General features: G+C 58.1%; 46 protein-coding genes (2 of these 46 only partly in view). 9 read left to right on the forward strand and 37 right to left on the reverse strand.

The features are described from left to right. From DLM86_RS07395 to DLM86_RS07410, 4 genes are all read right to left on the reverse strand, one after another. On the reverse strand, positions 1-893 hold the beginning of the coding sequence (locus DLM86_RS07395; RefSeq protein ID WP_110839351.1) for a sugar-binding protein. Its footprint begins 2,386 nt before the window's first position; only the first 893 of its 3,279 coding nucleotides appear in the window; it begins with the start codon at positions 891-893; the stop codon falls past the left edge of the window. A gap of 44 nt (positions 894-937) precedes the next feature. Then, positions 938-1,819: a carbohydrate ABC transporter permease gene (locus DLM86_RS07400; protein WP_110839352.1), complete on the reverse strand. Its 882-nt coding sequence runs from the start codon at positions 1,817-1,819 to the stop codon at positions 938-940. 12 nt (positions 1,820-1,831) lie between these two features. Next, entirely contained in the window at positions 1,832-2,767 is a 936-nt protein-coding gene (locus DLM86_RS07405) for a carbohydrate ABC transporter permease (RefSeq protein WP_110839756.1), read from the reverse strand. Positions 2,768-2,859: 92 nt separating this feature from the next. Beyond that, on the reverse strand, positions 2,860-4,293 hold the full coding sequence (locus tag DLM86_RS07410; protein WP_110839353.1) for an ABC transporter substrate-binding protein: 1,434 nt from the start codon (positions 4,291-4,293) through the stop codon (positions 2,860-2,862). Between the two features lie 164 nt (positions 4,294-4,457). Between DLM86_RS07410 and DLM86_RS07415 the strand changes: the two genes are divergently transcribed. Further along, entirely contained in the window at positions 4,458-5,438 is a 981-nt protein-coding gene (locus tag DLM86_RS07415; RefSeq protein ID WP_110839354.1) for a cache domain-containing protein, read from the forward strand. A 24-nt stretch (positions 5,439-5,462) separates the two neighbouring features. Here DLM86_RS07415 and DLM86_RS07420 read toward each other — a convergent pair whose 3' ends face one another. The 6 genes from DLM86_RS07420 to DLM86_RS07445 all read right to left on the reverse strand — a co-directional run bounded on the left by DLM86_RS07420 (position 5,463) and on the right by DLM86_RS07445 (position 10,846). Beyond that, the gene (locus tag DLM86_RS07420) at positions 5,463-7,199 is read right to left on the reverse strand and encodes a sensor histidine kinase (protein WP_110839355.1); all 1,737 of its coding nucleotides are present in this window, start codon (positions 7,197-7,199) and stop codon (positions 5,463-5,465) included. Between the two features lie 16 nt (positions 7,200-7,215). Continuing rightward, complete coding sequence (locus tag DLM86_RS07425) at positions 7,216-8,013, reverse strand: response regulator transcription factor (RefSeq protein ID WP_158289374.1); 798 nt, start codon at positions 8,011-8,013, stop codon at positions 7,216-7,218. Positions 8,014-8,234: 221 nt separating this feature from the next. Further along, positions 8,235-9,179 (reverse strand): ABC transporter permease, encoded by a 945-nt coding sequence (locus tag DLM86_RS07430; RefSeq protein WP_110839357.1) that lies wholly within the window; start codon positions 9,177-9,179, stop codon positions 8,235-8,237. Next, complete coding sequence (locus DLM86_RS07435; protein ID WP_110839358.1) at positions 9,172-10,104, reverse strand: ABC transporter ATP-binding protein; 933 nt, start codon at positions 10,102-10,104, stop codon at positions 9,172-9,174. The genes DLM86_RS07430 and DLM86_RS07435 overlap by 8 nt, the downstream gene beginning before the upstream one ends. Before the next feature lie 33 nt (positions 10,105-10,137). Next, complete coding sequence (locus DLM86_RS07440) at positions 10,138-10,359, reverse strand: helix-turn-helix domain-containing protein (protein WP_110839359.1); 222 nt, start codon at positions 10,357-10,359, stop codon at positions 10,138-10,140. Positions 10,360-10,369: 10 nt separating this feature from the next. Continuing rightward, positions 10,370-10,846, reverse strand: coding sequence for a DUF2975 domain-containing protein (locus DLM86_RS07445; protein WP_110839360.1), 477 nt, complete (start codon positions 10,844-10,846; stop codon positions 10,370-10,372). Positions 10,847-11,026: 180 nt separating this feature from the next. On the opposite strand from DLM86_RS07445, the gene DLM86_RS07450 reads away from it, so the two are divergent. Continuing rightward, on the forward strand, positions 11,027-11,875 hold the full coding sequence (locus tag DLM86_RS07450) for a DUF817 domain-containing protein (protein WP_110839361.1): 849 nt from the start codon (positions 11,027-11,029) through the stop codon (positions 11,873-11,875). Between the two features lie 440 nt (positions 11,876-12,315). On the opposite strand, the gene DLM86_RS07460 is transcribed toward DLM86_RS07450, so the two are convergent. The 4 genes from DLM86_RS07460 to DLM86_RS07475 all read right to left on the reverse strand — a co-directional run bounded on the left by DLM86_RS07460 (position 12,316) and on the right by DLM86_RS07475 (position 15,246). Then, positions 12,316-12,807: a shikimate kinase gene (locus tag DLM86_RS07460; protein ID WP_110839363.1), complete on the reverse strand. Its 492-nt coding sequence runs from the start codon at positions 12,805-12,807 to the stop codon at positions 12,316-12,318. A 93-nt stretch (positions 12,808-12,900) separates the two neighbouring features. Next, positions 12,901-13,305 carry an NUDIX hydrolase gene (locus tag DLM86_RS07465; RefSeq protein ID WP_110839364.1) on the reverse strand — a complete coding sequence of 135 codons (405 nt, stop codon included), beginning with the start codon at positions 13,303-13,305 and terminating at the stop codon, positions 12,901-12,903. 189 nt (positions 13,306-13,494) lie between these two features. Continuing rightward, positions 13,495-14,565, reverse strand: a complete 1,071-nt coding sequence (locus DLM86_RS07470) for a DUF1835 domain-containing protein (protein ID WP_110839365.1) — start codon at positions 14,563-14,565, stop codon at positions 13,495-13,497. 90 nt (positions 14,566-14,655) lie between these two features. Continuing rightward, positions 14,656-15,246, reverse strand: a complete 591-nt coding sequence (locus DLM86_RS07475; protein ID WP_110839366.1) for an NAD(P)H-dependent oxidoreductase — start codon at positions 15,244-15,246, stop codon at positions 14,656-14,658. Between the two features lie 118 nt (positions 15,247-15,364). On the opposite strand from DLM86_RS07475, the gene DLM86_RS07480 reads away from it, so the two are divergent. Then, entirely contained in the window at positions 15,365-15,802 is a 438-nt protein-coding gene (locus DLM86_RS07480) for a MarR family winged helix-turn-helix transcriptional regulator (RefSeq protein ID WP_110839367.1), read from the forward strand. Between the two features lie 166 nt (positions 15,803-15,968). On the opposite strand, the gene DLM86_RS07485 is transcribed toward DLM86_RS07480, so the two are convergent. Beyond that, positions 15,969-17,162, reverse strand: a complete 1,194-nt coding sequence (locus DLM86_RS07485) for a GntR family transcriptional regulator (protein WP_110839368.1) — start codon at positions 17,160-17,162, stop codon at positions 15,969-15,971. Between the two features lie 187 nt (positions 17,163-17,349). Between DLM86_RS07485 and DLM86_RS07490 the strand changes: the two genes are divergently transcribed. After that, on the forward strand, positions 17,350-20,202 hold the full coding sequence (locus tag DLM86_RS07490; protein ID WP_158289375.1) for an alpha-mannosidase: 2,853 nt from the start codon (positions 17,350-17,352) through the stop codon (positions 20,200-20,202). A 55-nt stretch (positions 20,203-20,257) separates the two neighbouring features. Here the strand turns inward: DLM86_RS07490 and DLM86_RS07495 are convergent, their stop codons facing one another. The 4 genes from DLM86_RS07495 to DLM86_RS07510 form a co-directional block, all read right to left on the reverse strand. Beyond that, entirely contained in the window at positions 20,258-25,042 is a 4,785-nt protein-coding gene (locus DLM86_RS07495; RefSeq protein WP_110839370.1) for an OmpL47-type beta-barrel domain-containing protein, read from the reverse strand. 64 nt (positions 25,043-25,106) lie between these two features. After that, complete coding sequence (locus tag DLM86_RS07500; RefSeq protein ID WP_110839371.1) at positions 25,107-25,976, reverse strand: carbohydrate ABC transporter permease; 870 nt, start codon at positions 25,974-25,976, stop codon at positions 25,107-25,109. 13 nt (positions 25,977-25,989) lie between these two features. Beyond that, entirely contained in the window at positions 25,990-26,889 is a 900-nt protein-coding gene (locus DLM86_RS07505) for an ABC transporter permease (RefSeq protein ID WP_110839372.1), read from the reverse strand. 92 nt (positions 26,890-26,981) lie between these two features. Next, positions 26,982-28,520, reverse strand: a complete 1,539-nt coding sequence (locus tag DLM86_RS07510; protein ID WP_158289376.1) for an extracellular solute-binding protein — start codon at positions 28,518-28,520, stop codon at positions 26,982-26,984. 316 nt (positions 28,521-28,836) lie between these two features. On the opposite strand from DLM86_RS07510, the gene DLM86_RS07515 reads away from it, so the two are divergent. Further along, a complete protein-coding gene (locus DLM86_RS07515) occupies positions 28,837-31,185 on the forward strand; it encodes a helix-turn-helix domain-containing protein (RefSeq protein ID WP_158289377.1) in 2,349 nt (782 codons plus the stop codon). 72 nt (positions 31,186-31,257) lie between these two features. On the opposite strand, the gene DLM86_RS07520 is transcribed toward DLM86_RS07515, so the two are convergent. From DLM86_RS07520 to DLM86_RS07535, 4 genes are all read right to left on the reverse strand, one after another. Then, the gene (locus DLM86_RS07520) at positions 31,258-31,632 is read right to left on the reverse strand and encodes a hypothetical protein (RefSeq protein ID WP_110839375.1); all 375 of its coding nucleotides are present in this window, start codon (positions 31,630-31,632) and stop codon (positions 31,258-31,260) included. A gap of 276 nt (positions 31,633-31,908) precedes the next feature. After that, positions 31,909-32,742 (reverse strand): amidohydrolase family protein, encoded by an 834-nt coding sequence (locus DLM86_RS07525; protein WP_110839376.1) that lies wholly within the window; start codon positions 32,740-32,742, stop codon positions 31,909-31,911. Beyond that, entirely contained in the window at positions 32,733-34,688 is a 1,956-nt protein-coding gene (locus tag DLM86_RS07530; protein WP_110839377.1) for a DUF8034 domain-containing protein, read from the reverse strand. The genes DLM86_RS07525 and DLM86_RS07530 overlap by 10 nt, the downstream gene beginning before the upstream one ends. A gap of 16 nt (positions 34,689-34,704) precedes the next feature. After that, positions 34,705-35,610, reverse strand: coding sequence for an aldo/keto reductase (locus tag DLM86_RS07535; protein ID WP_110839378.1), 906 nt, complete (start codon positions 35,608-35,610; stop codon positions 34,705-34,707). 113 nt (positions 35,611-35,723) lie between these two features. On the opposite strand from DLM86_RS07535, the gene DLM86_RS07540 reads away from it, so the two are divergent. After that, positions 35,724-36,554 (forward strand): AraC family transcriptional regulator, encoded by an 831-nt coding sequence (locus DLM86_RS07540; protein WP_146250174.1) that lies wholly within the window; start codon positions 35,724-35,726, stop codon positions 36,552-36,554. Positions 36,555-36,671: 117 nt separating this feature from the next. On the opposite strand, the gene DLM86_RS07545 is transcribed toward DLM86_RS07540, so the two are convergent. The 7 genes from DLM86_RS07545 to DLM86_RS07570 all read right to left on the reverse strand — a co-directional run bounded on the left by DLM86_RS07545 (position 36,672) and on the right by DLM86_RS07570 (position 44,512). Next, positions 36,672-37,058 (reverse strand): hypothetical protein, encoded by a 387-nt coding sequence (locus DLM86_RS07545; protein WP_110839380.1) that lies wholly within the window; start codon positions 37,056-37,058, stop codon positions 36,672-36,674. 219 nt (positions 37,059-37,277) lie between these two features. Then, complete coding sequence (locus tag DLM86_RS32020; protein WP_158289378.1) at positions 37,278-37,439, reverse strand: hypothetical protein; 162 nt, start codon at positions 37,437-37,439, stop codon at positions 37,278-37,280. A gap of 38 nt (positions 37,440-37,477) precedes the next feature. Continuing rightward, entirely contained in the window at positions 37,478-38,581 is a 1,104-nt protein-coding gene (locus tag DLM86_RS07550; protein ID WP_146250175.1) for a beta-propeller fold lactonase family protein, read from the reverse strand. A 426-nt stretch (positions 38,582-39,007) separates the two neighbouring features. Then, positions 39,008-39,904: a carbohydrate ABC transporter permease gene (locus DLM86_RS07555; RefSeq protein ID WP_110839382.1), complete on the reverse strand. Its 897-nt coding sequence runs from the start codon at positions 39,902-39,904 to the stop codon at positions 39,008-39,010. Positions 39,905-39,920: 16 nt separating this feature from the next. Continuing rightward, on the reverse strand, positions 39,921-40,868 hold the full coding sequence (locus DLM86_RS07560; RefSeq protein ID WP_211326494.1) for an ABC transporter permease: 948 nt from the start codon (positions 40,866-40,868) through the stop codon (positions 39,921-39,923). A 73-nt stretch (positions 40,869-40,941) separates the two neighbouring features. Beyond that, positions 40,942-42,534, reverse strand: a complete 1,593-nt coding sequence (locus DLM86_RS07565; RefSeq protein ID WP_110839383.1) for a type 2 periplasmic-binding domain-containing protein — start codon at positions 42,532-42,534, stop codon at positions 40,942-40,944. Then, complete coding sequence (locus tag DLM86_RS07570) at positions 42,524-44,512, reverse strand: hypothetical protein (RefSeq protein ID WP_110839384.1); 1,989 nt, start codon at positions 44,510-44,512, stop codon at positions 42,524-42,526. Before DLM86_RS07570 ends, DLM86_RS07565 begins: the two co-directional genes overlap by 11 nt. Positions 44,513-44,725: 213 nt before the next feature. Between DLM86_RS07570 and DLM86_RS07575 the strand changes: the two genes are divergently transcribed. Further along, positions 44,726-45,598 carry an AraC family transcriptional regulator gene (locus tag DLM86_RS07575; protein WP_110839385.1) on the forward strand — a complete coding sequence of 291 codons (873 nt, stop codon included), beginning with the start codon at positions 44,726-44,728 and terminating at the stop codon, positions 45,596-45,598. Positions 45,599-45,664: 66 nt separating this feature from the next. Here DLM86_RS07575 and DLM86_RS07580 read toward each other — a convergent pair whose 3' ends face one another. Both DLM86_RS07580 and DLM86_RS07585 read right to left on the reverse strand, forming a co-directional pair. Beyond that, a complete protein-coding gene (locus DLM86_RS07580; protein ID WP_146250176.1) occupies positions 45,665-48,190 on the reverse strand; it encodes a DUF4855 domain-containing protein in 2,526 nt (841 codons plus the stop codon). A gap of 403 nt (positions 48,191-48,593) precedes the next feature. Continuing rightward, complete coding sequence (locus DLM86_RS07585; protein WP_110839387.1) at positions 48,594-49,544, reverse strand: helix-turn-helix transcriptional regulator; 951 nt, start codon at positions 49,542-49,544, stop codon at positions 48,594-48,596. A gap of 106 nt (positions 49,545-49,650) precedes the next feature. Here DLM86_RS07585 and DLM86_RS07590 point away from each other — a divergent pair, with 106 nt between their 5' ends. Next, positions 49,651-50,823 carry an MFS transporter gene (locus DLM86_RS07590; protein WP_110839388.1) on the forward strand — a complete coding sequence of 391 codons (1,173 nt, stop codon included), beginning with the start codon at positions 49,651-49,653 and terminating at the stop codon, positions 50,821-50,823. A 92-nt stretch (positions 50,824-50,915) separates the two neighbouring features. Here DLM86_RS07590 and DLM86_RS07595 read toward each other — a convergent pair whose 3' ends face one another. Further along, complete coding sequence (locus DLM86_RS07595; RefSeq protein WP_110839389.1) at positions 50,916-51,125, reverse strand: hypothetical protein; 210 nt, start codon at positions 51,123-51,125, stop codon at positions 50,916-50,918. A gap of 218 nt (positions 51,126-51,343) precedes the next feature. Between DLM86_RS07595 and pdxR the strand changes: the two genes are divergently transcribed. Continuing rightward, positions 51,344-52,786 carry a MocR-like pyridoxine biosynthesis transcription factor PdxR gene (gene pdxR / locus DLM86_RS07600; protein WP_110839758.1) on the forward strand — a complete coding sequence of 481 codons (1,443 nt, stop codon included), beginning with the start codon at positions 51,344-51,346 and terminating at the stop codon, positions 52,784-52,786. Between the two features lie 39 nt (positions 52,787-52,825). Here pdxR and DLM86_RS07605 read toward each other — a convergent pair whose 3' ends face one another. The 4 genes in view from DLM86_RS07605 to DLM86_RS07620 are tightly spaced (at most 40 nt apart) and all read right to left on the reverse strand, a layout consistent with a single transcriptional unit that may run on beyond the window. Next, the gene (locus tag DLM86_RS07605; protein WP_110839390.1) at positions 52,826-54,493 is read right to left on the reverse strand and encodes a response regulator; all 1,668 of its coding nucleotides are present in this window, start codon (positions 54,491-54,493) and stop codon (positions 52,826-52,828) included. A 14-nt stretch (positions 54,494-54,507) separates the two neighbouring features. Next, on the reverse strand, positions 54,508-56,247 hold the full coding sequence (locus tag DLM86_RS07610; RefSeq protein WP_110839391.1) for a sensor histidine kinase: 1,740 nt from the start codon (positions 56,245-56,247) through the stop codon (positions 54,508-54,510). A 40-nt stretch (positions 56,248-56,287) separates the two neighbouring features. Continuing rightward, positions 56,288-57,172, reverse strand: a complete 885-nt coding sequence (locus DLM86_RS07615) for a carbohydrate ABC transporter permease (protein WP_110839392.1) — start codon at positions 57,170-57,172, stop codon at positions 56,288-56,290. 25 nt (positions 57,173-57,197) lie between these two features. Beyond that, positions 57,198-57,671: the 3' portion of an ABC transporter permease gene (locus tag DLM86_RS07620; protein WP_110839393.1), read on the reverse strand. It continues 432 nt past the right edge of the window; the window shows 474 of its 906 coding nt (coding positions 433-906); its start codon lies beyond the right edge, outside the window; it ends in the stop codon at positions 57,198-57,200.

Genomic DNA, 57,671 nt, shown 5'->3' on the forward strand with positions numbered 1-57,671 from the left:
TAGGGCGGCAATACGGCTAGCGTCGTTTCCGCTTGCTTGATCGGGCTTCCGGCTCGGGAAGCGTTCATGCTCACCGTGTAGTATCCGGGCTTCAGCGCCGGAAGCAGGACGGTTCGAGACCCTCCTTCCACCGGATCCGTACGCTCCGCCACCCGGTTGCCCCAATAATCGTAGACGCTCGATGTGACCGAATCGCCCGAGGTCAATACCCGGAACGAAACCGGCTCGTTTTCTTCGAACACGTTCCCCAGCTTCACCTGCTCGATTTCCAGCGCCGGCATCGGGACGGTCAGTTCGACGTCGTCAAACTGCACCGAGCCGGCCAGCTTGCCGCCGGTCAACGAGGAACGGTCGAGCAGGAACGAGATTTGCCCGGCGGGACCGTGCCAGACGCCGTCGTTCGCTCCGCCCCAATGGCTGTATTGCGTGCCGCCGTTGAACTTGGAAATCGTGATGCGCTGCCAATCGGAGGTCGGCTGCAAGGCGACACGCTGCTGGTGCGTCTGCCCGGTCGAATCGATAAGCCGAAGCCCGAGTCTGCCGACGTCCGACGTTTTGACCCAAAACGAAAGCGATTGCGCGTCATGGGAGGCGATCGATCGGCTTGCGGATACGTAATTGCCCCCTCCTTGAAAATCTCCGCTCAGCTTTCCGGAATATGCTCCGGAGTGAGGCGCGGCCGAATCCCGGACAAGCTCGCCTTTCGCCCCCGGGAACTCCGCGCCGAGCGACAGCTTCCAGCCTTCGGCGTCGGATTCGAAGCCGCCTATGGCGATCGTCCTCGTCGGCGTATCGGCATAAGCCCGGTTTGGCGGCGCTACGATCAAGCTGGCGGAAGCGAACATAACGGCGAAGACGAGCAGCAGCGACGCCCATTTCGATGTGCGGCCCATAATCGTTCATTCCCCTTTCCGAATTGGAAATATCGTCCTGTCGGTCAACCTCGGATGCCGCTGAACGTGAACCCTTGCATGATGTATCGTTGAAAAAAGAGGAACAAAAGCGCGGGCGGGATAATGGCAAACGTCAGCGCGATGAACTGCATGTCGAGCGGAACGGCGGTTTTCAAATTGAAAATGGCCACGATAACGGTCCACATGTTTTTGTCCTTCAGCACCATATACGGCCAGAAGAAATCGGCCCACGCCGCATTGACCGTGAATATGGTGACGGCCATAATGACCGGCTTGCTGAGCGGCACGACGATGCGGAAAAAAATCGAGAGCCTCGTCCCGCCGTCCATCTTGGCCGCGTCGATGAGCGCCTGCGGAATGCCTTCGAAAAATCCTTTGAAAATGATGACATAAAACGCGTTCGCCCCGGCCATCATCCACATCGGCCAAAACGTATTGGTCAGATTGACCCCGAATACCGGGAAATCGATAATGTTTTTGAAGATCGGCACCATCCCGAGCGTATTGGGCAGCAGCATCGTCCATAGGACGAGCACGAACACCAGCTTGCTGCCCGCCGGCTTTAGCACGGCCAAGAAGTAGCCCAGGATGCCGTTGAACAGAAGGGAAAACAGCACTTTCCCGATCGTCAGCATAAACGTATTGACGTACAGCCGGGTGAAGTCCAGCTCCCGCCAAGTGTCCCACAGCTTCCCCCATTCGAACGTGCGCGGGAACAGCGTGGGCGGAATCGCGAAAAACTCCTTGATGTCCTTCACGCTGGACGACAAGATCCAGAGCGGAGGAAGCAGGCAGACGAGCGATATGCCGATGAGGACCGCGAACAAGCACCAATAAAGCAGCTTGATACCGGGGTTTTTATAATCGAGCTTGCCGATAATGCCCGCCGTTTCTTTTGCACGCATGTTCGTCACCTTCTAATCCGTGTTCGACTTTTTGTTGATCCGGAAATAAATCGCCGTCATGACCGCCAGGATGATGAACGTAATGACGCCGACGGCCAGCGATCTTCCGGCCTCGAAGTAGCGGAACGCGTAATGATAGCTCGTCAGCATAAGCGACATCGAAGCGTTGTTCGGACCGCCCTCCGTCATCGTCAGCGGCTCGTAAAGCACTTGAAAGACGCCGATCATCTGCAAGATGAGCAGAATGCCGATAATGTGCGAAATTTGCGGAATCGTAATATGCCGGATCCGCTTCCAAATGCCGGCCCCGTCGAGGGCGGCCGCTTCGTACAGCTCGTTGTTCACACCCTGCAGACTGGCCAAATACAGAATGACCGTTCCGCCGAACGATCTCCACGTCATCGTCAAAATGATGAGCGGGATCGTCAAGTCGGAATTTTGCAGCCATTGCGACATCGGAAGCCCGAGCTTGCCCAGCATCATGTTGAGCAGCCCGCCCGGCCCGGGATCGAACATGAACATCCACAGCAGAGCGCCGGCCACCCCCGGTACCATGCCGGGAAAGTAAACGGCAAATTTGAAAAACGATTGCCCGTGCATCATTTCGTTGATCATGACCGCGACGACGATCGGGACGAGAAATCCGATCGCAAGCGACCAGATGACGTAGAGGAACGTGTTCACGAGCGTCTGTTGAAAGACGGAGTTGCTCATCACATCGATATAGTTTTGCAAGCCGTTGAAGCGGACGGCATTGTACCCTTTCGTTTCAAAGAACGACAGTAGAAAGCCGGTAACGAGTGGCTGCCAATGAAACACGATGAAAAACAGCAGGCTGGGCACGATCAGCAGCCAGGACGGGACGTCCTGAAGCAGGCGCCTTTTCCGGCTCGCGACCGCGGTCGTTCCCGTACCCGCACCGGATACTTTCGTTGCCGACGTCGACATGGTCATTCAGCCCTTCGTGTGGAATGGGGAGATGGCGGCGGTTCGCCGCCATCCGCGCGGTCGGTCCGGTTGCGCAAGACGGACGTGGGCGATTACTTCGCTTTGTCCAAATAGTCCCGTTGGAAATCGGCGACCGCCTTGTCGAGCAGCGCTTTCGGATCGGCATTTTTGTCGGTCAACACCGCCTGTACGACCGCATCGAGCGTTTTGTACAGCTCCTGCGCGTTGACCGGCTCCTCCGGCCGAATCGTTACTCCCTCGTTTTTCATATAGTCGTCCCACAGCTCGAGATTGACCGTTTTATACTTTTGCCGGATCGCGTTTTCCGCATCGACGCGTTCCTTGTTGATCCAAGCCAGCATCCCGTGCGGTCCGACGACCCGATTCAGCTTCTGGTCGGCGGCCAGCGTTTCTTCCAGCCCCTTCAGGGCGTCCGCATTTACCTCCGGAGAGAAGCCTTTGATCTTCAGCCATTTGAAGCCGGCTTCGATTTGTTCCGGCGTGCTGTTGTTCGAGAACATGTAGAGCGATCCGCCGGTCAAAGCGATTCTACCCTTCGGTCCGGCCGGTACGGCCGACATCGCCAGGTTGTCTTTGCTCATCTTGTAATCGTTCGTCGGCGTGTTCATCCAGTCCGTCGAACCGAACGCCATCGCCACTTGATCGGTTCCGAACAATCGGAACATATCGTTGACCTCGACCAGGATGTTATCGGGGAGCACGTTGTATTTCCATTTCAAATCTTTGATGTACTGCAGCGCCTGCACCGCTTCCGGACTGTTGAACACGGCCTTCCATTTGCCGTCGACCTGCTTCTCGAATTCGGCGCCGTACGACCAGGCGATCGTCATGAATTGCCAGCCGCCCTGATTGTTTTTCGTCGGGAAGAAAAAGCCCGCTTTTCCCGTCTTGTCTTTGATCGTTTTGGCCGTTTGCGCCAATTCCTCGTAAGTCCGCGGATATTTCGGAATCCCCTTCTCGTCCAGCAGGCCGGCTTGCTTGAACAAGTTGACGTTGTACCACATGCCCATGTAATAGCCGCTCGTGGGGATGCCGTAAAATTTCCCGTCTTTCTTCACCAGCTCCAGCATCGCCGGATTGAGCGCTTTGTCGTATCCGTAGTTTTTCATTTGCGCGGTAATGTCCGCGGCGTATCCGGCGTTGATGATTTTTTTCGGCTCCGTGAACCAAGTGCCGAACAAATTCGGCAGCTGCCCGCTTTCCGCTTTCGGCAAAAACGTGTTCGTGTCGTACGTGTAATTTTCCGCTTTCATCTTGACGCCCGGATTTTCCGATTCGAATTTCTTCTGCCATTCCTCGAACTGCGGCAGTTTTTTATCTTGCGGCTTGGGCCAGTCGCCGTTGTTGAACACGACTTCCTTTACTTCCTTCTTCCCTGCGGCTCCGCCGTCCGTCGATCCGGCGCCGCCCCCGTTCGCCGGGTCGGTACCGCCTCCGCCCGAGCATGCGGTAACGGCGAGCGTCACGGCCGCGCTTGCGGCAAGCGCTTTCCATGTCTTCGTCACATCTTCGGCCTCCCTTTTTGAAATCGGATTTCGCAACGTTGCTAGTTATGATGATATCGCTTACACCCGCCTTGATAAAATGCGGTAATCCTGCAAAAATGTTCAATAAACTGTTATAATGATGGCGAACATGCAACCGATTTCAAAGAAAGGCGGGAAAACGGATGTTCAAGCGGTTGTCCCGTAGAATCGTGCTCATCACCTTGCTAAGCGTCTCGGCGTTCACGGTCGCGATCGGCTTCTTCTCCTACTATTGGGCGAAGCGGACGGTGCTTTCGGAATTTATCGCCGTGTCGACGAACTATTTTCAAAGCTCGAACGATTTGCTGGCGCAGTATTTGAATTACACCGGCGAAACGGCGAAAATGATCGCCAACAATCCGAACGTCGCCGGGGCGGTCGAAAAGCCGCATGTGTCGTCGGAGGTATCTCCGCTGCTGGACAGTCTCGCTTACGGCATGAACACGGATATTCGGGGCATTTCGCTGTACAAGACGGACGGGACGATTTATTCGCTGAGCGGGATGTCGAATTTGCCTTCGCTCGAACAGCTGCGGCAGGAGGAGCCGATCCGGAGATTTATCGAGTCTGCCGAACCGAAGTCGATGTGGATCTCGAGGTACAAGCATTTGTCGTCCTACTATAATTACCGGTATGGCGCGAACGGAACGTTCAGTTATTTGCTGAAATGGACGGACGATCGGGGCGCCGTGTCGGGCATCATGGTGATCGATCTGGACGCGAACCGCCTGTTCGGCTTTTTCCAAACCGACAATTCGATCTTCGTTCAGAACCGGCTGTACATGCTCCGGGACGGCGACAACCTGATTCGTTCCTCCCCCGGCGACCAAGCGGAAAGCCTCGACCCGGACGACCTCGGCCAATTGACCGGCAGCGAAGGGAAGTTCGTTTCCGCTGACGGCGGCCGGCTGATTTTGTACAACACGATTATGGACTCCAATACGAAAATCGTCGCGTCCATTCCGCTGAAGCAGTCCATTTCCCATTTATCGGCCATGAAAGGGGCGGTCGTGCTGCTTGCGCTGTTTTCCTGCATCGGCGCCGCACTGCTCGCCGCGATGCTCCGAACGAGCATCGTCCGCCCGTTGAGCCAGCTATACGTCAAAATGAAAGCGATCAAATGAAGCGCAGACGCTCGGGAATCGGGATCAGGAGCGAACTTCCGTTTTGACCGTGACGCGTGAAGTCGTGCCGATCCCGATCTCGCTGCGGATGTCGACGCCGTAGCCGTCGCCGTACTCCAGCCGGATCCGTTCGTTCACGTTGCGGATGCCGTATCCGCCCCCTTTGTACGATTGCGGCTTGTCCTTGTTGTCCAGCTCGCCGACATCGAAGCCGGCCCCGTCGTCCGTCACTTCGAAATGGAGCTTATCGCCTTGGCGGTACCCTTTCACGGTTATCCTTCCCTTCCCCCGCTTCTGGCTAATGCCGTGCTTGATCGCGTTTTCGATCAACGGCTGGATCACGATTTTCAGCAGCTTGAAAGGCAAAATGTCCGGGGCGATGTCGTATTCCACCTCGAATTTTTGCGGGAACCGCATCGCCTCGATCGCCACGTAGCTTTGCACGATTCCGATCTCTTCCTCCACCGATATATATTTGTCCCCTTTATGCAGACTGAGCCGGTAAAAGTGGGCAAGAGCGATCACCATCTTCTCGATCTCGTTCTGGTTGTGGATTTTCGCGAGCCATCCGATCGCATCGAGCGTATTGTACAAAAAATGCGGGTTGATTTGCGCCTGCAGGGCGATTAGCTCCATTTCGCGCTGACGGTCTTTCTCCTCGTTGTTGCGCTCGATCAATTCGCCGATCCGGACGACCATGTCGTTGAAGCTGTTTTCCAGCACCCACAGCTCGTCTTTCCGGTTCCGGTACGGAACGATGAAGTCGGCCGAGCCGGCAAACTGGTTGATCCGGCGGTTCAGCCTTTTGATCGGGCGGATGATCCCTTTGGAGGCGTACAGCGAAATGAGAATCGTCAAGCCCAATGCGGCGATTTGCAGCACGATCGAATATTGTTTGATTTTGTTGACGTTTTCCAGCAGCTTCTCGTCGGATACAACGCTGACGACGTTCCAATCCATGCCCAAGCTGCGAATTCCGCCTCCCAGCGGGTAGCTCGCGATAATCGACGGTCGTCCGTCGAACTCGGCCTTTTTGAAAGTGGCGCCCGGCTCCATCGTCAACGCCTGCTTGTCGAACAGCGTCGTCCCGATTTTGGCCGCATCCGGGTAGGACAAAATGTAGGAATCGCCGGTTATCAGGAAGGAGAAGCCGCGATCCTGCACGATCATGTTTTTCAACACGTCCTGGATCGCTCTTTCCCGGATGTAAATGACCAAATACCCCAAGTCTTGACCGGTGAAAAAGTTTTGGTACTTTCTTCCGAGCAAAATATAGGCGTTTCCGTCGATGTCTTTTTTCGTGATTCCCCAGACGGGCGTTTTGGACAGCTCGATTTCGCGGAGATACGAGCGGTCGGGCAGATCGACGACGGTGCCCTGGTCGTAATTGTACGGCGTCCCGTCCTTGGTCAGGACGACGACATCGCCGACGATGTTGTCGTCGATCATCATGTCGTCCAAGACGGTGCGCAGCGCCCAAGCCTTCCCGTCCTCCGTCATGCCGGGGTCTCCCAGCACATTGTAGACGTCGTTCTCGGTCAGCAGGCGGACGGACAGCATATGAACCCGGTTGATCAAAAAATCGAGGCTCGATTCGATATTTTCCTGGTTCAATTTCACGTAGTTGTACATGAAATCTTCCACGATTCGCTGCACGGCGATTCGTGACGTTTGGAAGATCGACGTCGAGGATATGAGGAAGCAGACGAGCAGCAGCCAGAAGATGCGGCCGCGTATGTTCATTTTGTCCAACGTAATCAAGGCGCCGTTCCCCCATTCAATCGTACATGCAGCTCTTGACGTACTCCCGCGGGGTCATGTTCGTGTACCGTTTGAACAGCTGGCTGAAATAACGCGGATCGCCGATGCCGACCCGTTCGCACACTTCATACGTTTTGTAATTCCCCGTTCTCAGCAGCTCTTTCGCCTTCTCGATCCGGCATTCCGTAATGTAATCGTTTACGGTGCGGGACGTATTTTCTTTGAAGATGTGCATCAAATAGGACGGGCTGATGAACAGATGGTCGGCGATGCGCTTGACCGATAAATCGCTGTCGTAATTCATTTCGATATAACGGCTGGCCGCCTCGACCACCTTGACCGTACCGGCCGTTTTTCGATTGCGCAGCTTTTTCAGCAGCGCGACGAGATCCCCGATCAGCTTTTGCTTGCCGATCTGCTCCGACAGCCTTTCCTTGCGGATCGTATCGGCAATTTTGGTGACGGCGGCGATAAATTTGTCATTCTCGATCGGCTTCACGATATATTCGGAGGCTCCGAACGTGATGGCCCCCTTCGCGTATTGGAAATCGTCGTATCCGCTCAACACGACGATTTTCGCGCCGATGCCGTTCAAGCGAAGCCGCTCCATGAAGCCGAGCCCGTCCAGAAACGGCATGCTCATGTCGGTAATGATGATGTCGGGGTTCAGCTTGACGGCCATCTCCAACCCCGTCTCGCCGTCCTCCGCCTCCCCGACCAGCTCGAAGCCGTACCGGGGCCAGTCGATCGTCGTTCGAAGCCCGTATCGGACCAAATATTCGTCGTCCACGATCAAAATTTTCAATTTGCCCATGGGCGCCCTCCTCCTCTCCGAAGCGAAACCGGCATACGTCCATTTGCACCCCATAACATTTTTTTCCTATTCAGACATTACGACGGGATTCGCGAAAGTCCTGCTTCGGCTGCCTTCGGCGTTAGCGCCATGCAACAAAAGCCAGCCTGCGGCGAAAATGGCTTTTCGCCCGCAGACTGGCTTTCGGATCGGCCCTTTGACCGGAGGCGATGCCGTAAGCGTTAGTCCGCTACGTCTCGCCGCGTGAACATGAGCCAGGATATCAGATTGAACAGGAGGAAATAAACGGCGAGCATCCCGATGGAGAACGGCAGCGTCATTCCTTCTTGGTAAGGCTGCCCGGTTAAGTAGGGGGTGAGGTCGGTGTTGGCGAACAACAGAAATTTGCTCCAATCGAACCTCTGCAGCGCCTCCATCAGAATATGGCCCGCGAACAGGGTGCCGATGGAAAATGCGATGGCCATGCTGCTGCTGCGGAAAGCGGACGAGATCATAAAAGCCAAGGTGACATACATGACGGTGGAAATCCCGTTCAGCATATAGGTTTTCCATAGATGGAGGACCATATTTTGCTCGACGATCAGCCCCTCCGGACTCACTCCGATTAAAGGCAGCCCCAAGTGTCCAAAGCCGTATAAGATTCCGTTCGCCGCGACCGATACGACGAACAGGACGAGCAGCAGCAGCAAGCCGAACAACAGCACGGACAAAAATTTGGATACGAGAATCTTGACCCGGCTGGCCGGCCGGATGAGCAGCAGCTTGATCGTGCCGGACGAAAATTCCCCCGCCAGACTGTCCCCCGCGATGATGATGGTGAAGACGGTGATCAGCGGAACGAGATTGGCCGAACCGTTTATGCCATCCCACAGCGTGCCTTCCGTCGTGCGAATATCGCGCTCCAAATGATAGTCGATGAGAGCGGTCCGCTGCAGGTTGTACGTCCGTTCCTCCGCTTGCAGCTCGGGCTTCTTCAGCAATTCGTTCCGGTGCTCCTTCTCCTTTAGCAGCTCGGCCCGCCACCCTTCGCCCTGCGCCTTTTTCCCGTCGGTTTGCCATACCATGACGTTGATGAAAAGGACGATGGCGGACATGAGTCCGATCAGAATCCACGTTCGCACGCGCCGGTAAATCTTCATGTTTTCATTGAGCACCAGATTAACCAATTTGTCCGCCCTCCGTTATTTCCAAAAATCGATCCTCCAGAGAGGGACGAACCGGCTTCACGCCATAAATGCGAACCTCGTTCCGCATCAGCCCTGCCAACAGGTCGGGGACGCCCTCCCGCTCGGTCGTAACCTCGACGATTCCTTCCCGGACGAGCCTGACCTCCTCGACCCCTTCCGTCCGCCTCAAAAATTCCAGCGCTTGTTCCGACGGCTGCGCTTCGATCTGATACGTGGGAGTCCGGTCGGTCGACTGGGTAAAATGCTGAATCGGCTTCACATCGATGAGCTTCCCCCGCTGGAGGATGGCGACCCGATCGCACATAAGCTCCATCTCCGACAACAGATGGCTGGAGACGACAACCGTAATGTTCTCCGTACGGGTCAAATGCCGCAAATGATCGCGAAGCTCGCGGATCCCCGCCGGGTCCAAGCCGTTTGTCGGTTCATCCAGTATGAGCAGCGACGGCCGGTGCAGCAGCGCTTGGGCGACGCCCAGACGCTGGCGCATGCCGAGCGAGTAGGTTTTCACCTTGTCGTGAATGCGGTTTTCCAGCTTGACCCGCGATACCACTTCGCCGATCCGTTCCTTGGTTACTCCCGGTACCATGCGGGCGTAATGAACGAGGTTGCGGTACCCGCTCAAATAGTTGTACATTTCCGGATTTTCCACGATGGCGCCGACGTGCCGGATCGCCTGCTCGAATTCGGTCTTGATATCGTTTCCCTTGATCAAAATTTGTCCCTTGGTAATCGACATCAGTCCGACGATCATGCGGATCGTGGTTGTTTTGCCGGCCCCGTTCGGGCCGAGGAACCCGAAAATTTCGCCTTGCGGCACGTCAAACGTAAGATCGTCGATGATGGTCCTCCGGCCGACCCGTTTGGTCACATGACGCAGGCTGACGATAGGCTCGCTGCTCATCGAGGGCCCTCCTTTACGAATGAATACGGGTCGTTAGCCCGGAGTGTCTTGGTCCTCTTTGTATTCCAAAAGATCTCCGGGCTGGCAGTCCAACGCTTTACAAATCGCCTCCAAAGTCGATATTCGAATCGCCTTCGCCTTTCCGTTCTTCAATATGGACAGATTGGCCATCGTAATGCCGACTCTCTCCGAAAGCTCGGTAACGCTCATTTTCCTTTTCGCCAGCATCACGTCAATATGAATGATGATCGCCATGTGATTCACCTCAGATCGTCAAATCGTTTTCCGATTTTATGTCGATGGCATGCTTCAACAGCTTTTGAAGAACGGCGGCGAAGACGGCGATGACCGTCGAAGCGAAAATCACGACCAGTCCGATCGCGAACAGCCCCGGGGCGTCGTCTTCATCCGCGATGAGAAATAAAAACGGTGCGGCCGCCGCATATAAGAGGCCGATGGCGATTGCGCAGTATTTGATATGTTTCAATGCTTTGACCGACAATTCGGAGAAGGCGACGTTCTTGTCGATATAGGTTAAGAGCCTGAATGCTTGATACAATGCAAAGAAAAACGGTACCGCCGACATATACATCGCGATTAAAACGGGATACAGCCAATAGGCCGGATAATGCTCGGCCGCCTCCTTGGCAATCGAAGGAAGCCCGAATAGACATGCGGCCACAACCGGAATGCCGATGAGAAAAACGGTCAGCTTTAAAAACAAAGTGGTTCCTCGTTCCATAACCTACACCTCGCGTCGTTATTTTCATATTGAATGTAGCATATTATTTATCGATTTACAATAAATTTTGATTGTTATACAATGAATGACGAACAACGTGCCCATAAGCGTGAAGAAAAGCAAATCGTCGCCGCTAATGGTCCAGATCGCCATTACTCGCTTGGAAAGGATGAAGAGCTTATGCAAAGACGTTTAGGGCAAGCCCTTCGGCAGCTCGTACGCTTCGGCTGGCAGCAGGCGTTGTCCTGCGTATTTCCCGCGGTCATCTTCGTCTCTCTGGCACTGACCCAACAGCTCCCGCTGCCGTGGCTGCCCCGCTACGATTGGCTGCTGCTCATTTGCCTGGCCATGCAGGTATGGATGCTGCGTTCCGGGCTTGAAACGCGCGACGAGCTGAAAGTGATTACCGTCTTCCACTTGATCGGCTTGGCTCTGGAGCTGTTCAAGGTGCGCATGGGGTCCTGGTCGTACCCGGAGGACGGCTGGACGAAAGTGGGCGGCGTCCCTCTCTACAGCGGATTTATGTATGCCAGCGTGGCCAGCTACCTGTGCCAGGCTTGGCGGCGCATGAAGGTCGATCTTGTTCGCTGGCCTTCGTTCTGGCTCGTCACTCCGCTTGCGGCGTCCATCTACTTGAATTTTTTCACCCACCATTACTGGATCGACGTTCGCTGGTGGCTATCGGCTTTGGTGCTCCTCGTATTTTGGCGTACCTGGGTTACCTTCGAGGTCGGCCGCGCCCGGTACCGGATGCCGCTTGCCCTTTCCTTCGTGCTGATCGGCTTCTTTATTTGGATCGCGGAAAATATCGCCACCTTCTTCAGCGCATGGGAGTACCCGAATCAATCCGACACCTGGCGTCTTGTCCATGTCAGCAAGGTCAGCTCCTGGCTGCTGCTCGTCATCGTCAGTTTTTTGATCGTGGCCGCGTTGAAACAAGTCAAAGAACGGCGGCCTGCGGCCGAAAAGGGTAGCCCGCAAATCCCTGTTCCGACGGAACGGCGCCCGTCCGACCGTGTAAGTCCGTAAGCGGAATGGGAAAAGGCGATCGTTCTCCCTCGATGTACCGGGAGTCGATCGCCTCATACTCGGCTGAACTAAAGTGGTGGTCCTAATCGCGAACGTGCTCAAAATCAATGAACGGCGCGGCCTCTCCGGCTGCATAAGACGACGGCGATTCCGATCCAAACAACAGCGCCCATAAGGAACGGCAAAAGTCTAAAGTGATAATTGAGCACATCATCCGAGCCAATCAGCATTTTGAAGAGGAATTGCAGGTTCGAAACGAAATTCGCAACGATTTGGTAGCTTCCTTCCGTTATTCCTTTTTTCCAGCCCAAGTCGTCTATGAACCAAGCGAGAACGGTTAATATCGAGTAACAGCTGACAGAAATAAGGCTCCACTTCAAATATCGCATCCCGATCTCCTTCCGTGCGTTAGGACTCTTGTCTTCATGCCGAATCAACGTTTATTTTATGACTTTTACCAGCTCGCCGACACATTGCTCGATACTTTTGTCGGAGCAATCCAAGACGAAATCGCCATATTTCGTATAAAGCGGAACCCGTTCCTCGTAAACCTCCCGAAGACTGCTTCCTTGTTTCATGACGATGCCTCTGGTCGCGATTTGGGTCAGTCTTCGTTGAATTTCTTCATAAGGGACGTGCAAGTAAATTACTCGCCCTCCCCGCTTTAGGGCGTTCATCGCTTTTTCCGAATAGACGACGCTGCCGCCTGTCGATACGACACAATGGTTCAGCTGCAAGTCGGACACCGTTGTTTCTTCGATTTCCAAAAATCGTTCGATACCGTCGTTATCGATGATTGCTTGCAGCAGCCGTCCTTCCTGCCGTTGAATGACGATATCGGTGTCCACGAAATCCATTCCCAGCGCTTTTGCCAGCAACGCGCCCAACGTGCTTTTACCGGCTCCGGACATGCCGATCAGAACGATATTCATCTTGTTTCCCGCTTTTTAATGATATTAATATTTTACTATCTTAATGGAAGTATAGTCGTTGTTCGTCTAACTTTGTTCGGATGTATTCAGCAATCAAAATTCAACATAAAAAGGATGGAGTTCTTCCTTTAAGCAATACTCGATTCTCTGCCTGAAATTTCTCCAGGTCACCATCTCCAGCGCGGTTTCGATGGGGAAAAATCCTACTTCCAACGACTCGGGGGTCGTCGTTAACCGTCCCCCGACTGGTCGGGCCAAAAACATCGTGTTGCAAATACATTCGCTTACATTTTGAAAAATACCGCAGAACTTCGTCACTTCGATATCGATGCCGCTCTCTTCCTTCGTTTCCCGGATTGCCGCCTCTTTCAACGATTCGCCTTCTTCGACTTGTCCCCCCGGCATTTCCCAGCCTCGATCGGGCCCTTTTATTAATAATATTTCGCTGCGCTCGTTCAATACGATGGTTGCCGCAGAGACAAAATGTTTTGGAGCCATCTCATCGTCTCCTCATTCATTCCATGGATAAACCCATGTTACCATTTTTTTCTGGACGATGATATCATTTATCGATCCTCAAATCGAAAATCGTGTTCCGCTTGCCGTTAAGGCGACAGGCGCAAACTCGTGAGTAATGACAAAAAAGCCGCGAATATGCGGCTTTGGATAAGATTCCGCTCTCCTTCATCAGCTTGACGAAGGATCGGGCTTTTTGCGCCTTACGCTGTAGTACCGCATCCCTCGCGGTATGCCCCGGATTTCCAATGCTCCGTTGTAAATGAGCTCCCTCAGCCGGTATTCGAAAAAGCTGTCGCCGACGTATTGATTGCAGTAGCCGATCGCTTCCCCGATCACCCGGGCCGCTTTGATAAAATCGCGATTCGACCTGTAGGCATGCAGCTTCTCAACGGTTTCCAACAGATAGGCGTCGAAATGGCGTTCATCGACGTTTACGATCCGCTCTCCGTCCCATATTCGTAGAGCCTCATGGCGTTCGGCAAGCGACAGCCATTCTTGCTCCAGCTTCCGTCTCGTTTCGCCGGTTAGAGGCCGGTTATGCTCGGTTTCCCCCAAGACGGTCTGAAGCTTGTCCGTCGGGACTTCACCCGCGTGCAAATAATCGATGCGACGATCCGCCCGGTTGAACCTTTTCTCGCAAACGTCCGCAGCATCGAAAACGAATACGTCGTTCCGTCTATCCCGGAGCAAATAAGCCGCATACCGCAGCCCGACCTGCTCGTGAGCGTTTTTCCCGCTCCATATTACGACGGAAGCGCCGGCCGGAATGTTGGCGATTTGCCCGGTCAGCTTTCGGTAGTCGGAATCGTCCTCTGCAACGTCGTCCGGATCGCCGCCGTCGTTCATGCGGTCTCTGAACCATTCGGCTCTTTGTGCGCGTCCGGCCTTTTCGTGAAGCTGCCAGAGAGGACCGATGGCAAAGGAGTCGCGAACGACGATCACCTTGTTCGTCTCCGCATCCCCCTGACGCCTTATGCATAGCTTCAAGCTTCCGGCAATCGAATCGCCGAAAACGAGATGAACCTTTGCGGTGTCGGCATTCGGTTCCCATTGCGATTTGCCGTTGCGGGACACTAAAAGCTCCTCATACAGCTCCTTCGCGCTCCGGTACCATTTCGATTCGGCTTCCTCGTTCGATTCGTCCGTTTTCAACGGAAGCAGCATGCGGACAAGAATCAGCTTCGCTTCTTGCGAGGAAAGCTCTTCGATCGCTTTTCGTACTTCCGCCCATTTGTCCAACACATTCCCTCCAATCCCATGCTTTCCTTCCGTAAACGAAATCGGAAACGATTGGTTACAGGTTGTGGTCTTCGATTAGCATGCTTACGATCAGCGGGCAACCGTTTTGAAATAGCGGTAGATGCGGTCCAGCTTCGCCGCATGCTTGCCTTTCTCCGGGCTCTCCATGTAGCCGAATTCGAAAAATTTGACGTTCGTCATCCCCACGTACCGAAACAAAGCTCTCTTCATTAACACCCTGTGCGCGTTATTCAACCAGAACAGCGGATACAGCGTCGGTCCCATCATCGTCGAAAGGCAGACGACCGACTTCCCCTTTAAGAGTCCTTCCGGAAACAGGCCGCCCTTGTCTCGGTAGGCGAATCCGGAGGCGAACATTTGGTCGATATACCCCAATAGCATGGCTGGAGGCCGTCCCCACCAGATCGGATAGATGAAAACGATCTTCTCCGCCCATAGCAGCTGCTCGCGATACTTGGCCAGACGCGGGTCGGCGTGCATATCTCTTCTGCGCTTGTGCTCGTTGAATACGAGCACCGGGTCGAACCCCTCTTCATACAAATCCAACACCTGAATCTCCGCGATATGTCGGTTTTCGCTCGCCCCTTCCACCACCTTTTGCAAAAAAGCGTAATTCAAGCTTTGATGATTCGGATGCGTATAAATGACCAGTACGTTCATGCTGCCGCCCCTTTACTTATCATTTGATAAGCGAATCGTAGCATGCCTTTATTTGGTTGTCAAATGATAATTGTATTAAGATAATGAATTTGCTATCGTGTCCTTAGAGGTGATTGGTATGGAGCGAAGAGACTTATTCCAAAAATTCGTGGCGTTCACAACCGCCGTTCATCAAACGACGCATGAGATGACGAAAGACGTCAAGTCCGGCAGCATCACTCCGATGCAGTACAGCATTCTTGAATATATAGCGGTCAGTCAGCCCGTAACGCTCAGCCAAATCAGCGATTGTCAGCACATGTCCATGCCGAACGCGAGTCGGGAGCTGAAGAAGCTGAGCGAGAAACGATTGTGCGAAAAGGTGGCCGTCGCCGAAGACCGGCGAAAGCAGTACATTCGCCTTACCGAGGCGGGCGAAGCGATGATGAGCGAAGCGTTCGCCCGAATCGAAGCCCGTTTCCGGCAGCGGATAAGTCACTTGTCCGAAGAAGAGCTGGTGCGGATCGATCAGGCGATCGACGTGCTGATGTCGAAGGTGTTCGATTCCAACCGATAAACCAAAAAAATCCCGCCCCCCGGACTCGGATTTCGTCTTGGAGGTGGGATTTGTACGTTTATCGTCCGACGTGTTGGACAAATTCCATGACCGTACCGTCCGGCTGCCGTACGATCAACTCGTTCTGCAGCGGTCGGACAAGGGCTTCGCTCACGATCGCAATCCGCTACGTTACCGTGCCGATTGAGCCGTTTCGGTTCCGAGTTAGTCGCTCCCCATCGCTGCGCGCCACGGCGGACTGGCGCAGCACAAGCCGCGTCGGCACGAGAATCCGTCTCCGTTCCTGCGAAGGGTTGTCGATGATGGACAGCAGCAGCTTCGCCGCTTCCGCTCCGATCGTCCGTTCGTCCTGCACGACGCAGCTCGGCGGGATGCGCGACAGCTCCGCGTATTCGTAATCGTCGAAGAATAAGACCGAAAGCTCCCCGGGTACTTGTATGCCCAAATCTTCCGCGGCCGCTACGAGCGCAAGGCCGCTTGACACCGTAGCCGCAAACACCGCCGTCAGCTCGGGATTGCGGGACAAATACGATCGCAGCAAAACGCGCGGATCGGTATCCTCCCCCTCCTCGCGCCGAGCTTCGCCCGTCTCGAACAAGCAGCGTCGATAATCGACGGGGATCCCGTGGTGCGCCAGCGCCCGCTCGTACCCCGTCAGACGATCCTCCAGGCTCGTTACCCGTTTGTTCAAGACGGAGACGAAGCCGATATTCGTATGCCCCAGCTCGACCAATTTGGTCACGGCGTCGTATGCGCCTCCGACATGGTCCGAACAGACGCAATTCGTCTCCACGCCGCGCAAGTAGCGGTCGATGACGACGACGGGAAATCGGTTGAAAGACAGACGCAGCAGCTCTTCGTTGTACGTTTCTCCGTCTGCCGGGAAAATGAGAATTCCTTTGACGCCGAGTCGTAGACAATCCCGCAAAATGTCCCGTTCCCGCTCCGCATCGTTCAACGTAGAGCGATACAGCACGTGGTAGCCGCGCTCGGAAAGGACATCCTCCGCTCCGGCCAAAATGCGGGAGGCGAGCGGGCTTTGAATCGACGGCACGATAAAGGCTACGGGACGAAATACGGTCGGGACGCCCGGTGGCTCCTCGACGTGCGGAAGATCGGATGGAGCCGCCGCCGGTGCAATAAACGTCCCTTTCCCCTGCACGCGATAGACGAGCCCTTCTTCCACCAAGGCGGACAGCGCCTTCTTGATCGTAAATCGGCTCACATCGAACTGCTCCGCAAGCGCGGCCTCCGTCGGCAATTGGTCATCCGCACTCCACTCGTTCAAACGAATCCGTTCTACGATGTACGCTCGAATTTGCGAATAGAGTGGGACACGTTTCGTCTCCTGTTTGTCCACGTCCTGCTCCCCCGTTCCTGCACTTCCTCACCTATTTGGAGTGTAGCATGAATAAATACGAATATACAAAAATAGATGGAATGGTTTCCATTTCGGGATTTACAAAAGGAAGTTATTTCAAGTACACTCAAATTACCAGAAAGGTATTTATATATATACGTATCCAAATTGATATGGAGGTATGTCCATGGCTTCGATCGATTCCCGATTAAGGCTTTTGCTGGGGAACATTCCGGACAGCTATTGGGACGAGAAAATCCAATCCTCGCCCGGATACTGGGGCGAGCGCATTTTGTCCCAGTTGGTGTTCGCGCAAGAGATGTCCAAAGTTCGAAATCGTATGTTCGAAGACACGATCTCCTCCGCTCTCTCTTACGTGGAGCGACAAATTGCCGACGAAGGCGTCGTTACGAAAGCGACGGCGCTGCAAGCGGAGCGCCTGATGGCCCCTCTCGCGTCCGCGGCGAAAGCCTACGACATTCTGTGCGTCGCCCACGCCCATATCGATATGAACTGGATGTGGCCGTGGGACGAGACGGTTGCCGTCACGATCGATACGATGCGAACGATGCTGCAGCTGATGGAGGAATATCCGTTCTTCCACTTCTCCCAATCGCAAGCGGCGATTTACCGTATCGTCGAGCAGTATGCACCCGCCATGCTGGAGCAGATCCGAGCGCGCGTCCATGAAGGACGATGGGAGGTGACCGCATCGCACTGGGTGGAAGCGGACAAAAACATGCCGAACGGCGAGAGCCTGTCCCGTCACCTGCTGTACACGAAACGGTATTTGTCCCGATTGCTCGGCATCGATCCCGCTACGCTCAGCCTGGATTTCGAGCCGGATACGTTCGGACACAGCATTCAAGTCCCGGAAATATTGCTCGATGGCGGAGTGCGGCATTATTATCATTGCCGGGGCAGCGACGGACCGGTCGCCTACACGTGGCGGTCGCCGTCCGGCCGCTCCCTATTGTGTTACCGCGAGCCGACCTGGTACAACGATTTCGTCCAACCGATACTCGGCTCGTACGTGCCGCCGTTGTGCGAGCAAACCGGCTTGACCACTCACCTGTACGTTTACGGCGTCGGCGACCACGGCGGCGGTCCGACGCGGCGCGATCTCGAACGGCTCGCCGGGATGAACGATTGGCCGATCTATCCGCGAATCCGGTTCGGCACGTTCGCCGAATTTTACGCCCGGTTGGAGACGGTACGCGAGCGGCTGCCGGTCGTGACCGGCGAGCAAAATAGCGTATTCACCGGCTGTTACACGTCGCAAACGCGGATCAAGACGGCGAACCGGATCGGCGAAGCGACGCTGCAGGAAGCCGAGCTGTTCAGCGCAGCGGCAAGCGTCGTCGCGGATGCGGCTTATCCGGCCGCCGCTTATGAAGACGCTTGGCGGAACGTGCTGTTCAACCAATTTCACGACATACTCCCCGGCTCCGGCGTCATCGAGACGCGCGAGCATGCGCTCGGCTTGTTCCAGCAGACGATGGCGGCGGCCAATACGAACCGCAAGCTCGCTTTGGAAGCGATCGCCGCCACGATCGATACGGCCGGGCTCGCCGGCCGGGCGGATCAGTCGAGTACGGCCGAGGGAGCGGGCGCAGGTTACGGCGCCCGTTCCTTCCGCATTACGCAAGTGGAGCGCGGCGGCGGAGACCCCCGCATCGTGCACGTGTTCAACCCGTCTCCCTACGAACGGGAAGAAGTCGTCGAATGGACGCTGTGGGATTGGAAAAGTCCGATCCGAACGCTGGTCGTCCGAGACGGCGACGGTCGGGAAGTGCCTTATCAATGGATCGACAAAGGGTTTCATACGTATTGGAGCCACCATTACTTGCGCTTGCTCGTTCTCGCTCGGGTTCCGGCGTGCGGCTACCAAACGTACACCGTTTCCGTCGGGGATGAGCCGCATGCGCCGTTTTTGCCGACCGATCCGCGCGTCGACCGCGAGCGGCCCGTCGTCTTGGAAAACGAGCGTCTGCGCGTATCGTTTCATCCGATCGATGCGACCGTCCGATCGATGGTCGACAAGCGTACCGGTACCGAGCTGATCGATCCGGCCCGTCCGGCGGGACTGTTCCGTCTCATCCAGGAAGATCCGGGCCAAGGCATGTCCGCGTGGTGGGTCGGGCGGTATATGGACGTCGCCAGCGTTCACCGTCATGTGAAAATCGAGATGCAGGCGCAAGGAGCGCTGCGCCAATCGCTGTCGTACCGGATGACGTTCGGCCGCTCTTCGCTTCAAGTGACCGTCTCGCTCGACCGCAGCAGTCCGGCGCTGCGCTTCGACACGACCTGCGACTGGCAGGAGATCGGCTCGCAAGCGACGTCGATTCCGCAGTTGAATTTCCATTGGCCGCTTGCTTATGCATGCGATGCCTACCGATACGATGTGCCGTACGGTACGCTCGAGCGCCGGCCGGCCGATATGGACGTGCCCGCCAACAGCTGGGCGTTGGGCGTGCGCCGCGACGGAGGCGGACCGGCGATCATGATGACGACGAACAACAAGTACGGCTACCGCGGCACGGACCGGTCGCTGTCCGTCACGCTGATCCGCAGCTCGTTCGACCCCGATCCGTATCCGGAGCTCGGCAACCACCACAAGACGAGCATTGCGGTTTGCGTCGTGGATGCCGCCGCGTCCAACCGGGAGCTGGCGGAAACGGCCTATCGGGCCAACCGTCCGTTCACCGTTTTATCCGGCAAGGCGCATCCGGGCACGAACGGCCGCTCCGGCAGCTTTTTGCGGATCGAAGACGGAGCGGTTGTGCTGTCCGCGGTCAAAATGCCGGAGGACGATCCGTGCGGACGTTGGATCGTTCGGGTGTACGAGACGGAAGGCCGGCGGAGCGGCGTGAAGCTGCATCTGCCGCAGCGAGTGTCGGACGCCTATCTCGTGGACGCCAACGAACGGCGGATCGACGATGCGGACGCTCCCGTCATCGAAGGACGGCGGGTTTCGTTCGAAGTGCCGGCTTACTCGGTCGTCTCGATCGGTCTCGTCTTCGCCTCGTCGAACGCCTAAAGACGGAAGCAGCGAAAAAGCCGCGGACGATCCGCGGCTTTTTCGATTACGCGACTTATTGCCCCCGAGATTGCAGCATGTACCGGGCATCCCTCAGCAGCACCAGGGCGGCCGGTGCCGCGATATGCTTGCCGTTCTGCGCCTCCACTTCATGGATAAAAGCTTGCCAATTTCCTTTCTCCGCTTTCCGGCGCAAACTGTTCGCGATGCCCGCATTTTCGATCCACGACATGGCCGCAAACCGGTCGATCAGAGCGCCGACCGAAGCCGCATCGGCATACGTGTGGAACGTTACCGTCAGGCTCCCGACGTTCCCGGCCGTGTCGGTCACGGATGCGGCGAGCGTATGCGCGCCGAGCGGCAGCGTGTACAGCGGGATCGCTTCCTCTCCGTTCACCGCTTGGCCGTCCAAAAGCATCCTCAGCTGAGACCGATCGACTCCGGATAATCCGTCCGTCAACGCCAGCCGTGGAACGAGCTCTCCGCTGTCCGGATACGACCGACCCGGAACGGGCTCCTCGGCCGTCACAACCGGAGGCGTCGTATCCAGCCGAACGCCGATCGTAGGAGCGGCTTCTTCGTTCCCCGCCCTATCGGTCGAGCGGTAGGCGATGGAATAACCGCCGTCCTGCGACAACCGGATCGGCGACGTATACCGCTGCCAACTCGCACCGCCGTCCAAGCTGTAAACCGTATCCGTGACGCCGGACGTCGCATCGGACGCCGTCAGCGTCAGCGTAACCGGCGTGACGTACCACCCGTCCGGACCGTCCGGCTGTGCCGGAGACAAGACGGCCGTCGTCGCCGGCGGCGTCCGGTCCAGACGGAGCGTAAGCCGTTTCGGCGCCTCGACTTGGCCCGACAAGTCGGTCGACCGGTACAGGATGCCGATCGCGCCGCCGTCCTGCCCGAACGTAAGCGGCGTCGTGTAACGGCTCCAGCTCGCGCCGTCGTCCACGCTGTACACCGTTTCGGTCACGGTGGACGAGCGATCGCCCGGACGGAGCCGCACCGCGACCGGCTGCACGTACCAGCCGTTCGCCCCGTCCGGCTGCGGCGGGGTTACCGCCGCCTCCGTCACCGGCTGGCGAAGCTGCGTCACTTCGATGTCGTCGAACGTCAAGCTGTCGAAGCCTCCCGCGTAAAAGCCGATCGTGCCGGTGGCATTGTGCGCCGGATCGGAGGCTCTCAGCTTCAGCTTGCCGTCGACGTACAGGCCGATGTCGGCGCCGTTCACGATCAATTCGACGGCGTACTCCGTGTTCGGCGCCAAGTCTTCGTAAGGCAAATCGGCTTTCTTCACCGTCGCCCATGCCCCGTTGTACAAAATCCATTGCGAAGCGCCGTCCGCCGTCTTGCGATAGCCGATTCGGTCGCCGCTGCCGGAAACCAGACGATCGAATATATAAAATGTCGCTGCGCTCGGGATTGTCGCCGGCGTCCTCAGCTTGAACGTCAGCCGGTAGTTCGCGAACGAACGCGGCGAAGTGGCGGACGCCCCCTTGAGCAGCCGATACTTGCGGTTGCCGTCCACGTTCACGATGCTCCGGTTCGGATCGACCGGCCAGCCGCCGCCCCCGGATTCGAAGTCCGTCCGGAGCAGGACGTCCGATACGACGATGCGGGCCGACGCCGAAGCTTCCGGATTGTCCGCCGAGGTGACTGTCACGATCGTTTCCCCCGACCCGACGGCCGTCACCAAGCCGTTCGCGTCGACGACGGCCGCGTTCGGATTGCTCGACGTCCACGTGACGGAGCGGTTGGCGGCATCGGACGGATCGAAGCTGACTTGCAGCTGCAGCCGTTCGTCCGCGCCCAGATTCGCTTCGGTTCGGTCCAGCAGGAGCCCGGCAATCCGGGTGCTCGGCACCGACAGCTTGATCTCGTCGAACAGCAGGTAATCGAAGCCGCCCGCATAGAAGCCGACCGTGCCGGAAGGGTTATGCGACGGATCGGTCGTCTTCAGCTTGAGCTTGCCGTCGACGTACAGGCTGATGTCGGCCCCTTTTACGAGCAGCTTGACGCGATACTCCGTATTCGGCGCCAAATCCTCGTACGGCAGCGGGACTTCCTTGACGGTCGCCCAAGCCGGGTTGTATACGATCCATTTCGACGTGCCGTCCTCGAATTTGCGGTACCCGATCCGGTCGCCTCCGTTCGGGCCGAGCCGGTCGAAGATGTAAAACGTGCCCAGCCCCGGCATGGTCGGCGGCGTCTTCAGCTTGAACGTCAGCTCGTAATTCGCGTATTCGTTCGACGAAACGGCGGTTGCGCCTTTCAGCACTTTGTACATATGGTTGCCTTCCACGTCGACGATGGACCGGTTCGGATCGACCGGCCAGCTGTTGCGCCCCGTCTCGAAATCGGTATATTCGTAGACGCCGTCTCCTACTTCTACGTCAATCGTCACCTCGTCCCGGAGAAGCGGATTTTCGGCCGACGCGATCGTCACGACCGCCTGACCGACTTCCACGCCTTTGATCGTTCCTTTGCCGTCCACCTTGACTACGCCCGGATTGCTCGATGCGAACTGCAGCTTGGAATTGGACGCGTTCCAGGGCAGCACGGCCGAATGCAGGTCGTACGATTTGCCGATGCCGATCGTCACGTGCGAATCGTAAGCCCGGACTCCCTGCACCGGAATCGTTTCCGGCGCGAGATACGGCCCGGCTTTGCCTATAATCCCGATGTCGCCGAACGGAATCGGCTGGAACCCCGGGATGCGCTGGAATACTTCCGCATCGCTCTTCAGCCGGAGGTCGCCGGCCGCCAAATCGACGAACCCGGGATCGCGGTCCGTCACCCAGTTGTTTCCGTATTGCAGCAAGTTGAATTTGTCGTACGCCCCTTGCGCGTTCGTGATCGTGCTTCGCGGCTTCGTGGGGTTATAGATGACGTTGTTTTGGTACACGTTCGTTCTCGGATAGTAGCGGTCCTCCGTGAAGAAGTCGGCCAGCTCCGGATATTTCGCCAAGTACGGCGTGCCCACGAAGTTGTTGTACCGTTCGAACAGCGCCTGCCATTTCGGCATGTAGTTTTTGGCGATTTGCCCGTCCGGTTTGTCGCCCAGGTACAGGTCCGCGTAATCGTAAGGCACCTTGCTGTCGATGAATAGATTGTTGCGGGCTTTAATATGCGCGCCGCCGTTGTTTTTGATGGCGGAGTTGCCCATGTTGTGGAAAATGTTTTCGTCGATCGTCAGCCCCATCGTGAAGTTGTCGGGGTATACTCCTTCCACGCCGGCCTTGGATTCCCCGATATGGTGGAAGTAATTGCGCTTGATGACCGTTCCCCGCTGCTGCGGTGTTTCTCCAGCGTTCATATAAATGGCGCCGAGATCGGAGAACAGCTTGCACACGTCGTAAATGTCGTTGTATTCGACGAGCTGATCGTTGCCGAAGATGAGAATGCCGGGATGCGGCGCATCGTGAATTTCGTTGTGGGAGACGCGGTTGCCGACGCCGGTCAGAATGACGGCCGGATTGTAAGCTTTATGGTAGTAGGCGAAATCGTGCAGATGGGAGTTTTCCACGTAGTTGTTGCCGGGCTCGAGCGTATCGCGGCTGCCTCCGTTCAGGATGACCGCCGTTCCGCCGATATGGTGGATGTGGCTGTTCACGACCCCGTGATGAACACCTGTAGCCGTGGCGAAATCGTTGTACAGCCACCGGCTTTGCGTGTTGATCTGCACGCCGCCGTTCGTAAAGTTGCGGATTTCGCAATGCTTGATCAGCACGCGTTCGCCGCCCATGACGACGACCGCGGAATCGCGTCCGTTCTCGAGTGTCAAATCCTCGAACGTGACGTGCGAGACGCCGACCGCATTGATCATGGGCGTCTTCAGCATCGTTACGGTAATTTCCGGATTGTCGGCCTCGAAAGCCGCCGTCGGCAGGAAATACAAAATGCCTTGGGCGCGGTCGATGTAATATTCGCCCGGCATGTCGATTTCCTCCAGCAAATTTTGCGCGAAATGGAAATCCGGGTACCAGTTTTTGAACAAGCCGCTCATTTCCCCGTAGCGAAGCGTAATCCGCTTGTTGGCCGTGTCGATCGCGGCGACCTTGTTGTACGACCATTCCCAGCTGTAGCCGAAAATGCCGTCCAGCCAAATATCGTCCGCCTGCGTCCAATACTGCGGCCGGTCGTACGTGTAGCCGAACGTGCCGCCCCGATCCTGGAGATCGGCGTCCTTGCGGGTCGGCCCCGGATCGATAATGTCGCCCATCTGGACCGTGCCTTTGTTGGGCCAACGCGCCAGCGTCATCCCTTCGCCTTCGACGTACAGCTCCATCGGAGGAACTTGGCTTACGTCGTTCGCCTTGTAATAGCCGTGGCGGCTCATGACGCCGTAATCGGTAATGCCGCGGCCGCGCAAATCGACCTGCAGCACCTTGGTCCTTGCGTCGGTACTGACGATACGCTGCAAAACCGCGGGGTCCGCGACCGGCACGAACCAGCTTTTCTCGAGATGCCGGCCGCCGGACAGCCGGACGCTTTCGCCCGGGTACGCCTTATACGTAATTGGGCTTTCGGCGGTGCCGGAATCTTGCTGCTCCAATACGAAGCTTGCGGTTCTATCATAGGTTCCGCCGCGCAAATAGACGGTTATGCCGCCCGCCGGCAAGCCGGAGCCGCTCTTCCATTGACGCACCGCGTCCCGGGCCTTCTCCAGCGTCCGGAACGGCGCGCCGATCGTGCCCGGATTGGAATCGCTTCCATCCGGTGCCACGTAGAAGGCCGTTTCCGGTAACCCGGACTCGGCCTGCATGACAGGCATGGCATAAACTTGGATCAGCATCGCCGCGATGATGAGAAGGATGACTTTTTTTCCGAACATACTCCTCCACCCTTTCATAAGGAAACTCGTTGCCTGATTTCCCTGCGAGCCGGATCGTGAAGCGTTATCCTTTCACCGAGCCGATCATCGTCCCCTTCTCGAAATAACGGAGCAGGAACGGGTAGACGACCAGCACCGGAAACACGGATACGATGACCGCCGCCATCTTCAAGCTTTCCGGCGCGGGCGGCACTTCGTTCACCGCCGTCGTAAACGGATCGAGCCGGTTCTCGATCAGGATTTGGCGCACGATCTGCTGCAGGATGAATTTCGTTTGATCCGTCACGTAGAGCAAGTTGTCCATAAACGCATTGATATGAAACACGAGCGACCAAAGTCCGATCGTCACGAGGGCGGGCATCGACAGCGGGAGCAGGATCCGCGTCAGGATGCGCACGTCGCGCGCTCCGTCGATCCGCGCCGCTTCCACGAGCGCATCCGGAATCGAACGGAAGAACGAAATCATGACCAATACCTGGAACGCATTCGCCGCATGCGGAAGCACGTATACCCACCGCGTATTGAGCAGATGCAGCTCTTTCATGAGCAAATAATTCGGGACGATGCCGCCGTCGAATATCATGGTGAACAGCAGCAGCATCACCAGCACCCGTTTCCACGGAAATTCTTTGCGCGATAACGGGTAGGCGGCGCATACGGTGACGATCAGCGTCAGCAGCGTTCCGACCGCCATCCGGAACAGCGTGTTCCCGTACCCCGTCCAGATGAACGGATACGTCATGATTTCCCGATACGATACGACGGTAGGGTCTCTCGGAATCCAATGGAATCCGCTGCGCAGCGCTTCTCCCCGGCCGCTGAACGATACCGACAGCACGTGAAGGAACGGGTAGACGACGACGACGGCGAGAAGGCCGAGTACGATATAAATCAAGACGGTGGCCAGCTTATCCGGCCAGTTTGCGTATTTCATGCTGCGCCTCCTTCTACCATAAGCCGTTCTCCCCGCGGCTCAGCCTGCGTACCAGCACGTTCGCTCCGAGGATCAGCAGCAAGCCTACCAACGACTTGAACAAGCCGATCGCCGCGGTATAGCTGTATTGGAATTGCTGCAGACCGACGCGGTATACGTAAGTGTCGATGACGTCCCCGGTTTCGTAAGTGACGGGGTTGATCAGGTTGATGATCTGCTCGAAGTTGGCGCTCAAGAAACCGCCGAGGGTCAGGATGAACATGATCGCCACGGTCGGCATGATCGACGGAATGTTGATATGGATCATGCGCTGCCACCGGTTCGCTCCGTCGATGGTCGCCGATTCGTGCAGCTCCGGATGGATGCCCGCCAGTGCGGCGAAATATATGATCGATCCCCACCCGATATCTTTCAAAATCGCCGATATGACGACGATCGAACGGAAGTATTCCTTCTGCCCCATATAGAAAACCGGCTTCCCGCCGAACAGTCGGACGATTTCGGCTACGACGCCCGTCGTCGGCGACAGGAAGTAGATGACGAGTCCCGCCATGACGACCCAAGACACGAAATGCGGCAAATACATCGTGACTTGGATGAACCGTTGAAAATAACGGGAGCGGATCTCGTTCAGCAGCAGCGCCAAAGCGATCGGGGCCGGAAAGGCGAACAGCAGCAAATACAAATTGAGCAGCAGCGTATTTTGCAGCAGCCGGTAAAAGTCGTCCGTTCGAAACAGCGTTTCGAAATGCTTGAACCCGACCCACGGACTGTTCCAGATGCCGTCGACGACGCGAAACTCTTTGAAGGCGATCATCACCCCGTAGAGCGGGCCGTACTTGAATACGAGGAAAAAAGCGAAAGCGAACAAGTAGAGCGCAAACAGCTCCCGATGCTTCATGATGGTTTTCATGGCATGTGCACGTCCTCAAGCCGAATTCGATCCGTCCTCGGGGCGAAGCTCGCCGCCTCGCCGCCGGGGACGCGTAATCGCTTACCCTGCCGTTATTTTTTGAACTGCTTCTGGTACATGTCGTTCGCTTCCTTCGTCAGCTCGTCTCCGCCTTTCGCCTTCCACTCCGCCACATACTTATCGAAGTCGCTGAGGGGCAGTTCCCCGCTGATGAATTGGGCGAAATATTTTTGCGTCAGCGCGGTCAAATCTTTCTTATACTTGCCGTCCGACGGCAAAGCCGCGAACAGCAGCGCGTCGGTCCAGCTCGGCGCGGACGAATACGTGCGAACGGCTTCGTTCAGCTTCGCGTTCGAATATTTGTCGCGATAGCTGCGCGTCGTAATATTGCCCAGCGAGAACAGCCGGGCGCCGATCGCATCGCGCTGCTCCTGCTTCTCGAAGCCGGACAGAAACTTGGTCGCGCCCGAGGTCGCTCCGCTTTCGGCGAAGTCCCAGTGCGTCCCTTTCACGCCCATGCTCGTCATATTGATCGTCTCTTCGTCGCTGCTCTCCGCCCGCAAAATTTCGAAAATTTTGCTCAGCTTCGCCGGATCGTCCTTCACCTTGTTGCCGATGACGACGAAGTTGCTCTTGATCCCCCAGTCCCAGCTGCCGCTGCCGCCGGGGCCCTTCGGGTTTTTGCCGAGTGCCAGCTTGGCGTTCGGATTGACGTCCTTCATGGCGACGACGGTCGCACCGTCGGTCAGCGCCGCCTTCCCGATCTGCTCCTCGATGACGCCGATCCGGCTGTTGTACAGCTTCTTGCGGTACGTATCCTGCGTGTCGGTGATGAACTCCGGGTCGATGACGCCGTCGGCGAACCATTGGCGCAGCTTCGCCAGAGCGTCCTTCGCTTCGGGCATGACGGACCCGTTGACGACTTGGCCGTTCTTCTCCTGCCACATGGTCGGTTCCACGCCGAAGGCGCCGAAGATCGAGTAAAATCCGGTCGACCAGGTGGACGTCGCCGTACCGGTCAAGCCGTACGTGTCGTGCTTGCCGTTGCCGTCCGGGTCCTGCTTGGCGAACGCGTAAGCCGCTTTCTCGAATTCGTCGAGCGTTTCCGGCAGCTTCGCGATGCCGACCTTGTCGAGCCAGTCTTTGCGCCACAGCATCGTCAGATCGTAAGGCTTCAAATCGATAAACATCGGAATCGCCCACAGCTTGTCGTTGAACGTGACCGTCTGGAAGAGCGCCTTCGACTGCTCGACGTCCTTGTAATATTCCGGCATCTTCTCTTTCACCATGTTCGGATCGATGCTCATGAGCACGCCCTGCGCCTGGTAGGCGGACACGTTGGCGGGATCGCCCAGCATGAACAGGTCCGGCACGTCGCCGGAAGCGATGCTCGCGTCCGTAACTTTGACCGGTTTGATTTTGACGTTGAACTTTTGCTCCAGCCATTTTTGCACTTGCGTATCGGCGACGACCGCCGACGCTTGGAAATGGATCCCCCACTTGATTTCGATCGGTTTTGCCGCGCCGCCCGGTTCGTTCGGCTCGGAGCCGTTTGACTGCGTTCCGGTGCATCCGCCGAGAAGGCCGGCCGCCATACTGACGGCCACGACGGCAAGTGCGACAGGCTTCATCGTATTGCCCACCACAATCTCTCCCTGCTTGTTAGGTTTGAACGGCGCTCCCTTGCAGCGTTTCCCGGCCGGGGATTGGGAACGGTTACATCTTTTACGATATCCGGCCTCGCGGAACCGCACAACCGTTTCATTCGCTTTCCGTTATGTTTTTCCTTTCCGGGACAAAGTTTCGGCCATTATGTTATTCGGGATTTCGTATGTTTTTCGCGTCTCGCCTTCCCGTCTTTTCGATCTGTGCTATAATGTGGCATGGTGTCCTCACCGATTCGGCTTTGCTGTTGAAAACGCTGACATCGACAAAGGAGGGGTCAAGATGTCCGGTCGTCTTGTGATTCGCAACCGGTCGTTATTCGTCAAGCTGCTGCTGTCCATGACGGCGATCGTCATCGTGACCGTCATCCTCATTTCTTCGATCACGTATACGATTTCCGCGGATACGAGCATACAGAACTCGATCGAATACAATCAGTCGGTTTTGGAGCAGCAGCGGGAGCTCGTGCATAAAGAGCTGCTGGCCGTCAAAAATATCGCCTCGAGCATGCTGATGACGCAGTCGTATTTGTACCACACCGTCAACGACAAGCTGAGCGTCGGCTCGGTCATCGACTTGTCCCGTTATTTGGAGGAGCAGCAGAAGCTCAGTCCGTACATCGATTCGATCTATCTCGTCTACGGCAAGCTGGATCTGGTGCTCACCTCCCGTTCCGACATCAAAATGTCGCCGTTGTCCTCGTTCTCCGACCGTTCCTGGCTGCCCGCGATGAACGAGCCGTCCGGCAGCCGGACGGTGTGGCTTACCGGGCGACCGAACGGTTTTGCCGCCGGTAAGACGGCCACGAGCCTGATGCAGAAAATGCCGCTCATCGGCCCGGTCGACGGCGCCATCCTCATCAATGTGAAGCTCGATTTGCTCTTGAACGACTTTCTCAGCCATTACCACAACAAAAAAGGAACGGCGCTCGTCCTCGGTCCGAACGGCGAGCCGCTTTACGCCGAGACGGATCGGGCGGCGGAGCTGCTGGCCCAGCTTGATGCGAAAGCGCTGTCGTCGGCCGGGAGCGGGTCGTACGTCGACGATCGCCACTGGATCGTGACGTATACGACCTCCGAGCTGACCGGCTGGAAGTTCGTCAACTTGACGAAGCAATCCGCGCTTCTTCAAGGGCTGAGCCGCATCAAAATGATTGTGGTCGCCGTAGCCGTTCTCTACGCCTCTGCCGCCGTCGCCCTGTCGGTTTATATTTCGCGCAGGCTGTACCGTCCGCTCAAAAGCGTCGTCGCTTACATTAGCGGCTCCAATGCGGAGGTCGGCCCCTCCCCCTCCGGCGGGGCGAGTCCGGAATCCGTTCCGCCGGCGGCCGATGAGGCAAGCTTCATTCGGCAGTCGTTCGAGCGGCTTACCCATAGCCGGGAGGCGATTTTGAGCGAGAAGAAACGGGTGGAAACGCTGCTTGGGGCGAAGCGCCCGGTGATCAAGGAAAAATATTTGTGCGATTTGATCAAAGGGGTAGCGGTTTCCTTGCATGACGGCGGGCCGGATGCGGATGCGGCGGAGCTATTGGAGCTGAAGCTGGATTTCTCGCGGTTTGCGATCCTGACGCTCGAATGGGAGGAGCCGGCGCTCTTGAACGATACGACCGCGAAGCTTCATGTTCATCTGTTTCAATACGGGTTGATCGAAGAGCTCGGTCCCGAGATCGACGGCGAAATATTCGCCAGAGACGACGAGCGAACCGTCATCATCCATAACGTGCCGGAAGGACGGGACGACCTCCCGCTCGAGACGGCCCGGAGCATGCAGCGGCATTTGGAGGGCCGTTACGGCATAACGGCGACGATCGGGATCAGCCGCATCCGCACGGGAGTCCAGGAGGTCCAGTCGGCCTATGAGGAGTCGGTCGAAGCGCTCAGCCTGAAAATGTACGTGGGCAGCGGCGAAATCGTGCCCTATTCGATCGTCAGCAGCTGGAAGCAGGACGAGACGACCTACTATTACCCGTACGAGCTGGAAGCGAAGCTGCTGCAGGCGCTGCTGCAGCTGGACGAGGAGGAATGCGCGGCGAACGTCGGCCGGATTACGCAGGAAGTGACCGCGCGCAGGCTCGGGAAAGCCAACGTGCAGCAGCTGTTTTTCCAGTTAAGCGGCGAAATCGTGAAAACGCTGGTTCAGACCGGGGGCGACATGTCCGTCGTATTCGGCGATCGGCCGTTCGGGCTGTCTGGCATCCACACCCTTCGCGATATGGAGGCGCGTCTGCTGGAGATGTGCGCCCGGATCATCGCCCATAACCGGGAGAAGCGGCTGAAGCTGAACGACATGACGCTGCAGCTGGCCACCGAATTCATGGAGAAAAATTACAACAACAATATTACGATCGAGACGGTCGCGCAGCACGTACAGCGCAGCACCTCCTTTTTAAGCCGCATTTTCAAGGAGGCGACGGGGACGACGATCAACGATCACTTGATCCACCTGCGGATTCGGCGAGCCTGCGAGCTGCTGCGGGAGCCGAAGTATACGCTGGAGGACATTTGCCGGGAAATCGGTTACTCCAACGTCAGCTATTTCAACAAGCTGTTCAAATCGCGCACGGGACATACGCCGGGACAATACCGGCTGCTGCAAGCGGCGGAGCAGCTCCCCGGGGAGAGCCGGACGTAGGCCGTCATCGACGCGGCGCGAGGAACGCCAACAAACCGGCCCCCTTCTTCGTAAGAGAGGGGGCCGGTTTGTTTATTCGAAGCTTAGCAGCGTATTCAGGCGTTCCCACAGGAGGGGCCCCCGCTCTCCGTCCGACCACGGGATAAAATGCGGGCGCATGACGCCGTGCCAGTCGTCCGGCACGACGGGGGCCGGCCACGTTCTTCGCGTCCCTCCCATGCCGCGTGCCGGCGCCGGCTTTTCCTCGTAGGAGAAAAGAACCTCCTCATGGGCGCCGATGATATAGGTGGGATTGAAGCTGTTCGGCGTCTCTTCCTGCTTCGCGTAATGGTAAAAGACGTAGCTGGCGTACATCTCCGGCTTCAGACGCGCCACCGAGCCGATCCGCTCCCGAATGGAGCGCCCGTCGCGGCCGCCGGGCTTCCGGCGAAGCCGCTTCCCCGTCATGGTAAATATCGAGCATGGGGACGGCCAGGCGGGCCCCGCCTCCCCCTCCCGGCCACGTCTCCAGCATCGGCCGGCAGCTATCGGGCCATTGCCAATCGAAGCTTTCGCCCGCCGTTTCGAAATAAAGAAACAAGCTGTCCCCTTTCTCGAACAGGCAGCCGATCAACGCCCCTTGCCTCCGAAGCTCTTGCTGCCAGCTCATGCGCGCCTCCTCCAAGGCCGAGACGAACAGTCCCTTGGTCCGCTCTTTCAGCTGCGCCCGGTACATCCGACGCTTCATGGCTCGATCCGGTACCACCGCCGGGCGTTGCCCGCGCGAATGCTCCCTTTCTCCTCTCGGGTAAGTCCGGCCGGGAGCAGCGACTCGAACAAGCCGACCACGTCCCCGTAGCCGCCCGCCTGCAGGGCGACGGGCCAGTCGCTGCCGAACAGAAGCCGGTCGGGCCCGAACGCGTGAAGCAGCCGGTCGACATACGGCCGCAGCGGCGCCGGATCGGGGCCGCCGGCCATCGTGATCATGCCGGACAGCTTGACCGCGACGCCGGGCAGCCGGGACAGACGTTCCATGCCGGCGCTCCAGGGCTCCATTCGACGCTCCCGTACGGCGGGGCTTCCCAAATGGTTGACGACCGCCTTCAGCATCGGCATCCCCTCCAAGTACGACGCGACGCCGTCAAGGTCGTCCGGCCGAACGAGCAAGTCCAGCGTCAGTCCGGTCTGCGCCATCCGTTCGAGAGCCGCTTGCAGCTTGATCCGCTCGTCCGCCGGCCGGTCGAGGCGAAACGCGCCGCCGTTAATCCGGACACCGGCGAATCGGGCGTGCGCCCGCAGCGTCTCGAGCTCCGCATCGAAGCGTTCCGCGAACGGATCGAGCCCGCCGCTTACGGCGGCGGCGACCGTGCCGTCCTGCGTCAGCTCGAGCAGAAACGACGCCTCGGCCGCCGTCGGGGCGGCTTGGACGACGACGAGCCCCTCGACGCCGTGCGTTCGAAGAGCCGGGAGCAGCTGCCCCGGCAAATAATCCCGGTACAATACGGCGTTGTCCGGCTTCAGCCAGCCGTAATCGCCGCGCGCCGGCATCCAGAAATGGACGTGGCTGTCTATGTACAAGACGCTTCGCCTCCTTGTCCGCTCCGGCCGTTCAGCAGCGGGTCGTCGGCATATTCGTTACGCCAAGGCATATCGTAGCTTGGCGCGTTCACGTACCGCTCCATCCCGAGCTTCAGACGGATGCCCGCACCGGGCTTCAACCGAACCGCCAGCCATTTGCCTTGGATGTGGACGGACGGTCCTTCCGCCCGATGATCCGATCCGATCCGCTGCGCCGCGGTGAACCGATGCTCGCCGAACGTCCCCGCCTGAATGACGGTTTCCCGTTCGTCGAACAGGCTCGTATTGTACAGCTGAAGCGTGACGCTGTCCGCGGCCAGCGCTTCCACAAGCGCGGATACGCCCGGGGGAAGGCCCGGCCGCCGCTCCTGCGCGTCGAAATAACGCACCCGCGCATGCTGCAGGCCGCCGTGCGAGATGTGCATCGGACCGCCCAGCGTCAGCTGCACGAGCGACTCGAAGTAGAGCGGGCACATCTCCTGCCATATATGGATGCTGGAGAAGTCCCCGTCGTGGAAGCCGCTCTTCCACTTGCGCGGATCGCCTTGTTCCGAGCGCATCCGTTCCAGCTGGCGGCCGACGAGCTCCATGTTGGCGGCTAAGACGGTTTCCGGATAGCCGGGATTGCGTCCGCGAATGTACTGGTACCAAGGCTCCGTATTGCCGATATAATGTTTCGTCTCCCGCCCGGTTCGGCCGTCTCTCCCCGATACGACGGGCACGATGACCTCGTTCCAGTCGTGGTCCTTCGGAATGCGCTCGATCCGCTCCAAATCTTCGTCCGCCATCGACATCGTCCACAAGTAGATCGGGTACTTCGGCAGCGGCTTTCGCCAATCGGCCCAGCCGTTATCTTCATGCTTGTTCGGCACGAGCGTGCGTCCGTTCTCCTCCCGGCGCAGCGCCCAATTCGCGTCGAGCTGGGAACGGGCGAGCGCGAGCCGGCTCCTATCGCCCGTCAGCAGAACGGCGTTCATGCAGGCGTTCGTCAGCGGCTCGATGATCGTCATGAAGCCGTGCGGCCATCTCCAGCCGTAATACCCGCCCCACCATTTGCCGTCGTTGTACTCGCCGATTTCGCCGGACAAGCCGATATTGTCCGGGATAATCCCGCCGTTGCGGCGCGTCCGCTCCTCCCAGGCGGCGAGATAATCGGCCACCCAGTCGCGGAACGACTCGTCGCCCGTAAGCATATAGGCGTGGGCCAGCAAGCCGCTGGCGTTTAAATTCAACGGGACGTCCCCGCGGTTCATCCGTTCGTTCATGACGGCGATCAGCCGACGGTACACGTCGTCGTCCGACCACGGGCATTTGCCGCTGGCGTAATCGACGCCGGGGATGTCCTCGTAGGGCGCCGGATAATGATCGAGGATGCCGCGATGCGTGCTCCAATCCTCCTCCGATACTTGAAAGCGAGGTCCCCTGCTCCCGTTCAGAGGAGAACGGATCAGCCTCAGCGTCTTGTCGTAGTTCGGCGCGTCCGGATCGTCTCCCGTATACATGCGGGCGAAACGGACCGCACGCTGCCGGTCCTTCAAGGTGGTCGGACCGGCAAGGCCGAGGAAGTAGAAGTACAAATACCCTTCGCCGTGATGCATCCAATCGTAGTACGCGTCGAATTCCCGATCGATTTGCCCGTACTCCGTCCATTGCCACGTGATCGCGTCCCATATCCGGCGCGATGCGTCGTGCAGCTCCCGGCTGCCGCCGAGCACATAGAGCAGCGCCAAGTTCATGAAGCCTTCGTACGGGTCGTCCGACCCGTCCATTCCCGGCCATTCCTTTTGCCAGATCAAGGTCCCGTCCGGATGCGTGTAGCGTTCCACGAATTCCGCCGCGGCCCGATTCAGCGTCGCGAACAGCCATTGCTCCCGCAGCGCCCAATCCGGCGGGACCATCCGTTCCGTCGCTTCGATACGCGGTATCCCGCTTTCCTGTTCCGTCACGATGCGTCCCTCCCTCCTATTCTTGGAACAGCTTCTTGCCTTGGAACAGGGCGTACACCCGTTCCAGCTCCTCGGGCTTCAGCCCTTTCCCGTCGCAGAACGCCATGTTCGTACGGAGTACGTCGCGCGTCGCCGCTCCGGTCAGCGTGACGTGAATGGCCGGCTGCGACAGGCTGAAGCGCATCGCCGGCTCGACGAGACCGTGCGGCTCCCGCTTGCGCAGAAACCGAAGCTGCTCGATACGATGAGCCGCTTCCTCCACGATCGCCCGCTCCAGAAACGGCGCCGGCGTGTCGGCGAGCAGTCCGAGTCCGAGCACGCTGCCGTTGATGACGCCGATTCCCGACTCGGTTGCGAGCGGCAGCAGCTCGTCCTTCGCCGTATGGTCGATCAGCATGTACCGCGCATAAAACTGGATGCTGTCGAAGCGGTTCAGCTTAATGAAGCGCATCAGCAGCGGGAGGACGCGGCTGGACACGCCGATAAACCGGATTTTCCCGTCCTCGCGCAGCTTCTCGAGCGCCGGAAGCGTCTCGCCCACGATCGTCTCGAACGGCGCTTGCTCGGCGTCGTGTATTTGCAGCAGATCGATCACGTCGGTTTCCAGCAGACGGAGACTTCGCTCGACGGAGCGAATGGTGTCCGCATACCCGAACGTGTCTCCGGGGCCAGTCGCCTTCGAGGTCAGCACGATTCCGTTGCGCTTTCCGCCGCGTAAAGCCCGGCCGATTCGCCGTTCCGATTCGCCGCCGCCGTACCGGGGAGCCGTGTCGATGAAATTGATGCCGCCGTCGATGGCTTCATGGATCATCTTCTCGACCTCGCGTTCATCGGTCGGGCCGAACACGCCGGCCAGCGGCGCGCCGCCAAGCCCTAGCTTCGATACGCGAAGCCCCGTTCGGCCGAATGTCGTATACTCCATATCGCAATCCCTCCTACTGTTGATTGTAAAGAGGATCCCTTATAATGAAATAGCCATAGTTCCACAACTTATGGCATATGTTCTCTACCTGACGAAAGGGCGGTGTGAGCCGGGTGGAATTTATTTATACGAATCCGACCGGATTGACCGATCTCGAGGTTCTCGAGGTCGGCACGCAAGCGTGCACCCCGGCCATGAAGTTCGGCCCGGGCGTACGCGATATGTACATCCTTCATTACGTCCACGACGGTTACGGTACGTATGCGGCCGATGGCCGGGCCGAGCCGATCGGCCCGGGCGGGCTGTTTCTGGTCGTGCCGAATACGGTCCATTCGTATTGGCCCGATCCGGACAAGCCTTGGCACTATTCGTGGTTCGGCTTCGTCGGCACGATGGCGGCCCGTCTCGCCAAGCAGGCCGGCTTCGTCGAGCCGGCTCCCGTCCGGACACCCGAGCCGGACGTCGCCCTCGAGCCGCTCTTCCGTCATTTGATGGCATACCGGGAGGAGCCGGCCAAGGAGCTGCTGCTCACCGGGCTGCTGTACCGGATTTTCGGCACGCTGGCCGTCCCCGACGATACGCCCCCGCTGCGCCCCGACGTCGGCCTGCACGTGCGGAAAGCCGTCTCCTTCATGAACGCGCGTTACGCCGATCCGATCGGGCTTGCGGATATTGCGGCCCATGTCGGGCTTGACGCCAAGTATGTGTGCCGGCTGTTCCGGCAGCGCTTGTCCATGTCCCCTTACCGGTACTTGACCGACGTGAGGATGAGGAAGGCGTGCCGCCTGCTCCGCAGCCATTTGCTCGGAATCGCCGAGATCGCCCGTTCCGTCGGGTACGCGGATCCGCTGCTGTTTTCCCGGATGTTCAAACGGACGATCGGCGTCTCGCCATCCGCCTATCGGGAAATGGCCAGACGGGAAAACGGCACGGATAGCGGGTAAGCGCGCGCCATCGAGACATGAAGCAAGCAATGACTGATCGGCCGAAAAGAAAAGGGACAACCCGATGTTGTCCCTCCGGATCGCCGAGAATGACTCGGCCGTCTTCGATCCATGTAATTAATACCCGTACCCGTAGCCCGGATAGTACGGATAAGGATACGGGTATGGATAGGGGTACGGGTAGTAGTAGTACGGATACGGTCTGAAAAACGGGAAAGCGAACGTGAAAAACGGAAATCTGCGCCGATGATACCGTCGGTATCGCCCTCCTCCGCCAGGGAAATATTGTCTTCCTTCGAACTCGTTGTCACGGTGGGTTTCCGCGTCGAACTCCTCCGCAACCAGCATCGTAACGCCATCGTCGTCCATCGATTCGATGATGCCGTCGAATTGCGCGCCGTCTCTCGTATGCGCGATGACATGGAAGTTCATGTACCTTCTGCAGTGCGATGCCGCGTCGCCGCCTGCGTGATGTGCCTCTTGAACAGGGTAAACCGGATTCATTACCCTCATCCCTCCTTTACAACGACAAGATATTCGCCTATGCTCGGCTGTGTTAACGCCCATGGAGCAAAAAAAACGAAAACGCGAAAAAAGCCAACCGGCTGCCGCATGATTGGCAATCGGTTGACCGGTTTCGCACATTCCTGCTTTTCTCCTATGAAATACCCTCGCTTTCCGGTTGGCTTTCGGCATCGAAGCGGATGCTTCGACGCCATGTCGTTACGGGTGCGGCGCCGGGGACTCCTCCTTCGCCAATTGATGTCGGAACAGCTCGACGATCCGGAGCGGAAGCCGGCATTTCAGGGCGAGCTCGATGCTAGTCATACTCGGGTTCTCCTTCAGCTCGCTGCGGATCATTTCGCGGATATCGTTTTTGTTCATCACTTGCCTCCTTTCGTCGATCGTGCGGATCGTTGCGGTCATATCGTGATCGGCGCGATGCCGACGCCCGAATAGCCCGTATTGGTTAGAGGCAAGGTCGTCACCGTGTTCGAGGAAGTATTGATGATCGAATAATTGGGGCTCTGCGAATTCGTAACGTACGCCCGCGTACCGTCCGGCGTAATGGCGATCGCGCTCGGGCCGTCCCCTACCGGAATCGTGGGCGCGATGATTTCATTCGTGCCAAGATGAATGATGACGACGTTATCGGTGCCTCCGAGGGTGACGTAGGCGCGCGAGCCGTCGGGCATGATGGCGATTCCGGAAGGGTTGCTTGGAAGAACGATTGTGGTCACGACCGAATCGGTGAGCGTCGAGATCACCGAAACGGAAGGAGCCGACGTGTTGACGACGTAAGCTCGCGTACCGTCCGGCGTAATCGCGATATCGTCTGGGTTCGGTCCAACCATGATCGGCGATCCGATCACGGAATTGGACGTCGTGTCGATAACAGAGACGTTTCCGCCGGCCGAATTGGCGACATAAGCTTTTAGACCGTCGGGCGTAATCGCGATCCCCTCGGGACTCGCCCCGACCGAGATCGGAAGACCGATCGTCGTATTCGTAGCCGTATCGATGACCGAAACGGTGCCTGCGATAAAATTGGTAACGTACAAACGGGTTCCGTCGGGCGTGATCGCAATCCGGTTCGCACCGTCCCCGACCGGAATCGGCGGTCCGACTACCGTATTCGTCGCAGTATCGATCATGATGACGTTATCGTCGCTGAAGTTGGGGACATAGGCTCGCGTACCGTCGGGCGTGAAAACGATGCCATTCGGACTATCTCCGGTCGGAATGAAGCCCATGATCGTATTCGAGGCCGTATTGACCACGGTAATGACGTCGTTTAACGGGAACAACAAGTAAGCGAACGGGCCATGATCGACGGACTCGATGGCGCAGACGGGAATGATCCGCGTTCCGGACGCACCGGCAACGATAACGGTTCCTTCCCCGGTACGCAGTATGCGGCCCTCGATACTGTCAGCGAATCCGGAAGTGGATACCGACACGTATTGGCCGCCCAGCCGCTGAAGCGTTGCCCGCATTTCCTCGAAGCAGGGCGCTTCCCGATCCACGCCCGGAACGCCTTGCGGTCCTGGGGGGCCTTGTGCGCCTTGCGGTCCCGGATCACCCGGTGCTCCAGGCAGACCGGGCACTCCTTGCGGGCCCGGTATTCCTTGCGGTCCTTGGGGGCCTTGCGGTCCTTGGGGAACGACCGTACCGCTTGCGATCGCTTGTGCCAAGCTTTCCGCTTTTCTAGCTCTTTTTGTTTTTAAGGTGCCGGCCTTTCGCTTACGACGCTTCTTGAGCCTGCAAACCGCAATGGCTTTTCGCTTTCGGCGGCACTTGGATCTCCTTTTCCTGTTTCTGTTCCTTTTCGGACATCCCATCGGTTAACACCTCCCCTGAAACTGGTACATCATACGTAGTCTGTGCATCCGTTGAATGCACTTGTACCTAAGGGGAGGTTAGACGAACGCACATTTTGTTCGGTTCCCTTCTTATCCTTTCAACGACCCTATCATTACGCCTTTTACAAAGTATTTTTGGATGAACGGGTATACGCATAAAATCGGCGTCGTGGCGACCATGATGGTGGCCGCCCGAATAATGTCCGGCGTCACCAGATTTTGCGGCTTGGCCGGGTCGTAGTTGTCGTACTCCTGAAATTGCGGGGAGCCTTCAATAATAATTTTACGCAAAACGTTGCCGAGCACCGCTTTATCGGGCGACTGGATAAAGAGCAGCGAGTCGAACCACGCGTTCCAATGGGAAACGGCATACCAGAGCGATATCGTCGCGATGATCGGCATCGAGACGGGAAGCACGATGAAGAACAGGATGCGGATGTCGTGGGCTCCGTCGATTTTGGCGGACTCTTCGATCTCCTCGGGCAGCGACATGAAAAAGTTGCGGACGACGATCATCGTGAACGCCGCGATCAGCCCGGGCAGGATGAGCGACAGCCGGTTGTCGAGCAAGCCGAGCTCTTTGATCAGCAAGTAGTTCGGAATCAACCCGCCGCTGAAAAACATTGTGAACACGATAAACGTCGTATACCCGCTGCGGTGAGGCAAATAACGCTTGGCCAGCGGGTACGCGCACAGTACCGTGAACAGCACGTTCATGGCCGTCCCCAGCACGGCGCGAAAGATCGTATTGGCGTAGCCGGTCCAAATCATCTTGTTGGAAAAGACGATCTTGTACGCCTCCAACGTCGTCTCTTGCGGCCACAGCTTCAAGCCGTATTGATTGGCGGCGGCCGGCGTGCTGAACGAAACGACGATGACGTTGATGAATGGATAAACGGCCGTAAAAGCGAACAAGGATAAAAAGACGACATTCAACAGGTCGAACGCCCGTTCTCCGGTCGATTTTTTGCCGATGGTCATGGACATGTCGCGGTCGCCCCCTTTACCAGATTCCGTACTCGCTGAACCGTTTGACGACAACGTTGGCGATCAGGATCAGCGCGAACGCAATGACGGTAATGAACAAGCCGGACGCGGTCGCCAAGCCGTATTCCATCTCCTTGATCCCGAGCCGATACGTATACGTGCTGAGCACGTCGCCCACTTCGTAGACGGATTCGTTGTAGAAATTGAAGATCTGATCGAAATCGTCCGAAATAATGCCGCCGACGGCGAAAATGAACATGATCGATATGACCGGGACGAGCGAAGGCAGCGTAATGTGCAGCGTCTGCTTCCACCGGCTCGCTCCGTCGACGACGGCGGCCTCGTACAGCGACGGATCCACGTTGGAAAGCGCCGCCAAGTATATGATCGATCCCCAGCCTACGCCCTTCCACACCTCGGTGCCGACGAGCAGCGTACGAAACCAAGCCTGATCGCCGAAGAAAAAAATCGGCTCCAGGCCGATCGATGAGATCAAGTAGTTGACGACGCCGCGGGTAGGCGAAAAAATCTCCATAAACACGCCGGCAAGCACGACCCAAGATAGGAAATGCGGCAAATAGCTGAGCGTCTGGACGATCTTCTTGAACAAAATCGCGCGAAGCTCGTTCAACAGGAGGGCGAGCAAAATCGGAGCCGGAAAACCGAATGCGAGCTTGTAGACGCTCAGCACGATCGTGTTGCGGAAAGCCCGCGGAAAATCCCGTCCCGAGAACAGCTCGCGGAAGTTGTCCAGCCCGTTCCACGGACTGCCGAATATCCCGTCCACGATTCGATACTCTTTGAACGCGAGAATGATGCCGTACATCGGCACATACTTGAAAATGAAAAAAAAGATCAGACACGGGTACAGCATGTAGAACAAGTAACGATTTTTCCAATACGACTTCAGCCAACCGGACGTTTCGCCCGGTCCGCCCGCCGTCTCCCGCATGGCGGTACTCATGGCGCTCCCCCTCCCGGGTGCATGGATAGCGTCCGACGACGTCCGTCGGCCGCTATCCCCTCCCCTTGTTCGCTTACTTCAAAGACTGGTACCAATCGTTCGCTTCTTTGGTCAATTGGTCGCCTCCGTCTCGCTTCCATTGCTCGACGAATTTGTCGAATTCGTCCAACGGCTTGTCTCCGTTGATGATGGCCGCGAACGTTTCCCGCTGAAGCTTCTCCACCACCTGTTTATAAAATTTCGATTCGGACGGAAGCGGGGCTTTGAGCGCATTGGCGATCGATCCCCCTTCGTACTTGAACAGCTTGGCGGTCGCCTCGCGGTCTTCCGGCTTCGACCATTTCTCGGCGAATTCCGGCTGGGCGAACGGGGTGAACGTAATGTGCAGGCCGAGCTTGGCCTGAGCGTCGTTTTTGGCGTATTCGTCCTTCATTTTCGGCTGCGGGCCGTTCATGACGTACGTTTGGTCGAGAACACCGAATTTGGCTTTCATGAACAAGTCGTAATCGCTGTACAGCGCGTCCCATATTTGCATGATCCGGTGCTTGACTTCGGGATCTTTCGCATCTTTGCCGAACGCCATGTAGACGGAGCCCGTCATCCCCGGGGCCGGCACTCCCGATTTCCCGTCCGCACCTTTGACCGGTTTGCCGTAGGCGATGCGCGCCTTAGGGTTCGTTTCGGCCAGCAGCTTCACGTTGTCCCCGCCCGGAAAGCTCTTCTCGGGGATCGCCGGCGCCCAATGGTAGTACGCGCCGTGGGAGGACAGCCCGATCTTGCCGTTGACGAAATCGTTCGATACCGCCCAGTACCCGCCCGTATTCTCGCCGTTCGGCAGCACCCATTCGGGGCTGATCAGATCGTCCTTTTTCATTTGGCGGAGTACCTCGAGCGCCTTCTTCGCCTCTTGCGTAATGCCGCTCCATACGAGCTTGCCTTCGCGTTCGGTCCAAAATTCCGGATAAATGCCGAAGGCGCCGTACACTTGCTGCATCCCGGTTTTGGACATGCCGTACGTATCTTTTTTTCCGTTGCCGTCCGGGTCGTTGTTGCGGAATCGGACCATCGCTTCCTTCAGCTCGTCGAGCGTTTCCGGCACTTTCGCCAGGCCGACTTGATCGAGCCAATCTTTTCTCCAGGCGACCGCCCAACCGTATACGCCGTCGGTGTTCAAGCTCGGGATGCCCATATATTCGCCTTTGCGCTTAACGTATTTCCACGCTTGCGGGTCGTACTTGTCGACCAGCTTTTTGTAATTCGGCATGTACTTGCCCAGCTCTTCCTCGGTGAACGTCACGGCGACGCCCTGATCGATGAATTTGGCCAAATCGGCTCCGTTGTACACGGTCATGAAATCCGGGAATTCGCCTGCGGCCATCTTCGCGCCGAGCAGCTCTTCCCGCTTCGTCACATCCAAGTACCAGATGTTGAACTTGACGTTGAACTTCTCCTCCAGCAGCTTTTTGCTGGCCGCGTTTTCGTCGACTTGACCGTATTGATACGTCAGCCAGTCCAACGTAAGCGTTTTCTTTTCGTTGCCGCTCTCACCCTTCTGCATGCCCGTAGACGTATCGCCCTCCTCGTTGTTGCCGCATCCCGCCAAGGCGGCGACAGCGATCAGCGCCAACGCCCCGGCCGTCAGTTTAACCCCATGTTTACGGATCATAAGGACCCTCCCCGATAAGTTTGGTGCGAAACAGCAGCTCCGCCAAACTGGCTGCCGCCGCACCGTTCCCCCAATCGAAAATCGTGAACTCGCCGACGATATCGTCGCCGTCCGCCCCGTGATGGGCGTTTTCCATCTCGAAGCCGAAGTCCCGTTCGCCGAAGAAAGGGTGCTTCCGTTCGTATAGCTGCCGCATGAGCGGGTTTTCCGGGCAATACATCATGTAGAACGACGCCTTCATCGCCCCTAGTCCGCGTTCGGCGTATTCCCGTTTGCCCGTCGCGCCGTAGTAGCCGATATACGTTAGTGCAAATAAGCTCTGCCTGGCGTCGTTCCACTCGTCGTCCGAGTTCATGACGCCGAATCCGCCGAGTACGGGAATGCCCATGTAGGCGGGGTTCCAAACCGCCTGGTACAAAGACAGCTCCGCAAGCGCCTTCTCCCCGGCAGCCAAATGGCTCGCAAGTCCCGTCGCCTCGTACAGCTCCTTAAACGCCTCCGCCGTCCAGTACATGGACAGCGTGGACTGGTTGTACAAGCCGCTGCGGCTGTCCTTGACGCCGTGCCGCTTGCCTTCCCATTCGGCCGCGCAGGACCAGTACGTCTCGAAATCTTCCCAGCGGCCTTCCGGCATGACGTCGCGGAGGACGAACGCCATCGCTCTCTCTGCCGCGGACAAGTAGGCGGCATTGCCCGTCATCGCGAACAGCCGGGCGAGCAGAAGCGCATGCACCGACGTCCCCACGCCGTGCCGCAGGAAGGGGGAAGCGTACCCGAGAACCGGATGAATCCAAGCCGGGAAGCTTCCCGACACGTCCTGCACCGTGAGCAGTCGTTCGGCATAAGACTGCGCATACTGCAGCAGCCGCTCGTCCGCTTCGAGGTCCCGGTACCATTTCAGCATCCAATAGCAGGTCCACGACATATCCGGCAAGTGCGCGTATTCGTCGTGTCCCGGAGGCCGGCGGTCCGAGAAGCCCCATCGCCCGTTGTCCCACCGACCTTGGTCGTCGGCCCGGAATACCGACGGAAACCAACCGTTGATTCGGGGCGCCGATAGGGCGAGCTCCTTCGCCAAGTTCGCGCGGCGAACCAGGTCGGCGTCGCCGCGAATTCCCCCCCAAAGCCTGTAGCCATACGCGCTTCGCAAGCTGCAAAACCAAGCCTGGTTCCAGATGCTTTTTCGTTCCCGCCAACGGTCTTCCATCCCGACACCCGGCGCCTGACTTGCCCGGACGATGAAAACGCAGCCCCCTACCGCCGCGCCGTCCATATCGAATTCGTGCCATACCAAATCTCCCCATCGGCGAAACGCCCAGTCGTACGCGTGCATCGCATAGGGCTCCAACTCCCTCAAAGCGGCGACCATCGCCCGGGCGAGATCGTCCGATTGCGCGGGCAGGGCGGCGGCCGGGCGAGCGAACGTTTCCCACAGCCAACGGCTGACCGGGATCAGATTCCGGCCGCCGCCGGATTTCTCCCACCGTACGACATGGAAGCGGAACAGCTCGCGGCCGGGATATACGGGAAAACGGCGATGCGACAGCCGATGATACACGTGGCCGTACTTTTCGTAGTGGGCCAGTCCGTAGAACAGCTCGCGGTCCTGCCGCACGTAATCCATCACGTGCGGCACCGGCCGGCACTCGCCGAGGTGGCGCAGGTCGGGAATGAGCGCGAACGTATCCATCCCCCGTTCAAAGACGATGGCGGGCGAACGGAAAACGCTGTCGCCGACGACCATTCCTTCCTCCGGACACAAATGCGGCTTCCAGATGAGCTCGGCTTCCGGCGCGACCTTCATGCGCAGCAGCACCCGTTCGGACTCCTGAGGGGGACCGATCCAGCGGACCGATGCGGTCGCCCACTGCCCTAGGCCGTGATCGGAAACGGCCGGCGCCGTCCAAGTGACGGACAACTCGTTCTGCTTTTCCGTCTTCAGCAAGCCGGAGGCCCAATCGGGCATCTGACCCTTCATCGGCACCCTCCTTTCGATTTCGATGCGATTCCGACAAAAAGCAATCGGCGTTACTCCTATGCTAATCGAAACGGCCGTCGTTAGGATTTAGCCCAAATTAGCAAGATGTTAACCGAAATTGCGAAAGGGCCGGAACGGCGGTTGACCGGTATTGCGATAGCCGAGGCAAGTCAATATAATGAGAGCAACTTCGTACAAGGTGGGTGATCGGCGTTGGATCCGAACGGCTTGTCTCCCTACATCCGGGTTGCGTTGGATAACGAACTGATTCCCGGCTGGCTGATCAAAGAGAGAGTCCTGTTCGATTACGAGCTTTTGTACATCAAAGAGGGCGCAGCCCGCATCACGGTTATGGACGAGGTCTACCATGGCAAACCGGGAGACATATTCCTGTTCAAGCCGAAGCAGCGACATTCGATTCTGAATCGGGGGGCGGTCCCGGTGCGTCAGCCGCACATTCATTTCGACCTGTATTACCAGCCCGACAGTCCGGACGTGAAAGTTTCCTTCAAGCCGCTCAATGAAATCGCTCCCCACGAGATGTCCTGGTTTCGGGAAGACCTGTGCTCGGCTCCTCCCTTCGAGCTGCCGACGTATATTCGCCTGCACAACCCGCTCGCGTTCGAAAAGATGCTGCTCGATCTTATCCATGACTACAATCTCGGTTTACCTTACGGCCAGCTGTATGCGAAGGGCGCCTTCATCCGGCTGTGGACCCATTTGCTGCGGGAGCATCAGTGGAACCAGAACAGCCATCTGCACTCCCACTGGCTGCAGCTGACCAAGGTGAAGCATTATTTGAACCACCGTCTCGATGCGGATCTATCGGTCGAGCAATTGGCGGAAATGGCCAACCTCAGCAGCTACTACTTCATTCATTTGTTCAAGCAAGCGTTCGGCGTCTCCCCGATCCGGTACCACTTAATGGCGAGAATCGAAAAAGCCAAGGAATGGATCCAATTCACCGATATTCCTTTAACCGAAATTGGGGAGCGTGTCGGGTTCGGCAGTATCCATGCGTTCAGCCGCGCGTTCAAAAAAATAGAAGGGGTTCCCCCTTCGTTCTACCGAAGCAAAAAGAAATGACGCTTCCGCTAAGCGGAACGCGCCATCTTCGTGAATCGCCGCAGCCGTCCCGTCCGTTCGGCCGCTTTAAGGTGCTTCCATCGCGGCGGCCAATGCCGACAATGTGTCTGCTGCATCAACGGATATATGTTTGCCGCGCTGGGCCGATACTTCATGAGCGAAAGCTTTTATGTTGCCCTGATTCAGTTTGACGGACAGGCTGTTCGCGATTCCGTTGTGATCGATCTGACCGCGTTCGGCGAATTGAGGGATCAACGCCTTCAAAACGTCCATCGTCGCCTTTTGCAGCCTATTGACGAAAGAGGACTTCAGCGGGCTGCCGGGCAGCGGGGAGACGGCTTGACGGGCCGTCAGGATGTCGGCCGGCTGTCGGTCGGCTTCGGCTTTTCTCACCGCTTCGTCAGCCTTCACCACGACGTCTTCGGGAGAACCCGGAACAATGTCGGTTGCGCTCCAATTTCGGTACAGGCGGCCGTCCTTATCGGTCATGTGCCCCTCTTTCCCTACCGCGAACAGTCTTCCGCTAATGTCCGAATCGGGGACGTCCGGTTTTTTGGAGAACACGAGCTTGACCGTATCGATCGCGCTGCCGACCGGATCCTGTTTCTTGGCCAGGTCGCCGAACAAGGCGTCTTCCGCGCTCTCGATCCGGTATCGGATGCGCAGCACGCCGCTCGCTGTTTCGTCCACGGCGACGCTAGCTTTTCCTGCGAGGCGATCGGCGACCGTCCACGACCGGTAAACGGTTTTGGACGGATCGTAATGAACGGTAAACTCTCCGCTTACGTAGCCGTTGGCTAGCGTAATGCCCGGAACGACGACGATATGGGCTTTGTCCGCTACGTCCGTGTTCAGTCTCATCGTATATCGCGGCTCGTAACGATCTTTCACAAACTCGTACAGGCGGTCGTACACGGAACGCCGGATCATCGACATGCCGTCCGTACGTTTGGCCGGATCGAGCGGGACGAACGCGTGGGCCCCGTCCACGATCGGCGTCGTCGCCAAGTAATACGTGTTGAACGCTTGTTCCATATACCCGGACGTCACACCGAAGTTCATATATTGCGCCAGCGTATGGTAGTCGTTGTATTCGATCTCGACGCCGGCGCCGACTTTTTTCGCAAACTTGGCGGTTTCGGGCAGCACGCCTTTTTTGTAGTAATTGAACGCGTAGTTAGGCTGGATCGAAGCGGACGTAAATCCGAGCTCCTTCCAAATATAAGGCGACAAGGAAGACAAGTACGGGATCCACGTGAAGACGTACGATTTGCTATTCGCATGCGCCGCCGTTCTCCGGATCAATTCGATGTCTCCCCCGCCGAATACGCGCTCCGGGTTCCAATAAAAACCGGTCAGCTCCAAATGGTCGTAGCCCGCCTCCCGGAACCGCCTCTCCACTTCATCCACATACCATCGTAGAGCCGTCTTCTGATTCTCCAAAGCGAGACGCGTCATTTCCATCCGTCCCGCTTCGCTGTCGGGATCGGCCACCTTGTCGCGGAAATCGTCGGGTAGCAGGCCGAACCGGCTGCCGTCGCCGCGAACGTCGCCGAAATCGGAGCTCGGCGTCAGCTTCGGAATCGCCATCGTGACGCGGACTTTGCGGTTCGTGCCGAGCAGCGCGTTCAGTTCCTCCGCGGCCTCGTTCATCGCCCCGAGCTGCGTCGTTGGCCGGAACGCGAAGTCGAGGTACGAGCGGTAGTCGGCCATGTTCGCGAATACGCCCATGCCGTTGCCGTCGAAGCCGGAAGGCGTTATGATGGCCGATACCGTCGCGAACAAAATGTCGTCGAACAGCCAATCGGTGTAGTTCCCGTACATATCCCGGTAACCGAGCACGGACAGCAGCTTTTCCTTGGTCCAGTTCGTCACCTCGGGAACTTTGTAGGCCCCCGTCGGCAGCAGAAACTGATCGCGTATGCCGGAAGCGGCATCCGAGCCCGGAGCCGGGTACGCCTGAACGATCGGGTTGTCCGGGTCGGGCTGGGAGACGGGCGGCTCCGCTCCGTTTCTAATGCCCGGTACGCCCATAATTTGGATCTCGTCGGCCCAGCAATTGAATTCGACGACGAACGTCATTTTGATGAAACGCGCCTGGATGTTCATCGGCTTGCCCGACACGCGGTCGAGCTTGTACGTCTTCTTATGCACGTCCTTATTCCCCGCTCCCGGCTTCACGTTCTCGAAATATAGCGGAACGCTCGGCTCGGCTTTCCCCAGAAACGCATAATCGACCCCGTCATTGGACGCATAATACCGAACATGAAACGGAGGACTGATGCCGACGTCGCTTCGCTGGGCGAACGTCATGGACAAGCTGTCGACCGTATGGACGTTCTTCAGATCCACCACGACTTCGCGCATCGAGTCGCGATACAATTTGAACCAGGTCGGATCGCTCCAATCGTTCCCGTTCGCTTCGACGCCGTCCGTCATTTTATAGGCGTCCGCCGCGGGCGAGCCGGTATCGGGGATGTTCAGTTGGGCTTGAACGTCGGCATCCGGCTTCTGAATGGCGGGAACATGTCCAATGGCGAGGTTTGCCCGCTGCACGTCCTGCTCCGCCCATGCCGCTGAAGAAGGCGACATCAGGCAGCCGCTTGCCACTCCGAATGCGATCCATAATAACGATGCTTTCCGTAATCGAATCGTCTTCACGCTCCTTACGAATGCGGATTGAATAGTAAACGCTTACATTTCATTTCAATCGCGACCGAAACGTTCACCCCCGTCCCTCACAATATTGCGGTACTAGCATGTTCGTTCCGCTTGGCGCTTCCTCCATGCAACAGCCGCGCTGCTTCTATCTTAACCCGATCCAGCTCTATTGGATTTAGCCAAACTTAGCAAGATGTTAACCGATATTGCAAACTTGCGTTTACGCTGCGCATCCGGTCGAACCGGTTGAAAGCGAAAAAAGGGCCCGCCCTTCTACGGCAGGCCGTCCCCTGACTATTTAAGGCGCTGTAAGGGTGGATCGTATCGCGATCGATCATTCGTACTTGGCCATCAGCTCCGCGAACAGCCGTTTCATCGAGTCGATCAGCTCCGGGGGCTCTTTGACGGTCGCCTCGTTGCCCAAGCCGACGAAAAATCGGGCGTAAAACGCGAGGTCGCTCCCGGGAACCGGGCCCTCCAGCCAGCCGCTGCCGTCCTCCCGGATATGCAGATGCGAGCCGAGCCATAACGCGGCCTCGCACATTTGGACGCCCTGCCGGCTTAATTCCGCGTAAAGCCGGATCGACGGCCCCTCCTCGGTCCGGAAACACGACTCCTTGTTGCCCAGATGGACGTGCCGCAAATCTAGCGGAGCCGTGCCGCCTTCGTCATACGCCGCCGAATGAATGCGATCGCAGCGGAAGACGCGAAACTGGCGGCGCAGGAAGCAATAAGCCGGGCAAAACCACAAGCCGTTGTTGGCGTATATCCCGATCGGCTGAATGTGCCGGCACGCCCCTTCTCCCTTCGACTCGTATTCGATGAGCAGCACCTTTTGCCGGACGGCCGCCTCCAGCAGAATCGGCAAGTGGGGCGATTCCCGCTGCCTCGTCGGCGTCACGAAATCGACCCGGTTTTTCATCTGATCGATCCGGTCCCGCACGTCGCCGGACATGTGCAAATAAAACTTTTCCAGTGCGGATACCGATTCCGATTCGAAGGGCAGCGACGAATAATGACGAAGCGCATGGACCGCGAAAAACATCGCGACCGCCTCTTCTTCGGTGAACGCGATCGGCGGCAAGATGCGCTCCTTCAGCACCTGATAGCCGCCGTGGGGACCGACCTCGGAATAGAGCGGCACCCCCAGCTCGCTCAACTCCTGCAAATCCCTCAGCATCGTCCGCGTCGATACGCCGAACTCTTGGGCAAGCTCCTTTACCGTAAACTTCCGTTTTCGGTTGACCGTCATCATCAGCTCCAGCAGCCGTTTCGATTTGGACATCGCGATCCACCTATCCTTTTCACGTTCATGACAAAGATTGTCACTATTATCCTCTATAATGGGCTCAAGATCAAATCATACAACAGCGAGAAGGAGCTGCGATACGATGCAATATTTATTTTTTTCGATCATGTTTGCCATCGGAACGGACACGTTCCTGATCTCTCCGCTCCTCCCGACACTGCAAAGCTTGTTCGACGTCCCGACCGGGTCGGCGGGTTGGATGATGGGCGCCTATACGTTGGGCTCGGCGACGTTCGCGCTGATCGCGGGTCCTCTATCCGACGGGTGGGATCGCAAAAAGGTGCTGCTGTGCGGCCTGATCGGCTTCGCCGTCTCCACGATCCTGTGCGGCTTTGCCGTCGATTTCTGGACGATGTGCCTGTTCCGGTTCATGGCCGGGGTGAGCGCGGCGTTTACGGCGCCGCAAGTGTGGGCTTCCATTCCGGCCTTGTTCCCGCCGGCCCGGATCGGCAAAGCGCTTGGCATCGCCTATGCGGGGCTTGCCGTCTCCCAGGCGTTCGGCGTGCCGATCGGCAGCCTGCTGGCGGCGGGACACTGGTCGTATCCGTTCTGGGCGATCGGTCTCGGCTCGCTGCTGCTGGCGGCGGCGGTCGCAGTCGCCGTACCGGCCATGAAGCCGCCTCTGCGGCCCGGAGCGAAGCCGTCCGTCTTGTCGCGGTACGTTGCGCTGCTGGGAAGCGGCCGGGCGCGAGGCACGTTTCTCGCCTACTTTTTCGTCCACTTGGGAGCCGGCGCCGCTTTCGCTTTTCTGGGCAAATGGTTGACGGACCGCTTCTCCCTTTCGATCGACGAGACGGGCTACGCGATCCTGTTTCTGGGGCTCGGCAATTTGCTCGGCAGCCTGTGCAGCTCTTACGCGGTCAAAGCGCTCGGTCCGCACCGGGCGATGGCGACGGGGATGCTGTTCGCGATCGCGGCTTATGTCGCGGTGCCTTACATGCCGTCCGTATCGCTCGTCACCGTCGTCTACTTCTTCCTCTTCGCCGTATTGGGCGTTTTGTTCCCGCTTATGGTGGGATTGCTGAACGGGTTGAACCCGACCGTCCGCGGCACGATATCCAGCCTGGCCACCTCCACGATGAACGCGGCGACGACGGTCGGCGCCTGGACGTCCGGCATGCTTTATGCGGCGTTTGCCGGGTACTCCGCCGTCGGCCTGTTTACGGGGATCTGCTTGGCATGCTCGCTGCTCGTCTTCGTCTCGAGCGGCGTGTTGACGAGCGCGGAGGAGCAAGCCGAGCCGAAAGCCGGCTAACCGGAAGCGCGCGGCTCTCTCTTGGCGCAAACGCAGAGGAGCCTACCTCGCAAGCGGTTTAACCGCTCGGCGGGATAGGCTCCTTATCGCCTTCACCTCGTCGTGACGAAGAAAACGACGGCTATTACGGCCAAGATGCCGGTGACGACATAAAACAGCGTAAGCCGGGTCATGTTCCCCTTCGTTCGGGACTCGTAGCCGGGATTCCCCTCTTTGTTCTCCTTCGACACTCCCACCGCGACGGTCGCTCCGATGGCGGCGAGCAGCAAGACGAGTATGGACACTACGGAAATGGTCGGCATGGGTGCATCCTCCTCTCTCGATCGGTCCGTCATGTCGGTACTTTCATCATAGAGCGGGAAGGCCGGAATGAAACCAGCCAATTGGACGGGAATTATCCCATCCACTTGTCAAACATTTGCAACAAGTCCGTCACGGAGCCGCCAAAAACATCCCTCCCTTGCTCCACCCGTTCTTGATACACTAATACGGAAACGAAATGCGGAAAGGGATGTCGGACATGTGGAAGCCGGATCGCGAAGCGGATAAACCGATTTACCGGCAAATCGTCGAACAGATCGAGCGGCGCATCGCGCTCGGCGAACTGCCTCCGGGAAGCGCCCTTCCGTCCGAACGGAAGCTGGCCGAGCAGCTGGGCGTCAACCGGAGTACGATCGTGCAAGCTTACGAGGAGCTACGGGCTTCGGGTCTGATCGAGAGCAGGACCGGGAGCGGCACTCGCGTCTGCCGGAATAAATGGGGGCTTGTTCCGAGATCGGCGCCGAACTGGAACGCCTACGTCGAGGGCGGCACGTTTCTGCCCAACCTGCCGTTCCTGCGAAGAATACGCGACAGCATCCGGAGCGGGGAGCCGTTCGTCAATTTCGCGAGCGGCGAGCTCGCCGCGGACTTGTCCCCGAACGACGTCATCCGGCGATTGATGGCGGAGCAGCCGTTCCAAGAGCCCCTCGGGTATGGCGATCCCGCCGGTTATGCGCCGCTCCGGGCCGCTATCGCTTCGTTTTTGCAGGAGCGGCGCGGCATGGTTGCGACCGACGAATCGATTCTTGTCACGTCGGGGTCCCAGCAGTCGCTGTATTTGATCGCGCAATGCCTGCTCAGCCCGGGGGACGCGATCGCCGTCGAAAATCCATCCTACGGCTATTCGCTGCCGATGTTTCAATCCGCCGGGCTCCGCCTGTTCGGGCTGCCGCAGGACGAGCGCGGCGTGAAGCCCGACGACATCGAAGCGCTGTACCGGCGTCACCGGATCCGGATGGTGTTTTTGAACCCGAATTACCAAAACCCGACGGGTATCGTGCTGGATCCCTCCCGGAGGCTCGAGCTTTTGGCGTGCTGCGAGCGGCTCGGCATCCCGATCGTCGAAGACGACCCGTTCGGCTTGACTTCGATCGACGGGTATCCGCCGCCGCCGCTCAAGGCGCTGGACCGCAACGGAACCGTGCTGTACGTCGGCTCGCTGTCGAAAATCGCCGCCTCCGGCTTTCGCATCGGTTGGATGGTGGCCCCCCACTCCGTCGTTCGGCGATTGGCGGACGCCCGCCAACAGATGGACTTCGGCCTGAGCGTTTTTCCGCAGTGGATCGCGGCTCACTTCTTGAACTCGCGCGAGCTGGAGTATCATCTGGCCCGGCTGCGCGACTCGCTGCGCCTTCGCCGAAACTTGCTCGCGGAAGCGCTGCGCGACGAATTGGCCGACGAAATCGGCTTCGATCTGCCCGCGGGCGGTCTGAACCTGTGGTGCTCCGTCAACGAACCGGTCCACGACTACGCGCTGCTCGAGAACGGGATCAAGAACGGCGTCCTGTTCGTCCCGGGAAGCGTATACGGCTCCGATTCCGGGTTCGTCCGGTTTACGTACGCGAAGCCGGCCGTCGAAGAGATCGGGCCCGGCGTACGGAAATTCGCCGCGGCGCTGCGGCAGACGCGCGCCGGCCGGTAACGGCGAAAGGCCGCCCCTCGGGACGGCCGGCCTTTCGTCTTATTGGGACATTCGCTGCGTCCGGAACTCCTGCGGCGTCGAGCCGTTCCGCTTCTTGAAGAAGCGGATGAACGCCAGCCCGGAATTGTAGCCGAGCGCCGCGGCGATTTCGTTCACCTTCATGCCGCTGCCGAGCAGCAGCTCCTTCGCCTTCAAATTGCGGTAGTCGTTAATGTAGTCGGACAAGCCGATACCCGTCATCTGCTTGTACAGTCTGGAGAAGTAGGACGGATTCAGGCCGACGTGATCGGCGATCGCATTCAAGGAAATGTCGGTGGAGACGTGGGCTTCGATATAGCGATGCGCCTTCTGCACGACCTCGTCCGGCTGCCTCGCCCCTTTGGCCGCCTGCCAATCGAACAGCAAATCCGCCGTCTGCAGGAAATATTGCCTCAGCGACGGCCACGAATACGCCTCTCCCGGCTGCATCAACGGCGCCAAGTCGTGAACGGCGTTCACATGCGCGCGCAGCTCCTTGCTCTTGTTGATCGGTGCGAGGAATACGGAAGCGAGCGAATGGAACAGCTCCTTTTTCCGCTCGTACGGGCAGTCTTCGTCGGTCCACAGCTCGGTCATATCGAGATACAGCTCGTAAAACGGCTCGCGGTGGTTTTCCTCCAGACACTTCGCCAGCAGCAGGACGCGGGCATGATGGAACTGGTCGTGCCGCCGCCCGCCGCCCCCTTCCTCTTCCGCATGCCGGATGTCCGAATCGCTCAGGATGACCTCGGTCGACAAGCCGATTTTGGAGACAAACCCGTATTTCAGCCTGTGAAAACGGTCCGACACCTCGCTCCACGCCACCCGCTCGCTGCCGAGGATGAACGAAACCGGCAGCTTCAGCAGCTTTTTGCACGTATGCTGGATCGTCTCCAGCATTCCGCTCGCATAGGTGGCCGTTTTCGTCCAGCTCGCGAGGATCGCCCCCGCCTCCGCTTCGGGATCGCACAATGGCTGAATGAACCAGACAATCTTCGACTGGTCGTACACGTACGAATAGGTGCGCAAGTACGACGACCAATATTCTTCGGCGATGTTCTGGACGGCATACAGCAGCAGCGCCTTATCCGGGGCGGTCATGAACTCCTTCCACCCGTCGACCCGGCCGAGCAGCAGCATGACCGGCATGTCCGCCCTAAGCGGCATGTCGATGTCTTGGAAATGCTGCGCCAGCTGGCCGTCCGTCACCTGCTTCCCCTGCAGCAGCCCGGCCATATAGTCCCTTTGCAGCGTCGGCACCGCGAGCCGCATCCGGTCGTGCGCCCGCTCGACCATCCGCCGCTGATCGTATTCCTCCTCGAAGCGGGCGATCGCCCGTTCGACGGACTCGATAATTTTCCGGTCGCTCTCGATCTTCAAAATGTATTCGAAGCTGCCGTACTTTACGGCGCTCTGCACGTAATGAAAATCGTTATAGCCGGTCAAAAAGATGACCTTGCACGCCGGCCATTGCGCCTTGATTTCCCGCAGCAGCTCGATCCCTTCCAGTCCGGGCATTTTGATGTCGGAGATGACGATATCGATCCGGTTGCCCTGCATGAGCTCCAACGCCTCTTCGCCGGAATACGCCTTCAGGATGTCGAGCTCCAGATGGTCGGCCTGCTCGAACAGCTCGATCAAGCCGTCCGCGATGATCGGCAAGTCGTCGACGATCAGCAGTCGGTACATGACGGTTTCCCCCTTCAGCTTAACCCGATGAAAATTTTCACCCGCATGCCGCCCAGCTCCGAGCGCGCGATCGACACGCCGTAGCCGGGGCCGTAGCGCAGCTGGATGCGACGGTGCACGTTGACGAGGCCGGTCGTCTCCTCGAACCGGTTTTCGGAATGGCGCAGTCTCGCGTTCAACCGGTCGATGTCCGCCTCGGTGACGGCGTTCCCGTTATCCTCCACGTAAAAGGCGAAGCCGTCCGCCTCGCGTTCGCCGCGCACCCACAGCTCGCCTTCGGCGCGCATATTGCCGAGCGCATGCTTGTACGCGTTCTCGATGACGGGCTGAAGGACGAGACGCGGTACGGTAAGAGCGAGCCCCTGCTCCTCGCAATCGAATTCGACGTGAATGCGCTCCCCGTAGCATACCGACTGCATATCGACATAGGTGCGGGAATGCTTCACCTCGAGCTCGAGCGGGATGTCGTCCTCGTCGTTGCGAGTAATGAAGTGAAAATATTCGCCGATGTACAGGCAAAACTGGTACGCCTTCTCCTTTTGCCGGTCGGACTTGATCAGCCGGCACAGGACGAAAAAGCAGTTGTACAAAAAATGGGGATTGATTTGCGCCTGCAGCCGCTTCAGCTCGGACCGCTGGTTGCGGATTTGCTGCTCGTAATTGTCCTCGATCAGCGTGCGCAGCGAATGGATCGTATCGTTGAACGCCTGGTACAAATACCCGAATTCGTCGCGTCCGCGGTCGATCGCGATCGGCTCCAGCCGGTTTTGCTGCACGCGCCGGAACGAATGGACGAGCCGCATGAGCGGTCGGTAAATGAGCCGGAACAGCGAATACGAGAAGAACAGGACGACGAGCGCGGCCAGTGCGCACGCCCACCAAAACCAAACCCGGTATTTCCGGATCGGACCGAGAACGTTCGCTTCGGGGATCAGGCTGACCGAATATGAGTTCCACAGCGGGGAAAACTTGTATACCGCCAAATAGGTCTCTCCTTCGTACCGGACCGTCTCATACCCCTCCGTCTTCCCTTCCGCCCGAACGCTGCGGACGAAAGCTTCGGCCGTCGCGACGAGCGCCGGATCGCTGCCGCTCTGGATATGCCAGCCGCGATCGACGTTGACGAGCACGCTCTTGCCGCCAAGCGTGCTGCCGATTTGCGCGAGCGACTGCCGGATCCGCTGCGAGGACAGCTCGACGCCGACGACGAACAGCGGCTCGCGCTGCGTCACCGCGGGAACCTGCATCGAGATGAACAGCCGGTCGTCCCAGAACAGAAGCGGCTCCTCGTACGTCCGGTTTTTCGTCTGCATCGCCTCGTACTCCGACCGGTCGATCGACGTTTCGTAATCGGCGCTGAGCAGCGTTCGTCCGATCGAGGGCACGTACGCGCGCGCCTCCTCGATGAAAGGGCTCGACTCCTTCATCAGCTGGAGCCGCTGCTGAATATCCCATATCGTTTGCGTCCGCTCGTAGACGGATAGCTCGTTGCCGGCCGCGGCGATCTCCATCAGATCGTCGTCCGTGACGTATTTCGGCAAATACCGGACGATCCGGTCCGCCTCCTTGTCGAGCGATTCCAGGTAATACCGGGTTGTATTCAAGGTCGAGAGCGATATTTCCCGCCGGATGCTCTCCGAGCCTTTCTCGTTGATCAGCCAAGTGACGGCCATGAGCGGGAAAAGGACGGCCAGAAACGCGGCCAGCATTTTATGAAAAATCGAAAAGTCCCTCAATCGGAGCAACCGCTTCATCGTCCGTCCACCGCCATGCTGTTGATCGAAATGCGTTCTCTTATTCTTTGACGCTCCCCATCACAATTCCTTTAATGAAAAACCGCTGCAGGAACGGATACACGATCAGGATCGGGAACGCCGCCACGAAAATTTGCGCCGCCTTGCTCGTCCGGTCGGACAGCTTGATCATCAGCTCCGCGTTTTCCGTCTTCAGGAAGCGGAAATCGAGGTTGATGATGATCGTCTGCAAAAACGTTTGCAGCGGATAGTTGTCGGGCTCGTTCATGAGCAGCATGCCGTCGAGCCAGCTGTTCCAATGGCCGACCATCGTGAACAGACCGGTCGTCGCGAGCGCGGGCATGGACAGCGGCACGTAGATTGTCCACAGCGTGACGAAATGACCGGCGCCGTCGATCCGCGACGATTCCTCCAGCTCCTTCGGCAAGCCGCGATAAAAGTTCAGCAGCAAAATGACGTTGAACACGGCCAGCGCCCCCGGGAGGACGAGCGCCCAAATCGTATTGATCAAGCCGAGCGCCTTGATCGTCATGTACCAAGGAATGAGGCCGCCGCTGAACAGGATCGTGAAGACGAACACCCAGACGTACAACGTGCGCAGCCGAAACTGCCCCGTCTCCTTCGACAGCGGGTACGCCGTCATGATCGTCAAAAACATGCTGATCGCCGTGCCGAGCACGACGCGTTGGATCGTGACCCAAAAGGCGCGCAAATATTCCGGCTTGCCGAAGACGTTGTCGTAAGCGGCGGTCGTGAAATCGACGGGCCAAAGGACGACCTTGCCGGCCGAAGCCGCGGCTCCGGAGCTGAACGAGACGGCCAATATATGGATGAGAGGCATCAGGCAGATGAACGAAGTCGCCGCCAGGAAGATCAGGTTGGCGCCCAGGAACAGCCGCCGGCCGAGCGATAGTTTGTAAGGCATACGGACACCTCGTTGTCATGACATTCTAGAAAATGCGGTAATTCGCGAATCGGTAGGCAAGCACGTACGAAACCGAGATGAACAAAAACGAGACGACCGACTTCAGCAGCCCGACCGCCGTCGCGAACCCGTATTGGGATTGCTGTACGCCCATCCGGTAGACGAACGTATCGATGATGTCGGCGCTTTCGTACACTTGCGGGCTGTACAGGTTGAAAATTTGGTCGAAGCCGGCGTTGAGGACGTTGCCGATGTTCAGCGTGAGCATCAGCACGATAATCGGCATCATGCCCGGTATCGTAATGTGCAGCGTCTGCTTCCACCGCCCCGCTCCGTCCATCTCCGCCGCTTCGTACAGCGACGGATTGATGCCGGTCAAGGCGGCCAAGTAGACGATCGTGCCGAAGCCGAATTCTTTCCAGACGTCCGATACGACCATAACGTACGGAAACCAGCGGTTGTCGCCGAGGAAGAAGATCGGCTCGAACCCGAGCGAGAC

Source organism: Paenibacillus flagellatus (assembly GCF_003217775.1).
Classification (GTDB): domain Bacteria; phylum Bacillota; class Bacilli; order Paenibacillales; family NBRC-103111; genus Paenibacillus_AB; species Paenibacillus_AB flagellatus.

Coding starts and splice junctions, on each gene's coding strand:
- DLM86_RS07405 (WP_110839756.1), bottom strand. CDS start 2,767: ATGTCGACGTCGGCAACGAAAGTATCCGGTGCGGGTACGGGAACGACC.
- DLM86_RS07535 (WP_110839378.1), bottom strand. CDS start 35,610: ATGGAGTATACGACATTCGGCCGAACGGGGCTTCGCGTATCGAAGCTA.
- DLM86_RS07505 (WP_110839372.1), bottom strand. CDS start 26,889: ATGAAAACCATCATGAAGCATCGGGAGCTGTTTGCGCTCTACTTGTTC.
- DLM86_RS07560 (WP_211326494.1), bottom strand. CDS start 40,868: ATGAGTACCGCCATGCGGGAGACGGCGGGCGGACCGGGCGAAACGTCC.
- DLM86_RS07515 (WP_158289377.1), top strand. CDS start 28,837: ATGTCCGGTCGTCTTGTGATTCGCAACCGGTCGTTATTCGTCAAGCTG.
- DLM86_RS07520 (WP_110839375.1), bottom strand. CDS start 31,632: ATGACGGGGAAGCGGCTTCGCCGGAAGCCCGGCGGCCGCGACGGGCGC.
- DLM86_RS07610 (WP_110839391.1), bottom strand. CDS start 56,247: ATGAAGCGGTTGCTCCGATTGAGGGACTTTTCGATTTTTCATAAAATG.
- DLM86_RS07545 (WP_110839380.1), bottom strand. CDS start 37,058: ATGAATCCGGTTTACCCTGTTCAAGAGGCACATCACGCAGGCGGCGAC.
- DLM86_RS07450 (WP_110839361.1), top strand. CDS start 11,027: ATGCAAAGACGTTTAGGGCAAGCCCTTCGGCAGCTCGTACGCTTCGGC.
- DLM86_RS07555 (WP_110839382.1), bottom strand. CDS start 39,904: ATGTCCATGACCATCGGCAAAAAATCGACCGGAGAACGGGCGTTCGAC.
- DLM86_RS07400 (WP_110839352.1), bottom strand. CDS start 1,819: ATGCGTGCAAAAGAAACGGCGGGCATTATCGGCAAGCTCGATTATAAA.
- DLM86_RS07565 (WP_110839383.1), bottom strand. CDS start 42,534: ATGATCCGTAAACATGGGGTTAAACTGACGGCCGGGGCGTTGGCGCTG.
- DLM86_RS07570 (WP_110839384.1), bottom strand. CDS start 44,512: ATGAAGGGTCAGATGCCCGATTGGGCCTCCGGCTTGCTGAAGACGGAA.
- DLM86_RS07590 (WP_110839388.1), top strand. CDS start 49,651: ATGCAATATTTATTTTTTTCGATCATGTTTGCCATCGGAACGGACACG.
- DLM86_RS07440 (WP_110839359.1), bottom strand. CDS start 10,359: ATGGCGATCATCATTCATATTGACGTGATGCTGGCGAAAAGGAAAATG.
- DLM86_RS07465 (WP_110839364.1), bottom strand. CDS start 13,305: ATGGCTCCAAAACATTTTGTCTCTGCGGCAACCATCGTATTGAACGAG.
- DLM86_RS07495 (WP_110839370.1), bottom strand. CDS start 25,042: ATGTTCGGAAAAAAAGTCATCCTTCTCATCATCGCGGCGATGCTGATC.
- DLM86_RS07595 (WP_110839389.1), bottom strand. CDS start 51,125: ATGCCGACCATTTCCGTAGTGTCCATACTCGTCTTGCTGCTCGCCGCC.
- DLM86_RS07415 (WP_110839354.1), top strand. CDS start 4,458: ATGTTCAAGCGGTTGTCCCGTAGAATCGTGCTCATCACCTTGCTAAGC.
- DLM86_RS32020 (WP_158289378.1), bottom strand. CDS start 37,439: ATGAACAAAAACGATATCCGCGAAATGATCCGCAGCGAGCTGAAGGAG.
- DLM86_RS07445 (WP_110839360.1), bottom strand. CDS start 10,846: ATGGAACGAGGAACCACTTTGTTTTTAAAGCTGACCGTTTTTCTCATC.
- DLM86_RS07605 (WP_110839390.1), bottom strand. CDS start 54,493: ATGTACCGACTGCTGATCGTCGACGACTTGCCGATCATCGCGGACGGC.
- DLM86_RS07435 (WP_110839358.1), bottom strand. CDS start 10,104: ATGAGCAGCGAGCCTATCGTCAGCCTGCGTCATGTGACCAAACGGGTC.
- DLM86_RS07425 (WP_158289374.1), bottom strand. CDS start 8,013: ATGGGCAAATTGAAAATTTTGATCGTGGACGACGAATATTTGGTCCGA.
- DLM86_RS07510 (WP_158289376.1), bottom strand. CDS start 28,520: ATGAAGCCTGTCGCACTTGCCGTCGTGGCCGTCAGTATGGCGGCCGGC.
- pdxR (WP_110839758.1), top strand. CDS start 51,344: ATGTGGAAGCCGGATCGCGAAGCGGATAAACCGATTTACCGGCAAATC.
- DLM86_RS07490 (WP_158289375.1), top strand. CDS start 17,350: ATGGCTTCGATCGATTCCCGATTAAGGCTTTTGCTGGGGAACATTCCG.
- DLM86_RS07480 (WP_110839367.1), top strand. CDS start 15,365: ATGGAGCGAAGAGACTTATTCCAAAAATTCGTGGCGTTCACAACCGCC.
- DLM86_RS07500 (WP_110839371.1), bottom strand. CDS start 25,976: ATGAAATACGCAAACTGGCCGGATAAGCTGGCCACCGTCTTGATTTAT.
- DLM86_RS07460 (WP_110839363.1), bottom strand. CDS start 12,807: ATGAATATCGTTCTGATCGGCATGTCCGGAGCCGGTAAAAGCACGTTG.
- DLM86_RS07580 (WP_146250176.1), bottom strand. CDS start 48,190: ATGTCGCCTTCTTCAGCGGCATGGGCGGAGCAGGACGTGCAGCGGGCA.
- DLM86_RS07585 (WP_110839387.1), bottom strand. CDS start 49,544: ATGTCCAAATCGAAACGGCTGCTGGAGCTGATGATGACGGTCAACCGA.
- DLM86_RS07475 (WP_110839366.1), bottom strand. CDS start 15,246: ATGAACGTACTGGTCATTTATACGCATCCGAATCATCAAAGCTTGAAT.
- DLM86_RS07615 (WP_110839392.1), bottom strand. CDS start 57,172: ATGCCTTACAAACTATCGCTCGGCCGGCGGCTGTTCCTGGGCGCCAAC.